This window comes from Streptomyces sp. NPDC059900, assembly GCF_050270335.1.
Lineage (GTDB): Bacteria > Actinomycetota > Actinomycetes > Streptomycetales > Streptomycetaceae > Streptomyces.
The window spans coordinates 1-50893 of the sequence record NZ_JBNNJZ010000015.1 but is presented as its reverse complement, the minus strand read 5'-3'; the positions used below and the strand labels follow the sequence as shown (position 1 = coordinate 50893).

The window sequence follows — 50893 nt, the reverse complement described above, 5'->3', positions numbered from 1 at the left end:
GAGCGCTTCGTTCACACCGAAGAGGTCACGGGTTCGAACGCAGTATCGCCCACCCCGAATCTGCGGCCCGGAGGCTTTCAGCCTCCGGGCCGCAGTCGTATTCGCGCCCTTTTCCGTGCGGCACAAGGGAATTGATGCCCCGTCGGCTGCCGTACGGAAAAGCGGAGTCAGTGCATTCTGCCGAGAACGTCCCGGACCCGGCGTGCGTCGCGCAGCCTTTGTTCGTACGTCGCGCCGACGCCGAGCAGCAGCAGTCCGGCGAGCGCGGGCGGCAGCCAGCGCGGCAGGGCATCCACCACTTGGACGAGATAGGGCGCGAGTTCGTGCAGCGCGTCCAGGGCGAGGACCGTGCCGCCGAGCAGCAACGGAGCCCGCAGCCGGTACCGCGCGCCCGCCAGCGTGATCAACAGGGCCGCCGTGCCCAGGAGCAGCGGACGCAGCCAGTGCGCGTCGCTCCAGGCGGCCACCAGGCTCGGCAGGAGGGTCGCCGCCAGGCCGGGACCGTAGGCCGCCCAGGAGGACGTCTCCGGGACGCGGCGGTGCCGCAGCACGCCGATCACGAGCGCAGGGACGGTCACCGGCAGGGTGTAGGCCTCCGGCGTCGACACGTCCCAGGCGGCCAGGCGTACCCAGGCCGCCAGGAGGAACAGCGCCCCGGCGGCGTACCCCACCGGGCGGCGTTCCGTTCGCAGTGCGGTGCCCGCGGCGATGACTCCGCCGAGCGAGAGCGCCAGGGCGAGGGTCGCCGCGTGCCCCGCGGTGAGGGCGATCGCCGGGCCGCCCGCGAGCGCCCCGGTGATCTCGACCGGCGGCGTCAGCCGATGCCGGCCGAGCCGGGCCGCGGCCAGGGCGGCGAGCGCCGGCACGACGAGCGTCAGAAGCCCCGTGTGCTCCGTGCGCAGGTCCAGGGCGGCGCCCGAGGCGCAGGCGAGCGCGGCGGCGTACGCGAGGGCCGCGCAGGCGGCGGTCGGCGCCGGTCCCGCAGCCGTCTCCGGGCGGCGGGCGGCGAACACCGTGGCCGCCAGGAACAGTGCCGTCAGGGCGGCCAGCGTGCCGAGCGTCGCGGAGGTGGTCGCCAGGGAGAGGAGCGCGACGCTCACCGAGGAGGCGACCGCCAGCGCCAGGGAGGTCAGGGCGAGCGCCCCGGACCCCGCACGCGTCGCGAAGGCGAGCAGCACCGCGACCACCGCGATGTGCGCCGATATCCCGGCCGCGTAGGGGAGCCGGAGCGCGGGCGGCAGGGCGAACACCGCGGCCCAGGCAAGGCCGAGGGCACCTGCCCGGGCCACGGACGCGGTCACCACGGGCCCGGCGGCGGCGGGACTCCCCGGCGGGGTTGCTTCGGGATGCGTGGCCCTCTGCGTCCCGTGCCTCTCGGTCGGTGCCGTCGCGGTGGGGGGCAGGAATCGTGCCCCCGCGAACAGCACGCCGGCGACCACGGCGAGTACGAGTGAGGCCATGGCCGGGTGGTGCACCGGCAGTTCATCCGGGAAGACCGCCGTTGCCGCGTTCTGCGGTGCGCCCGACCATGCCTCTCCGGCCCGGGTGACGGGCCTGGCAAGGGCAGAGACCAGCGCGGGCAGCGTCCAGAGCGCCGCGAGCGCGTGCACCAGGAGCGCCGCTCCGGCGATCCCGTGCAGGAGGGGGCGCGGCAAGGCGGTGCGTACGACCGCCAGCATCGCGACGGCGCAGGCCAGATAACCCGGCACCGCCCACGCTTCGGGCAGCGCCTCGCGCAGCACGCCGCCCGCGGCGGCAGTTACGAGCAGGCCGCCCGCGAACGCCGCGCCCGTCGCCTGCACAGGCGGCGCGATCAGCCACGCCGACACCAGCGAGATCGCCGCCGCGAGGAGCAGCAGCGCACCCGCCCGCATCGCGCCGGGCAGATCCGTGGCCGCCCAGGACAGGTAACCGGCGGCCGCCGCGCCCCACAGGCCCGCGGCGCAGGCGCAGACGGTCGCGATGACGCGCACGCCGGGGTCGCCGGCCCGCAGCGCGACGGCCACGTCGAACGCCGCCGTCACGAGGAGCGCGGCCACCGTCGCGTGCTCACCCGCGTCCGCCGCACGCGCCCAGAGGAACAAGGGGAGTTGAGCGGTCGCCACGGCGAGCGGCAGCGGCAGCCGGAGGTCGCGGAAGGCCAGGCCGTACGCCGCCCACAGCGCGGCAAGCACGGCGGACGCGGCGGCGGTATAGCCGAGGGCGCCGGCCTGCGGCAGGGCGACGGCATGAAGGGCGTACGCGTCGAGGACGGTCAGGGCGAGGCCGAGCGCGGCCACCGTCTCCGCCGTCGAACGCAGCTTCCGGCGCAGCAGCAGCGCCGGTACACCGAGGGCCGTCAGTGTCACGGCCGCGAGGACGGCGCTGCGTCCGCCGATGCCCAGGTGGCCCCAGCTCACCAGCGTGAACGCGATCGCCGCGATGGTGAGCAGGATGCCGCCCAGCGTGAGCAGGACGTTCTGCACGTTCGGCGGTGTCGCCTCCGGAGCGCGGACCGGCCGTGGGGGAGCGGATGCGGGGACGGGCCCGGGCGCGGTCGCCGCCTGGAGGACGCCGATCAGCCAGGCGCGGCGATGCAGCAACTGCGACCTGCGTGCGTCGAGTCGGCGCAGCTCCAGGTCGAGGACGCGGAGCTCCTCGGCCGGGGGCGGAATGTTCGTCATGTCCGTGGAGTGTGGTCCACGACACTGCGGCGGACATGGGCGCGGATACTCAGGTCGTACTCAGATCGGGCGTCCTGACGGCAGACTCGGTCCATGGACTGGAGCCACTACCGCTTCCGCAGCGTCTGGAACGTGCCCGCCCCGCCCGCCGACGTGTTCGCCGTCCTCGAACGCGCCGAGGACTATCCGGCGTGGTGGCCCCAGGTGCGCGAGGTGACGCCCGTCGACGAACGCACCGGCACCGCGCGCTTCCGTTCCCTCCTGCCGTACGACCTGTTCGTCACCGGCGAGGAACGGCGCCGCGACGAGGAGGCCGGGATCCTGGAGATCGCCATGACCGGGGATCTGGACGGCTGGGCGCGCTGGACCGTCACGGCGGTGCCGGGCGGGACACGTGCGCTCTACGACCAGGAAGTGGTGGTGCGAAAACCGCTGATGCGACGCTTCGCCGTCCCCGGCCGACCCGTTTTCCTGCTCAACCACGCGCTGATGATGCGCGCGGGGGAGCGAGGCCTGAAGGCGCACCTCAGGCGGGGCTGACGGCTTTCGCACAAGCGGTTTGATGGAAACCGGCGGGGACCTGTATTGTTCAGTCCGTTCCCGGGCGATTAGCTCAGTGGGAGAGCGCTTCGTTCACACCGAAGAGGTCACTGGTTCGAACCCAGTATCGCCCACCCGGAGAATGCCGGTCCGTCACCGACGGACCGGTTTTTTCATGCCCGCAGGCAGAGCGTGTCGTCGTCGAGCGGCAACCGTCAGGCGGCCGCGGGCAGTTCGGGACGCAGCGGCCAGGCGGGATCCACTGTCTCCGGCGTACCGCTGCGCGCGAACCAGGCCTGCAGACCGCGGGCCTGCGCCGCGTGCCACACCGCCTGCAACGCGTGCAGCTCGGCCGGCGAGAGCCGCTCGAGCCGCGAGGCGAAACGCTGTCCCACGGCCCGTACGACATCGAGGGCGGCCTGCGCGTCGGCCGCCGCGTCGTGCGCACCGTCCAGCTCCACCGCGTAGTGCGCGCACAGATCGGTCAGTGTGCGACGCCCCTTGCGATACCGGTCGAGCTGCTTGTCCAGGACCCGCGGATCCAGGACACACAGGGGCGAACCCCCCATGTAATGACCGAGCGACGACGCGCGGTGCCGGCGCAACTCCCGGTCCAGGATCGTCAGATCGAAGGGCGCGTTCATGACGACGATGGGGCGGCCCGCCGCGCCCTGTTCCGCCAGTTCCCTCGCTATCTCCTCCATCACCGGCGCGGGCCAGCGGCCGTTGTGCTGCAGATGTTCCTCCGTAAGGCCGTGCACCGCGGTGGCGCTCTCGGGCACCGGAACGCCCGGGTTCACCAGCCAGCGGGTGATGCGCGGGCGGGTTCCCGCGCCTTGCTGGACGACGACGGCGGCCGACACAATGCGGTCGGTCTCGACGTCGACGCCCGTGGTCTCCGTGTCGAATGCGGCCAAGGGCCCCTCGTACCAGCACGTCATAGTGACGCAACTCCTCGATCATGTCCGGCAGATGGCTTTCCTCCCCCTGCCCACACCGGTGATACCCGGCCCGTTTGCGCCGTACGCGGCCCGGAGACAACAGAGGTACAGGGTTTGGAAGTTGACCGGCCCGAAGCGTGGATTCACCGGTTCGGAAGGCACGTTGGACATGGCGCTCGCGCAGCCCGAACAGGGTGGGCTGCTGCCCGGGCGGATCGCACCGCCGCGCGGCACACTCGCCACCACCGCCTGTATGGAGACCCTTCAGGTGGGTTATCTGCACGCTGTCGCCGCCGCGGCGGGGTGCTCGCTCTCACAGCCCTTTCCCGACAACGGAATCGACTGGCACGTTAGCCACAGCGCCCCCGGGCACACGGTCGACGACGAAGTCACCATCAAGGTGCAGCTCAAGTGCACCTACCAGATACCGCCGGACCCGCCGGGCCCGTCCTTCTCCTTCACGCTCGACAACCCGCACCTGGAGAAGCTCGCAAGGACCCCGGTCGCGGTGCACAAGATCCTGGTCGTGATGCTCGTGCCCCGGTCGCAGGACGACTGGCTGCGCGCGGGGCACGACCGGCTCGACCTGCGGCACTGCTGCTACTGGACCAACCTCGCCGGTCACCGGGTGACCGGCCGGCGCAGGACCACCGTCCGCGTCCCGACCTCGCGGATCTTCGACGACAGGGCCCTCTGCGAGATCATGACGCGCGTCGGGACGGGAGGGAGACCCTGATGCACCGCCCGATCGACGAGCCACTACGCCCCGTTCGCCCGCACCCGGTCGAAGCCGCGGGCCCCCGGGCCGATCACCCCGGCCCGCAGGATCCCCCCGACCCCTCGCAGGTCGACCCCGCGGTGCTCGGCGTCCTGCTCGACCGGCACGGCTGGCACCGGCGCGGGGGAGCGGCCGGCCGCTATGCCCGCTGGACTCCGCCGGGCTCCGGCAGGGGCGGTGCGAGCCTTCTCGTCCCGGAGAGCAGGGCCTTCCCCGACTGCGACGACCTGCTCGGCGAGGCGCTCACCGCCCTGTCGCGCAGCGCGACGCCCTCCGCGCGTGACGTCCTCGTCGGTCTTGCCGTGCCCAGCGACGAGATCCGCTGGTGGCGTGACGTTCCGGCGGGTCCGGCGGGCGCCGCGACCTGGACGGCCGAGGAGAAACTGCGCTCGGCGGCACGGCAGATGCTGCTCGCGGGCGCCCTCGCGGCGCGCGGCCGGGCCGGGTACTACGGGGCGCGGCACCGCGGGCCCGCCGCCGCGGCTCTGGAGCACGTCCTGGTGGGGCCCGCTCCGGGTGGGCGGCAGCTCACCGCGTTCGTGCCCGTCCTGGCCGGGCGTCCCATCGCGGTGCGGCTGCACCAGGCGCTGTACGCGGTCCGCGAGGCCGTCGACTACCAGCGCGCCACCGGTGGCATGGACGCCTTCGACGGCGCGGTCGAGGCGGGCGCCAGCCATGAGCTGACGGAAGCCTTGGTGGCGCTGGTGCGGGGCACGGAGGGCGCGCGGATCGCCGTGCAGTGGGCGCCCGCCGCCGGGGTGCCCGAGGGGTGCGCCGTCGATGCGGGGCCCGTCGAGTTCTCGCCCGGTGACCTGCCGGTGCTGCGCGAGGCGGGCGCCCGCTATCTGCGCGACGAGCCGGCGATGCCGGTGCGGATCACGGGGGCCGTGGTGCGGATGCGGCGGTCGGGGCCGCGGGGTGAGGGCACCGTGCGGGTCCGGGTGCTCGCGGGCGTGGACGTCCCCCACGTACGCATGACCCTCGACGAGGAGGGGTATCGCATCGCGGGCCATGCGCACCTGGTCGGGCTGCCGATCCGGGTGCACGGGCGCCTGGAGAGCCGGGGCGGGTTCCGGCGGCTGACCGGGGCTTCGGGAGTGGTGCCGGTGCAGGTGGACGAGTCGGAGAAGGACCGCCTGATGAAATCGCTCCAGGAGCATCTCGACTTCTTCGAGGAGGCGTGCGGCGGGGACTGAGGCGGGGCGCGGCCGGGGCCGGCGGGATACAGGGGGATATCCGTTTCGCGATGGGCGCCCCCGGCTCGGTACGATTCGTTTCGCGTGCAGCAGCAGATCTGCCGCGACCCCCTTCAGGTAGGAGAGACCGGTGTCAGACGTCCGTGTGATCATCCAACGCGATTCCGAGCGGGAAGAGCGCGTGGTGACGACGGGCACTACGGCCGCCGAACTCTTCTCCGGGGAGCGCACCATCGTCGCCGCCCGCGTGGCCGGCGAGCTGAAGGACCTCGCGTACGCCGTGCAGGACGGCGAGGAGGTCGAGCCCGTCGAGATCTCCTCCGAGGACGGCCTGAACATCCTGCGCCACTCCACCGCGCACGTGATGGCGCAGGCCGTGCAGGAGCTCTTCCCCGAGGCCAAGCTGGGCATCGGCCCGCCGGTCAAGGACGGCTTCTACTACGACTTCGACGTCGAGAAGCCCTTCACGCCCGAGGACCTCAAGGCCGTCGAGAAGAAGATGCAGGAGATCCAGAAGCGCGGCCAGCGCTTCTCGCGCCGCGTCGTCACCGACGAGGCCGCCCGCGAGGAGCTCGCCGACGAGCCGTACAAGCTGGAGCTCATCGGCATCAAGGGCTCCGCGTCCAGCGACGACGGCGCGGACGTCGAGGTGGGCGGCGGCGAGCTGACCATCTACGACAACCTCGACCCGAAGACCGGCGACCTGTGCTGGAAGGACCTCTGCCGCGGTCCCCACCTGCCCACCACCCGCAACATCCCGGCGTTCAAGCTGATGCGCAACGCCGCGGCGTACTGGCGCGGCAGCGAGAAGAACCCGATGCTCCAGCGCATCTACGGCACCGCCTGGCCCACCAAGGACGAGCTCAAGGCGCACCTGGAGTTCCTCGCCGAGGCCGAGAAGCGCGACCACCGCAAGCTCGGCAGCGAGCTGGACCTCTTCTCCGTCCCGGAGCAGATCGGCTCGGGCCTGGCGGTCTTCCACCCCAAGGGCGGCATCATCCGCCGGGTCATGGAGGACTACTCGCGCCGCCGCCACGAGGAGGAGGGGTACGAGTTCGTCTACACCCCGCACGCCACGAAGGGGAAGCTCTTCGAGACCTCGGGCCACCTGGACTGGTACGCCGACGGCATGTACCCGCCCATGCAGCTCGACGAGGGCGTGGACTACTACCTCAAGCCCATGAACTGCCCGATGCACAACCTGATCTTCGATGCGCGCGGGCGTTCCTACCGTGAACTGCCGCTGCGCCTCTTCGAGTTCGGCACCGTGTACCGCTACGAGAAGTCGGGCGTCGTGCACGGTCTGACCCGGGCCCGCGGCTTCACCCAGGACGACGCGCACATCTACTGCACCAAGGAGCAGATGGCGGACGAGCTCGACAAGACGCTCACCTTCGTCCTGAACCTCCTGCGCGACTACGGCCTGACCGACTTCTACCTGGAGCTGTCCACCAAGGACCCGGAGAAGTTCGTCGGCGCGGACGAGGTGTGGGAGGAGGCCACCGCGACGCTTCAGCAGGTCGCCGAGAAGCAGGGCCTCCCGCTCGTCCCCGACCCGGGCGGCGCCGCCTTCTACGGCCCGAAGATCTCCGTGCAGTGCAAGGACGCCATCGGCCGCACCTGGCAGATGTCGACCGTGCAGCTGGACTTCAACCTGCCGGAGCGCTTCAACCTGGAGTACACCGGCCCCGACGGCACCAAGCAGCGTCCGGTGATGATCCACCGTGCGCTCTTCGGGTCGATCGAGCGGTTCTTCGCGGTGCTTCTGGAGCACTACGCGGGTGCGATGCCGCCGTGGCTCGCCCCGGTGCAGGCCGTGGGCATCCCGGTCGGGGACGCGCACATCCCCTACCTCCAGGAGTTCGCGGCCGACGCCAAGAAGAAGGGCCTGCGGGTCGAGGTGGACGCCTCCTCCGACCGGATGCAGAAGAAGATCAGGACGCAGCAGAAGCTGAAGGTCCCGTTCATGATCATCGTCGGTGACGACGACATGAACGCCGGCACGATCTCCTTCCGCTACCGCGACGGCTCGCAGGAGAACGGCATTCCGCGCGACCAGGCCCTGGCCAAGCTGCTCGGCGTGGTGGAGAGCCGCGAGCAGGTGTGACCCCACCCCGCTGACGCGGGCAAGGAAAGGCCCCCGGGACGTTCAGCGTCCCGGGGGCCTCTCGTCGTCCTCCCGCGCGAACACCTGCAACAGCCACGCCGAGAACGACCCCGTCACCGCGCCGAGCAGCGCGAGCCCGCAGGCCATCAGACCCACCGCGATCAGCCGTCCCACCGGCGTCACGGGAATCTCGTCGCCGTAGCCCACGGTCGCGAGCGTGGCCGACGCCCACCACACGGCGTCCCCGAAGGTACGGATCGTGGCACCCGGAGCCGTGTGCTCGTGGTGATAGACGGCGAGCGCCGCGGTGAAGCCGAGGAGCAGCGCCGAAAGCCCCGCGTACGCGGCCACGCGCGCGTGCAGCGCCAGACGCGGTTTCCCGTGCCTGCGCTGGACGGTCTCGTAGACGTGTACGACGCGCAGCGGGCGCAGCAGCGGCAGGACGAGAACCAGGGTGTCCAGCCAGTGGGTGCGCGGGAAACGCAGCCCCTGCCCGCTCAGCCGCCAGCGCACCGCGTAGTCCACGGCGAACAAGGCCCAGGCCGCGCAGAGCACCGCGAGGCATACGTTGCGCCACCCCTCGGGCAGCCCCGGGGCCAGGACCTGCACCGCGTACGAGGTCAGGTAGAGGAGCGACGCCACGGCGAGCAGTGCCTCCGTGCGGGTCTCCCAGTGTGTCTGACGCCTTTCATCGGTCATCGCCCCAGCTTCGCGGTGCGGTGCCCGGCGGGCGCCCCGCCGACACGCTCCGCTCGCGGCAAGTCATATGCTGCACTGCATGACGAGTGAGCCGGAGCAGCAGATCGGAGTGGGGACGCAGGACGCGTTCCAGCGCCTGTGGACGCCCCACCGGATGGCGTACATCCAGGGCGAGAACAAGCCGAGCGGTCCGGGCGCCGACGACGGCTGTCCCTTCTGCACCATCCCGGCGAAATCCGACGAGGACGGCCTGGTCATCGCGCGCGGCGAGCAGGTGTACGCGGTGCTCAACCTCTACCCGTACAACGGCGGCCACTTGATGGTCGTGCCCTACCGCCACGTCGCCGACTACACCGAGCTGACCGCCCCGGAGACGGCCGAGCTCGGCGAGCTCACCAAGCAGGCCATGACGGCGCTGCGTGCCGCGTCCGGCGCGCACGGCTTCAACATCGGCATGAACCAGGGCACGGTGGCGGGCGCCGGCATCGCCGCGCATCTGCACCAGCACGTCGTGCCGCGCTGGGGCGGGGACACGAACTTCATGCCGGTCGTGGGGCACACGAAGATCCTGCCGCAGCTGCTCGCGGACACCCGCAAGATGCTGGCCGACGCCTGGCCCGCCTCCGCGTAGGTCGGCTCACGCGTCGTACACGTCCGCCTTCCTCGGCATCGGGTCCTGGACCGCGCCGCTGAGGAAGCCGGAGCGTGCACCGAACTTCTCCGTGTCGACGCCGTTCTCCGCGAGCACCTTGATGGCCGCCGAGTGCACCACGCGCAGCACCGGTGTGGCCGCGCGCAGCGCGTCGTCGGCCATGAAGCGGTGCCGCCACGGCTTGTCCGCCCAGGCGTGCCGCAGGCCGAAGGGCTCGGGCAGGACCAGTTTGCCGCCGAGGTGGTCCAGGACCGGGGGATACCAGGTGAAGGGGGCGCGCAGCGCGAGGCGTACCACCTCGTCCGCGTCGATCAGGGGCAGCTTGCGCTCCGTGGTCTCCCAGAACTTGATGGGCTTGGAGACCTTCTTGACCTTGGGGTCGGGCTTGCTGGTGAACAGGGAGTGCACCGGGCCGAGCGCGTGGCCGGTGACCTCGATGCGCAGGGTCTCGTGCAGGACGGTCACCGTGATCAGCATCGTGATGACCAACTGGCCGTCCCAGAGCGTGAACTGGCAGCCCAGATAGTGCCGGTTGCCGCCGCCGAACTGCTGTTCGTTGCAGATCCGCTGTACTTCGTGGCCCCGGACCTGGAAGGCCTCGACCTCCGTGCCCGAGGGGCGGGAGACCGCCTTCGCGTTCTCCCCGATGGGGGTGACGATCCAGTGCTTTATCGACGGCGTGGGGAAGCCGCCGGTGTGCAGGGGGCCGCGTTCGAGCAGGCGCAGCTGGTCGTGCACCGCCTTTATGACGTCCCAGCTGCGGAAGGGGTGGATCTCGGTGCCTTCCTTGCCGGCGACCAGCTCCTCGGCGAGCTGCCAGCTGCCCCAGCGCGTGCCCATGCCCAGGATTCCCTTGGGGCCCGCGTAGAAGACCGAGTTGCTCTGCTGCTCGGCGGAGAGGCGGGCCAGGCCCTGGCGGAGCTGCTCGGCCGTCGTCTCGCCCGGGCTGCCCGGCACCGCCTCGGGGATCTTCGCGCCGATGCCGCCGCCGGAGAGCAGGCTCGACCAGCGCTCGCGCAGGTCTCTCGCGGTGCGCTCGGCGATCAGCTTGGCCCAGAACCAGCCCGCCACCGGGACGACTATCGCCGCGCGGATGTACCAGCCGAGGAGGCCGTCGACCGGCAGCTTGATGAGAAAGATCACGGCGAGGACGCCCACGGCCACCATGACGGCCGTGGCGATCGCGCTCGCCCGCTTGTTGTCCCGCTTGACCACGGCCTGCTTGATGGAGAACAGCAGCAGCCAGACGATGAGCCCGGGCAGGAACAGCAGCCCGCACAGCACCATGACCACGGTGAGCCAGCGGTCGCGGTCCTTGCGGATGTTATTCGCCGCGAGGCAGTGCTCGACGATCGCCTGCGGTTCCATGCCGAAGGACTGGATGAGCGGCTTGCGGGCGCCGCCGAGCATCCGCACCTGCACGGCCCTGGCGAACGCCTCGCCCAGATTCGGCGCCATGAGCGACCAGAGGCCCTTGTGGACCTCGGACTTGTGCCATTCGTTGTTGGCATCGAGGATCTTCGAGGCCTTGTCGTCGCGGTACGCGGCCGACGCGAGGGCATGGGTTGCCGCCGTCTGTCCCGCGGCCCCGGACAGCGGGACCTGGGCCCCGGGCCTGAAGTCGAATACGTCGTCCGCCACTGCCGCCCCCATCGCCGCACTGCTCTGCTGCTGCGGCTCTTCCCGACTTCCCTGCCCGGCACACCTGTTGATCAGGTCATCAGCGTATCGGTGCGCACCGGCATCCGGCAGGGCGCATCGCTACCCCCTGCCGGAAACCTTCGACTAGGAGACGTCCTGCGCCTGTTCACGGATCCTTTCGGAGAGCTGGGGCGGCATGGGTTCGTGGCGCGCGTACGTGCGGCTGAAGCGTGCGGTGCCCTGCGAGAGGGACCGCAGGTCCACGGCGTACCGCCCGATCTCGATCTCGGGCACCTCGGCCCGTACGAGCGTGCGTCCGCCCGGTGCCTGCTCGGTGCCGACCACCCGGCCGCGCCGCCCCGAGAAGTCGCTCATCACCGGCCCCACGTGGTCGTCGCCGACCAGGACGCGCACCTCGGCCACCGGCTCCAGGAGATGGATCCTGGCGTCGGCCGCGGCCTCGCGCAGGGCCAGTGCGCCCGCCGTCTGGAACGCCGCGTCCGAGGAGTCCACCGAGTGGGCCTTGCCGTCGAGCAGCGTGATCCGCACGTCGATCAGGGGATAGCCCGCGGCCACGCCCTTCGCGGCCTGCGCGCGCACGCCCTTCTCGACGGACGGTATGAACTGCCGCGGCACGGCGCCGCCCACCACCTTGTCGACGAACTCGATGCCGCTGCCGCCCGGCAGCGGTTCGACCTCGATCTCGCAGATCGCGTACTGGCCGTGGCCGCCGGACTGCTTCACGTGGCGGCCGCGTCCCCCCGACTTGCCCGCGAACGTCTCCCGCAATGAGACCTTGTGGCTCACCACGTCGACCTGCACGCCGTACCGGCTGCGCAGCCGCTCCAGGGCGACGTCCGCGTGCGCCTCGCCCAGGCACCACAGGACCACCTGGTGGGTGTCCTGGTTCTGCTCCAGGCGCATCGTCGGGTCCTCGGCGACCAGACGGGAGAGCCCCTGGGAGAGCTTGTCCTCGTCCGCCTTGCTGTGCGCCTCGATGGCGAGCGGCAGGAGCGGGTCGGGCATGTCCCAGGGCTCCATGAGGAGCGGGTTGTCCTTGGCCGAGAGGGTGTCGCCCGTCTCGGCGCGGTTGAGCTTGGCGACGCAGGCCAGATCGCCCGCGATACAGCGCGTCAGGGTGCGCTGCTGCTTGCCGAAGGGAGAGGACAGCGCGCCGATGCGCTCGTCCGCTTCGTGGAGGGGGCGGCCCTCGTGGCCGTGGTCGGCCAGGCCGTGCCCCGAGACGTGCACGGTCTCCTCGGGACGCAGGGTGCCGGAGAAGACGCGTACGAGCGAGATGCGCCCCACGTAGGGGTCGGACGCCGTCTTCACGACCTCGGCGACGAGCGGCCCGTCGGGATCGCAGGCCGGCGCGGGCCGCGTCTTGCCGTCCGGCGTGGTGACGGCGGGCGCCGGGTGCTCCAGGGGGGTGGGGAAGCCGCCCGTGATCAGCTCCAGGAGCTCCACCGTGCCGATGCCCTGGCGGGCGCCGTCGGCCGCGGGTGCCGCCGCGAGCACGGGGTGGAAGATGCCGCGTGCCACGGCCCGTTCCAGATCGTCGACCAGTGTCTTGAAGTCGATGTCCTCGCCGCTGAGGTAGCGGTCCATGAGGGACTCGTCCTCGCTCTCGGCGATGATCCCCTCGATCAGTTTGTTCCGTGCGTCCTCGATCAGCGGGAGCTGGTCCTCGCCGGGCTCGGACTCCTTGCGCTCGCCGGACGCGTAGTCGAAGATCCGCTGCGAGAGCAGCCCGACCAGGCCGGTCACCGGAGCGTGCCCGTCCGGCCCCTCGGCGCCGTGCAGCGGCAGGTACAGCGGAAGCACCGCGTCCGGGTCGTCGGCGCCGAAGGCCTCCGCGCAGGTCCGCGTCATCTCCCGGAAGTCGGCGCGGGCCGCCTCCAGGTGGGTCACCACGATGGCCCGCGGCATGCCGACCGCCGCGCACTCCTCCCAGACCATGCGGGTCGCGCCGGTGATGCCTTCGATGCCCTCGGCCGCCGAAACGATGAAAAGGGCCGCGTCCGCGGCGCGCAGACCGGCCCGTAACTCGCCGACGAAATCGGCGTACCCGGGGGTGTCCAGAAGGTTGATCTTGTAGCCGCCCCATTCGACGGGCACCAGGGACAGCTGCACCGAGCGCTGCTGCCGGTGCTCGATGTCGTCGTAGTCGGAGACCGCCGTGCCGTCCTCCACACGGCCCGCCCGGTTCACCGCCCCCGCGGTCAGCGCGAGGGCCTCCACGAGAGTCGTCTTGCCCGATCCGCTGTGGCCGACCAGCACCACATTCCGTACGGACGCGGGGTGGTCGGCCGCTGTAGCCCTGCCGGCGGCTCCGGGGTGTGCGTTCGCCTTGTCGCCCATGCCTTGGCCTCCCGGTTACGTGCGCGGTGAGGAGGCACAGCCCCCTCGGGGATGCTGGCTGCTCGCGGACGTGCGGGGCCGTGTGCGGGTCGGCTCCGGCGACGCCCGCGGTGCTTTCGAGCTTTCCACCCGGGTCACTGTGCGTCCATACGTCGTACGCGATCGTGAGGGGGCGAGCCGGTCCGTCAAGGGCGTGACTACGATGGGCCAGCCGGTGGCCAACAGGGGCCGCGCGGCGCACCGACCCCCCGGGAAGGCCATGCTGAACAAGTACGCGCGTGCATTCTTCACGCGTGTTCTCACACCGTTCGCCGCGTTTCTCATCCGACGCGGCGTGAGCCCCGACGCGGTCACCCTCATCGGAACCGCCGGGGTGATGGCGGGCGCGCTGGTCTTCTTCCCCCGCGGCGAGTTCTTCTGGGGCACGATCGTCATCACGCTCTTCGTGTTCTCCGACCTGGTCGACGGGAACATGGCGCGGCAGCTGGGACGCTCCAGCCGCTGGGGAGCCTTCCTGGACTCGACGCTCGACCGGGTCGCCGACAGCGCGATCTTCGGCGGCCTCGCCCTCTGGTACGCGGGCTCGGGCGACGACAACATCCTGTGCGCCGTCTCCATCTTCTGCCTGGCCAGCGGCCAGGTGGTCTCGTACACGAAGGCGCGCGGCGAGGCGATCGGCCTGCCCGTCGCCGTCAACGGCCTGGTGGAGCGCGCCGAGCGCCTGGTGATCACTCTGGTGGCCGCGGGCCTCGCGGGGCTGCACAAGTTCGGCGTCCCCGGCATCGACGTACTGCTGCCCGTCGCCCTGTGGATCGTCGCCGTCGGCAGCCTCGTCACCCTCGTCCAGCGCGTCGTGACCGTGCGCCGGGAGTCCGCCGAGGCGGACGCGGCCGCGGGAGCCGCACAGGGCAGTGAGGCCACGTCGTGAAGGACCGCCTGACCGACGCGCTCTACGGAGCCGCCTGGAGCTCGGTCAAGAAGCTCCCGGAACCGGTGGCGGTCCGGCTCGGCAGGACCATCGCCGACACGGTGTGGAAGCGGCGCGGCAAGGGCGTCCAGCGTCTTGAGGCCAACTACGCGCGCGTGGTGCCCGACGCGAGCCCGCAGCGCCTGGCGGAACTGTCCAGGGCGGGCATGCGCTCGTACCTGCGCTACTGGATGGAGTCGTTCCGGCTGCCGTCGTGGAGCCGGGAGCGCATCGAGGGCGGTTTCAGCGCCAAGGACCTGCACCACCTGACGGACGGCCTCGCCTCCGGCAAGGGCGTCATTCTGGCCCTGCCGCACCTGGGCAACTGGGACCTGGCGGGCGCGTGGGTGACCACGAAGCTGAACACGCCGTTCACGACGGTCGCCGAGCGGCTCAAGCCCGAGACGCTGTACGACCGCTTCGTCGCCTACCGCGAGGGCCTGGGCATGGAGGTGCTTCCCCACCAGGGCGGCTCGGCCTTCGGCACGCTGGCGCGGCGGCTTCGCGCGGGCGGCCTGGTCTGTCTCGTCGCGGACCGGGACCTCTCGGAGTCCGGCGTCGAGGTGAAGTTCTTCGGGGACACCGCGCGGATGCCCGCGGGGCCCGCGATCCTCGCGCAGCAGACGGGGGCGCTGCTGCTGCCCGTCACGCTCTGGTACGACGATTCGCCCGTCATGAAGGGGCGCGTTCACGCCCCCATCGACGTCCCCGAGACAGGTACCCGTACGGAGAAGACGTCTGTCATGACGCAGGCGCTGGCAGACGCCTTCGCCACGGGTATCGCCGACCATCCGGAGGACTGGCACATGCTGCAGCGCTTGTGGCTCGCTGATCTCGACCCCGCGAAGGGGCCCGCGGACGGTTCCGGGCACCCGGCCGAGGGGACCGCGCCGTGAGGATCGGCATCGTCTGCCCCTACTCGTGGGACGTGCCGGGCGGCGTCCAGTTCCACATCCGTGACCTCGCGGAGCACCTGATCCGCCTGGGACATGAGGTGTCCGTACTGGCCCCGGCGGACGACGAGACACCCCTTCCGCCGTACGTGGTGTCGGCGGGCCGCGCGGTTCCCGTGCCGTACAACGGCTCGGTGGCCCGGCTCAACTTCGGGTTCCTCTCGGCCGCGCGGGTGCGGCGCTGGCTGCACGACGGCACCTTCGACGTCATCCACATCCACGAGCCGACCTCGCCGTCGCTCGGGCTGCTCACGTGCTGGGCGGCGCAGGGCCCGATCGTCGCCACGTTCCACACGTCCAACCCGCGCTCGCGGGCGATGATCGCCGCCTATCCGATCCTGCAGCCCGCCCTGGAGAAGATCAGCGCGCGCATCGCGGTGAGCGAGTACGCGCGGCGCACGCTCGTCGAGCACCTGGGCGGCGACGCGGTCGTCATCCCGAACGGCGTGGACGTCGACTTCTTCGCGAAGGTCGAGCCGAAGGCCGAGTGGCAGGGAGGCACGATCGGCTTCATCGGCCGTATCGACGAGCCGCGCAAGGGCCTGCCGGTCCTGATGAAGGCGCTGCCGAAGATCCTCGCCGAGCGCCCCGGCACCCGCCTCCTTGTCGCGGGGCGCGGCGACGAGCACGAGGCCGTCTCCTCGCTGCCCGTCGAGATGCGCGAGCGCGTGGAGTTCCTCGGCATGGTCAGCGACGAGGACAAGGCACGGCTGCTGCGCAGCGTCGACGTGTACGTCGCTCCCAACACCGGGGGCGAGAGCTTCGGGATCATCCTGGTCGAGGCGATGTCGGCGGGCGCGCCCGTCCTCGCCAGCGATCTGGACGCCTTCGCGCAGGTCCTCGACCAGGGCGCCGCGGGTGACCTGTTCACCAACGAGGACGCGGACTCGCTGGCCGAGGCGGCCCTGCGGCTCCTGGGCGACCCGGCGCGCCGCGAGGAGCTGCGCGAGCGCGGCAGCAAGCACGTGCGCCGCTTCGACTGGTCGACGGTGGGCGCCGACATCCTCTCGGTGTACGAGACGGTGACGGACGGAGCGGCGGCGGTGGCCGCCGACGAACGCTCCGGGTTCCGGGCCCGGTTCGGACTCGCACGGGACTGATCGCCGCGGGGCCGGGGAGCCCGGCGGTCCTGAGGTCCTGCCGGCTCGACTAGCCTCGGGCCGGTGACCTCGACACTGATCTGGATCGCGGTAGCCCTCTTCGCGATCGGCCTCTACCTGAGCTGGACCGCGGGCCGCCTCGACCGGCTGCACGCCCGCATCGACGCGGCCCGCGCCGCCCTCGACGCCCAGCTCCTGCGCCGCGCCTCGGTCGCCCAGGAGCTGGCCACATCGGGGGTGCTCGACCCCGCGGCCTCCATCGTGCTCTACGAAGCGGCGCACGCGGCCCGGCAGGCGGAGGAGGAGCACCGCGAGGTCGCCGAGAGCGAGCTCAGCCAGGCGCTGCGCGCGATCTTCGGGGAGGCGCAGCAGGTCGAGGTGGTGCGCGAGGCTCCCGGCGGCGACGAGGCGGCGACCGAGCTGGCCGCCGCCGTACGCCGGGTGCCGATGGCCCGGCGCTTCCACAACGACGCCGTCCGCGCGGCGCGCGCCCTGCGCAGGCACCGCAAGGTCCGCTGGTTCCGCCTCGCGGGGCACGCGCCGTTCCCGATGGCCTTCGAGATGGACGACGAACCGCCGATCGCCCTGGCCGACCGCGCGACCGCGTAAGCGACCCCTCGCCGCCACCGTGTCCCCGCTGACCAGCGGCGTTGGGGAAAAATGAGCCACCGGTCACCCATTGGCCCTTGCTGTGGCCTTGTCGCCGGGAGTTTCCTCGTAGGCGCAGGAACCCGTCTTCAGCGAGCGAGGTCAACTCCGTGTCCACCACCTCTTCCAGCACCAGCCAGTCGCCCGAGACCGGCACCGCGCGCGTCAAGCGCGGCATGGCCGAGCAGCTCAAGGGCGGCGTCATCATGGACGTGGTCAACGCCGAGCAGGCGAAGATCGCCGAGGACGCGGGCGCCGTCGCCGTCATGGCCCTGGAGCGGGTCCCCGCCGACATCCGCAAGGACGGCGGCGTGGCCCGGATGTCCGACCCGAACATGATCGAAGAGATCATCGAGGCCGTCTCCATCCCGGTCATGGCCAAGTCCCGCATCGGCCACTTCGTCGAGGCCCAGGTGCTCCAGTCCCTCGGCGTCGACTACATCGACGAGTCCGAGGTCCTGACCCCGGCCGACGAGGTCAACCACAGCGACAAGTTCGCCTTCACGACCCCCTTCGTGTGCGGCGCCACCAACCTGGGCGAGGCCCTGCGCCGTATCGCCGAGGGCGCGGCCATGATCCGCTCCAAGGGCGAGGCCGGCACCGGCAACGTCGTCGAGGCCGTGCGCCACCTGCGCCAGATCAAGAACGAGATCGCCAGGCTGCGCGGCTTCGACAACAACGAGCTGTACGCCGCCGCCAAGGACCTGCGCGCCCCGTACGAGCTGGTCAAGGAGGTCTCCGAGCTGGGCAAGCTGCCGGTGGTCCTCTTCTCGGCCGGCGGTGTCGCCACCCCCGCGGACGCCGCCCTGATGCGCCAGCTCGGCGCCGAGGGTGTCTTCGTCGGCTCCGGCATCTTCAAGTCGGGCGACCCGGCCGCGCGCGCCGCCGCCATCGTGAAGGCCACCACCTTCTACGACGACCCCAAGATCATCGCGGACGCGTCCCGCAACCTCGGCGAGGCCATGGTCGGCATCAACTGCGACACCCTGCCCGAGGCCGAGCGCTACGCGAACCGCGGCTGGTAGGGCACTCCGCAGATGAATGACACCCCTGTGATCGGCGTCCTGGCACTCCAGGGCGACGTACGGGAGCACCTGATCGCCCTGGCCTCGGCGGACGCCGTGGCCAGGCCGGTCCGGCGGCCCGAAGAGCTGGCGGAGGTGGACGGCCTGGTCATCCCCGGCGGCGAGTCCACCACCATCTCCAAGCTGGCCGTCCTCTTCGGTCTGATGGAGCCCCTACGCGCGCGCGTGCGCGCCGGTATGCCGGTCTACGGCAGCTGCGCGGGCATGATCATGCTCGCCGACAAGATCCTCGATCCGCGCTCGGAGCAGGAGACCTTCGGCGGCATCGACATGATCGTGCGCCGCAACGCCTTCGGGCGGCAGAACGAGTCCTTCGAGGCGGCCGTCGACATCGCGGGCATCGACGGCGACCCCGTGGAGGGCGTCTTCATCCGCGCCCCGTGGGTCGAGTCGGTCGGCGCGCGCGTCGAGGTGCTCGCCGAGCACGAGGGGCACATCGTCGCCGTACGCCAGGGCAGCGCCCTTGCCACGTCCTTCCACCCGGAACTGACGGGCGACCACCGCGTGCACGAGCTGTTCGTCGGGATGGTGCGGGGGAACGCGGGGGCGGGATCCTTGTAGGATCGCGGGTACCTCCCGGGCCCTTTCGATCCGGGGGCGTTCGTACAGGTTGGGTAACGCGAAGGAGACAGGCAGATGTCCGGCCACTCTAAATGGGCTACGACGAAGCACAAGAAGGCCGTGATTGACGCCAAGCGCGGCAAGCTCTTCGCGAAGATGATCAAGAACATCGAGGTCGCGGCCCGTACGGGCGGCGCCGACGTGTCCGGGAACCCGACCCTCTTCGACGCCATCCAGAAGGCCAAGAAGAGCTCGGTCCCGAACAAGAACATCGACTCCGCGGTCAAGCGCGGTGCCGGCCTCGAAGCCGGTGGCGCCGACTACGAGACGATCATGTACGAGGGCTACGGCCCGAACGGCGTCGCGGTGCTCATCGAGTGCCTCACCGACAACCGCAACCGCGCGGCATCGGACGTGCGCGTGGCGATGACCCGGAACGGCGGCTCCATGGCCGACCCGGGCTCCGTCTCGTACCTGTTCAACCGCAAGGGCGTCGTCGTCGTCCCCAAGGGCGAGGGCGAACTGTCCGAGGACGATGTCCTGGGCGCCGTCCTGGACGCCGGTGCCGAAGAGGTCAACGACCTCGGTGAGTCCTTCGAGGTCCTCTCCGAGGCCACCGACATGGTCGCGGTCCGCACCGCGCTCCAGGAGGCCGGCATCGAGTACGACTCGGCCGACGCCAACTTCGTCCCGACCATGCAGGTCGAGCTGGACGAGGAGGGCGCCCGGAAGATCTTCAAGCTCATCGACGCGCTCGAGGACAGCGACGACGTCCAGAACGTCTTCGCCAACTTCGACGTGAGCGACGAGGTCATGGAGAAGGTCGACGCGTAGCGCTGTCGCGAGCTGAGCAGTTCCGGCGGGCCGGGTGGGACACACGTCCACCGGCCCGCCGCTGTTGTCGGTGGCAGCGGATAGCCTGGCGTCAAGTCAAAGATCGCTGCCGCGACGAGGGGAGGGGCGCGCATGCGCGTACTGGGGGTGGACCCCGGGCTCACCCGGTGCGGTGTCGGCGTCGTCGACGGCGTGGCCGGACGCCCGCTGACCATGCGCGGAGTCGGTGTCGTCCGTACGCCCGCCGATGCCGAGCTCGGCCACCGACTGGTCGCCATCGAGCAGGGCATCGAGCAGTGGCTCGACGAGCACGACCCCGAAGTCCTCGCCGTGGAGCGGGTGTTCAGCCAGCACAACGTACGTACGGTGATGGGCACCGCCCAGGCCAGCGCCGTGGCCATGCTCTGCGCCTCGCGCCGCGGCATCCCCGTCGCCCTGCACACCCCCAGCGAGGTCAAGGCCGCCGTCACCGGCAGCGGCCGCGCCGACAAGGCGCAGGTCGGCGCGATGGTCACCCGCCTCCTGCGGCTGGACGCACCGCCCAAGCCCGCCGACGCCGCGGACGCCCTCGCGCTCGCCATCTGCCACATCTGGCGCGCCCCCGCGCAGAACCGCCTCCAGCAGGCAGTCGCCCAAAACCGCCTCCAGCAGGCCGCGGCCCTGCACGCCTCGAAGACCCCCGCGGCACCGTCAGCCCGTCCTGCACGCACAGCACGTCCAGCACAGAAAGGCCGTACCGCATGATCGCCTTCGTCAGCGGCCCCGTAGCCGCCCTCGCCCCCGATACCGCGGTGGTCGAGGTCGGCGGCATCGGCATGGCCGTCCAGTGCGCGCCGAACACGCTTTCCGCCCTGCGTGTCGGCCAGCAGGCCAAGCTCGCCACCTCCCTGGTCGTCAGGGAGGACTCCCTCACGTTGTACGGCTTCGCGGACGACGACGAGCGCCAGACCTTCGAGCTCCTGCAGACCGCGAGCGGCGTCGGGCCGCGCCTGGCCCAGGCCATGCTCGCCGTGCACAGCCCGGACGCCCTGCGCCGAGCGGTTGCCACCGGAGACGAGAAGGCCCTGACCGCGGTGCCGGGCATCGGCAAGAAGGGCGCCCAGAAGCTGCTTCTGGAGTACAAGGACCGCCTGGGCGCGCCCACCGGCACGGGCGGCCCCGCGATCGGCACCCCCGTCACCTCCGGCTGGAGCGACCAACTGCACGCGGCGCTCATCGGCCTCGGGTATGCGACGCGCGAGGCCGACGAAGCCGTCGCCGCCGTCACCCCGCAGGCCGAGGCGTCCGAGAAGCCGCAGGTGGGCCAGCTCCTCAAGGCCGCGCTCCAGACCCTGAACCGCGCCCGCTAGCGCCCCGGAAATATCCGCCACCCTCCCTGACCACCGGAACCACATCGCGAGGCGAGCTCATGAACTGGGACGAGACGACCGACGACGCGGCTGCCGCAACCGGCACGGCAGCCGAGCGCCTCGTCGGTGCGTCCGCCGACGGCGAGGACCAGGCGGTCGAGGCCGCCCTCCGCCCCAAGGACCTGGACGAGTTCATCGGCCAGGAGAAGGTCCGCGAACAGCTCGACCTGGTCCTGCGCGCGGCCAGGGCGCGCGGCGCCACCGCCGACCACGTCCTGCTCTCCGGCGCCCCCGGGCTCGGCAAGACCACCCTCTCCATGATCATCGCGGCCGAGATGGGCGCCCCGATCCGCATCACCAGCGGCCCCGCCATCCAGCACGCGGGCGACCTGGCCGCGATCCTCTCCTCCCTCCAGGAGGGAGAGGTCCTCTTCCTCGACGAGATCCACCGGATGTCCCGGCCCGCCGAAGAGATGCTCTACATGGCGATGGAGGACTTCCGCGTCGACGTCATCGTCGGCAAGGGCCCCGGCGCCACCGCCATTCCGCTGGAGCTGCCGCCCTTCACCCTGGTCGGCGCCACCACCCGCGCGGGCCTGCTGCCGCCGCCGCTGCGCGACCGCTTCGGCTTCACGGCGCACATGGAGTTCTACGAACCGGCCGAGCTCGAGCGCGTGATCCACCGCTCCGCACAACTGCTCGACGTGGCCATCGACCCGGACGGCGCCGCCGAAATCGCGGGACGCTCGCGCGGCACGCCCCGTATCGCCAACCGTCTGCTGCGCCGCGTACGGGACTATGCGCAGGTCAAGGCCGACGGAGAGATCAACAGGGACATCGCAGCCGCGGCCCTCAAGGTCTATGAGGTGGACGGCCGCGGACTCGACCGCCTCGACCGCGCGGTCCTGGAGGCCCTGCTCAAGCTCTTCGGCGGCGGACCCGTGGGTCTGTCGACGCTCGCGGTCGCGGTGGGGGAGGAGCGCGAGACGGTCGAGGAGGTCGCCGAGCCCTTCCTGGTGCGGGAGGGGCTGCTTGCGCGCACCCCGCGCGGCCGGGTCGGGACGCCCGCCGCATGGGCGCATCTCGGCCTTGTTCCGCCGCAGAAGGCGGGCGGAATCGGACAAGGGGACCTGTTCGGGGCGTGACGGCGCGCGTAGTGGAACGGTCAGGAACTGCGGTGCCATGCTGAGCGTTGTTCGTTAGGTGCGGACTCGCTTAGACTCCGCCGATGCCGCCCTTGTGGGCGGCGTGCCCACCCCCGTCCATCAGGCCGCTTACCTGCGCGGTCGTGCGAAGGAAACTCCGTCCCGTGAATATCGTGACCCTCCTCCCCTTCATCGTGCTCATCGGGGCCATGTTCCTGATGACGCGCTCCGCCAAGAAGAAGCAGCAGGCGGCCGCGCAGATGCGCAATGAGATGCAGCCCGGCACCGGCATCCGCACGATCGGTGGTATGTACGCCACCGTCAAGGAGGTTCACGACGACGCCGTCCTCCTTGAGGTGGCTCCTGGTGTGCACGCGTTCTACGCGAAGAACTCCGTGGGCGCCGTCCTCGAGGACGACGAGTACAACCGCATCGTTCACGGCACCAGTGCCGACCTGAAGTCGGACACCCCCGTCGTCCCGGACGACGCCTCCTCCCTGACCGGGACCGACGAGCCCGCCGCCGGCGCTTCCGACGACTCGCCCATCGACCTCGGCAAGAAGGACGCGGACAGCGCCCCCGAGGCCGACGACGCCGAGCCGAAGAAGACCGACGGCGAGTCCGACACGAAGTAGCCGCCACCGGGGTCCGTGGGGCGCGCCGCTCGCGCCGCCGCGGCCCCGCAGTGCGTGGGCTATGTGACGGGTCTCGACACCATTTCATGGCCGCCCAACCGGGGAACTCCCTGCTCAGCGATGGGGCAGTGCACCGGACGCGGGGCGGTTGGACAGGGAGAACGAGAAGGTGGCAGCACCTAAGAAGGGCCGAAGGCAGAGCGCCCCGGGCAAGCCGGGCCGCTCTTTGGTCTTCATCCTGATCGCCCTCGTGGCGCTCACCGGAGGGATGTTCCTCTCCGGGCACTCGACGCCTCGCCTCGGCATCGACCTCGCCGGCGGCACGAGCATCACGCTCCAGGCGAAGGACGAGCCGGGCCAGAAGAAGAGCGCGATCAACCCGACCAACATGAACACCGCGGTCAGCATCATCAACAACCGCGTCAACGGTCTGGGTGTGTCCGAGGCCGAGGTGCAGACCCAGGGCGAAGACAACATCATCGTCAACATCCCCAAGGGCACGAACGAGAAGCAGGCGCGCGAGCAGGTCGGCACGACCGCTCAGCTCTACTTCCGTCCCGTCCTGACGGTGGCCAGCGGTGAGCCCACCCCCGAGCCGTCCGCCAGTTCGTCCGGCAAGGACAAGGACAAGGGCGAAAAGGACACGCCGAAGGCGACGGACAAGGGCGACGACAAGACGTCCCCGACCCCGACCGCCTCGCCCACCTCTCAGGGCCGCGCCGTCACCGACGGCCTGAAGGCTGACGCCACCCCGACCCCGAAGGAATCGGACAAGGGCAGCGACAAGGACAAGGGGGCGCCGACGCCCACCCCGTCCGCCGACCCGGCGACCGCCGCCCTGCAGAAGAAGTTCACCGCGCTCGACTGCACCGACAAGGCGCAGCGCGGCAAGGCCGGCGACGGCGTCAAGGCGAGCGAGCAGACCATCGCCTGCGGCAAGAACAGCGCGGGCCAGTGGGAGAAGTACGTCCTCGGCCCGGCCGAACTGAACGGCAAGGACGTCGACGACGCCAAGGCGACGATCAACCAGCAGAGCGGTTCCTGGGTCGTCAACATGGAGTTCACGAGCGGCGGCTCGAAGAAGTTCTCCAAGACCACCAGCAAGCTCTCGCAGCAGCAGCAGCCGATGAACCAGTTCGCCATCGTCCTGGACGGCGAGGTGGCCTCGGCCCCCAGCGTCAACACGACGCTGAGCTCGAACGCCGAGATCTCCGGCAGCTTCACCCAGGAGTCGGCCCAGGACCTCGCCAACATCCTGTCGTACGGCGCACTGCCGCTCACCTTCCACGAGCAGAGCGTCACCACCGTCAGCCCGGCACTCGGCGGCGAGCAGCTGCACGCCGGTTTGATCGCCGGCGCCATCGGCCTCGCGCTCGTCATCGTCTACCTGGTGGTCTACTACCGCGGGCTCTCGCTGATCGCCATCGCGAGCCTCCTGGTCTCGGCCGCCCTGACGTACACCCTGATGACGCTGCTCGGCCCGGCCATCTCCTTCACCCTGAACCTCCCCGCGGTGTGTGGTGCGATCGTTGCCATCGGCATCACGGCGGACTCGTTCATCGTGTTCTTCGAACGCGTCAGGGACGAGGTCAGGGAGGGACGCACCCTGCGGCCCGCCGTCGAGCGCGCCTGGCCGCGTGCCCGGCGCACCATCCTGGTCTCCGACTTCGTGTCGTTCCTGGCCGCCGCGGTGCTCTTCATCGTCACCGTCGGCAAGGTCCAGGGCTTCGCGTTCACGCTCGGCCTGACCACGCTGCTCGACGTCGTGGTGGTCTTCTTCTTCACCAAGCCGCTGATGACCCTCATGGCCCGCAAGAAGTTCTTCGCGAACGGCCACAAGTGGTCCGGCCTCGACCCGAAGCGGCTCGGCGCCAAGCCCCCGCTGCGCCGCACCCGCCGTGCCACTGGTTCTGCCGCTGGCCCTGTCGACCCGAAGGAGGCCTGAGGTGTCGAAGCTCGGCAATCTCGGCGCCAGGCTCTACCGCGGTGAGGTCGGCTACGACTTCGTCGGCAAGCGCAAGATCTGGTACGGCATCTCGATCCTGATCACCATCACGGCCATCGTCGGCCTGGCGGTGCGCGGCCTGAACATGGGCATCGAGTTCGAGGGCGGTGCCGTCTTCACCACCCCGAAGACCAGCGTCTCGGTGGCGCAGGCGGAGAAGTACGCGGAAGACGCCTCCGGCCATGACGCGGTCGTCCAGGAGCTCGGCTCGGGCGGTCTGCGCATCCAGGTCGCCGGCGTGGACACCGCCAAGTCCGACCAGATCAAGGCTGATCTGGCCAAGGACATGGACATCAAGTCCGACGACATCAACGCCGACCTCGTGGGCCCCAGCTGGGGTGAGCAGATCAGCCAGAAGGCCTGGACGGGCCTGATCATCTTCATGGTCCTCGTGGTGATCTATCTGGCGATCGCCTTCGAGTGGCGCATGGCGGTCGCCGCGCTGATCGCCCTGATCCACGACATCACGATCACCGTCGGTGTGTACGCACTGGTGGGCTTCGAGGTCACCCAGGGCACGATCATCGGTCTGCTCACGATCCTCGGTTATTCGCTCTACGACACCGTGGTGGTCTTCGACAGCTTGAAGGAGCAGTCGAAGGACCTCACCAAGCAGACGCGGTGGACGTACAGCGAGGTCGCCAACCGCAGCATCAACAGCACCCTGGTGCGCTCGATCAACACCACGGTCGTCGCGCTCCTGCCGGTCGCCGGTCTGCTCTTCATCGGCGGCGGCTTCCTCGGGGCGGGCATGCTCAACGACATCTCGCTGTCGCTGTTCGTCGGCCTCGCGGCCGGTGCGTACTCCTCGATCTTCATCGCCACGCCGCTGGTCGCCGACCTCAAGGAGACCGAGCCGGCGATGAAGGCGCTCAAGAAGCGCGTCCTCGCCAAGCGTGCCGCTGCCGCGGCCAAGGGCGAGTCCGTGGAGAGCGCCCCGCAGGCCGAGGACGAGGAGCCGCAGGACGACGAGCCCGCGGGGGCCACCCCCGCAGGCGTCGTGGGCCCGCGCACACAGCCCGCCTCGCGGGGCCGGGGCCGCGGCCGTCCTTCGGGGAAGCGCCGATGAGCGAGCTCGCCGGCACGACTGAGCTGCTGCTCAGCCGCATCCGGGACGTTCCGGACTACCCCGAGCCCGGGGTGATGTTCAAGGACATCACCCCGCTGCTCGCGGACCCGGAGGCCTTCGCCGCACTCACCGGGGCCTTCGCGGACCTCGCCGTGCGGTACGGCGCCACGAAGATCGTCGGCCTGGAGGCCCGCGGCTTCATCCTGGGCGCCCCGGTGGCCCTGCGCGCCGGTCTTGGCTTCATCCCCGTACGCAAGGCGGGCAAGCTCCCCGGAGCGACGCTCGGCCAGACGTACGACCTGGAGTACGGCAGCGCCGAGATCGAGGTGCACGCCGAGGACCTCGCCGCCGATGACCGCGTCCTGGTCATCGACGACGTCCTGGCGACCGGCGGCACCGCCGAGGCGTCCCTGCGGCTGATCCGCCGTGCGGGCGCGCAGGTCGCCGGTGTGGCCGTCCTGATGGAGCTCGGCTTCCTCGGCGGGCGCGCCAAGCTGGAGACGGCCCTGGAGGGTGCACCGCTGGAGGCCCTTCTCACCGTCTGAGCAGCCACCACGCACCCCAGAGGCGGGCCCGGAGGAATCCGGTGCCCGCCTCTGGTGTTCTCCTCCCAGGGGCCTATCGTTCGCCGTGTGGAACCTCAGGCGCCCCTCCCGTAGTGACCAGTCTCACGAGCTGGGGGAGAGCCGAAGGTCCAGGATCGATACCATGGGCTCTTCGGGACCTGACCGGGGGACCCGGATCGCGCACGCACAGGGAGCGCCTCTTGCCAGACGAGTCCAAGGCACTCACCGCCGCCAAGGCCGCAGAGCAGGCCAAGGGCGCGGCGGCCTCCACTGCTGCGCCCGCGAAGAGCACAGCGCCCGCAGCGGGCGCGACGCCGGCGAAGCAGACGAGCACGCCCCCCAGCACCACATCCGCGTCGAGCACGTCCGGCGGGGGAGCGGGGCGCGAGCGCCCGGCCGCCGATCCTTCGCGGTCCAAGCCGCCCACCGAGGCCCGCGCCGGCAGCACGACCCCCACACCACGGCCCACCGCGGCCAAGAACGAGCGCTCCGGCTCCTCCAACCGCGTACGCGCCCGCCTGGCCCGCCTCGGCGTCCAGCGCTCCAACCCGTACAACCCGGTCCTGGAGCCGCTGCTGCGGATAGTGCGCAGCAACGACCCCAAGATCGAGACGGCGACGCTGCGCCAGATCGAGAAGGCCTACCAGGTCGCCGAGCGCTGGCACCGCGGCCAGAAGCGCAAGAGCGGCGACCCGTACATCACGCACCCGCTCGCCGTGACGACGATCCTCGCCGAGCTCGGCATGGACCCGGCCACCCTGATGGCGGGCCTCCTGCACGACACGGTCGAGGACACCGAGTACGGCCTGGACACCCTCAAGCGCGACTTCGGCGACCAGGTGGCCCTGCTCGTCGACGGCGTCACCAAGCTGGACAAGGTCAAGTTCGGCGAGGCCGCGCAGGCCGAGACCGTGCGCAAGATGGTCGTCGCCATGGCCAAGGACCCCCGCGTCCTGGTCATCAAGCTCGCCGACCGCCTGCACAACATGCGCACGATGCGCTATCTCAAGCGCGAGAAGCAGGAGAAGAAGGCCCGCGAGACGCTGGAGATCTACGCTCCGCTGGCGCACCGCCTGGGCATGAACACCATCAAGTGGGAGCTGGAGGACCTCGCCTTCGCGATCCTCTACCCCAAGATGTACGACGAGATCGTGCGCCTGGTCGCCGAGCGCGCCCCCAAGCGCGACGAGTACCTGGCCATAGTGACCGACGAGGTCCAGGCCGACCTGCGCGCGGCCCGCATCAAGGCCACCGTCACCGGCCGCCCGAAGCACTATTACTCCGTCTACCAGAAGATGATCGTCCGCGGCCGTGACTTCGCGGAGATCTACGACCTGGTGGGCATCCGTGTCCTCGTCGACACGGTCCGCGACTGCTACGCGGCGCTGGGCACCGTCCACGCCCGCTGGAACCCGGTTCCGGGGCGGTTCAAGGACTACATCGCGATGCCGAAGTTCAACATGTACCAGTCGCTGCACACGACGGTCATCGGCCCCAGCGGCAAGCCCGTCGAGCTCCAGATCCGTACGTTCGACATGCACCGCCGCGCCGAGTACGGCATCGCCGCGCACTGGAAGTACAAGCAGGAGCCGTCCGCCGGAGCCTCCAAGGTGCGCACCGACGTACCGAAGAAGGCCGGCGGCAAGGACGACCACCTCAACGACATGGCGTGGCTGCGCCAGCTCCTGGACTGGCAGAAGGAGACCGAGGACCCCAGCGAGTTCCTGGAGTCCCTGCGCTTCGACCTGTCGCGCAACGAAGTCTTCGTCTTCACGCCGAAGGGCGACGTCATAGCGCTCCCGGCGGGCGCCACCCCGGTCGACTTCTCGTACGCGGTGCACACCGAGGTGGGCCACCGCACGATAGGGGCGCGGGTCAACGGCCGTCTGGTGCCGCTCGAATCGACCCTCGACAACGGCGACCTGGTGGAGGTCTTCACCTCCAAGGCGGCGGGCGCGGGCCCGTCCCGCGACTGGCTCGGCTTCGTCAAGTCGCCGCGGGCGCGGAACAAGATCCGCGCGTGGTTCTCCAAGGAGCGCCGCGACGAGGCGATCGAGCAGGGCAAGGACGCCATCGCGCGGGCCATGCGCAAGCAGAACCTGCCGATCCAGCGGATCCTCACCGGCGACTCCCTGGTCACCCTCGCGCACGAGATGCGCTACCCCGACATCTCGTCGCTCTACGCGGCGATCGGCGAGGGCCATGTCACCGCGCAGTCCGTCGTGCAGAAGCTCGTGCAGGCGCTCGGCGGCGAGGAGGCCGCCAACGAGGACATCGCCGAGAGCACACCGCCCTCGCGCGGCCGCAGCAAGCGCCGCTCCAACGCCGACCCGGGCGTCGTCGTCAAGGGCGTCGACGACGTGTGGGTCAAGCTGGCCCGCTGCTGTACGCCGGTCCCCGGTGACCCGATCATCGGCTTCGTCACGCGCGGCAGCGGCGTATCGGTGCACCGCAGCGACTGCGTGAACATCGACTCGCTCTCCCGCGAGCCCGAGCGCATCCTCGAGGTCGAGTGGGCGCCCACCCAGTCCTCGGTCTTCCTGGTCGCCATCCAGGTCGAGGCCCTGGACCGCTCGCGCCTCCTGTCGGACGTCACGCGCATCCTCTCGGACCAGCACGTGAACATCCTGTCCGCGGCCGTCCAGACCTCCCGCGACCGGGTCGCCACCTCACGCTTCACCTTCGAGATGGGCGACCCCAAGCACCTGGGCCATGTGCTCAAGGCGGTCAGGGGTGTCGAGGGCGTGTACGACGTGTACAGGGTGACGTCGGCGCGCAGGCCGTAACCTAAGGGGGAGCGTGACGGGAGGGGCGTGATGAGTGAACCGCTGGCCGGCGGGACGTTGATCGGCGCTCGTTACCGGATCCTCGATCCCATCGGCCATGGTGGCATGGGGGAGGTCTACAAGGCCCGCGACGAGAGCCTCGACCGGCGGGTGGCCCTCAAGCTCATGTACGGCGGCAGCGGTCTGCCCGAGTTGGGGGAGCGTTTTCGTCGTGAGGCCCGGGCGCTCGCCCGTATCTCGCACCCCAACGCGGTGGCGGTGCACGACTTCGGGCTGCACGGGAACCGGCCGTACATCGTCATGGAGCTCCTCGAAGGGTTCGACCTGCAGGCCCTGACGCAACAGGGGCCGCTGCCTCCGCTGCTGGTCCGAGCGATTGCCGCAGGGATGTGCGAGGGTCTGCGGGCCGCGCACGAGGCAGGTGTGCTGCACCGGGACATCAAGCCGAGCAACGTCCATCTGACGCGCCAGGGTCGTGTGGTGCTGCAGGACTTCGGTATCGCCGCGATGCTGATCGGGGACACGTCGGACGCCACGCTGACACGCACCGGGCACATCATCGGCACCCCGCAGTTCATGCCGCCCGAGTCCGTACTCAGCGCTCCGGTGGGTCCGGCCGCCGACCTGTACTCGGTGGGCGCCTGCCTGTACGTGATGCTCGCAGGAGAGATGCCCTTCGCGAGCGACACTGCCTTCGCGGCGATGTACCGCATCGTCAACGAGGGCGTGCCGGACATCAGGAAGGCCGTTCCCGGCCTTCCGCCGGACCTGGCCGACCTCGTCATGGAACTCGTACGGTCCGCGGCCAGCGAACGGCCTACGGTCGACGAGACCATCGCACGCCTGAACTGCCCGCCGGACGCCGACGCGATGATCGCGAGCGTGGCCACGAGCGGGGTACGTGACCGTGCCCTGGCGGGCCTCCGCGACCAGGACGGCCTCGCGAGCCCCGGCGCCCTCCCGGGTACCGCGCGGCCCTCCCCGAGCTCCACCTACGTGGTGCCGGAGTTGGCCGCCGAGCAGGCTCAGAGAGCGGCTCCGAGCGCGACCCCGCCCGAGTACAGAGTTGCTCTGAGCCAGGTGACGCGCGAGCACATCCTGCGTGCGATGACCCCGGAGACCGCCCAGACGCGGTTGCGGGAGGCGGTCGGCCTGGTACTGCGCGGTGAACTTGCGGAAGCGGGCCAGCTCCTCTCAGCCGTTCACTCGGTGTGCGGCAGCACGCTGGGGGCGGGGCATCCGACGACCCTGGCGGCGCGCTACTGGCACGGTGTGTGCCTCTCCAGACTGGGTGCGGCAGGCGAGGCGCTGGCTGCGTTCGCCACGGTCTCCGAAGCCATGCCCCGAGCTGTCACGGCCCGGCGCGAACAGACCACGACCGACGGTGCCGCCCCAACGAGCGGCGACTCATGACGCACCGAGGATCAGCAAACGGGGGAGTGTTGCAGAGCATCCGAGCCACAGTCGAAACGGACGGCGACGTCGAGGAGGAGCTGCGCTCGCTGCTGCGCTGGCTCAGAGCCGACGAGGAGACGGGGCCGTACACCTACGGTGAGCTGGCTTCCTCGGTCGCCCCGGACCCGGAGCACATGGGTGCCCCCCCGTTGGACCTGATCTCGCTGACGGTCAGCGTCGCCCTGGGGGCCGGTCAGCTCGCCGTGGGCATCGCCCAGTGGCGGGGCGCGCGACCGGGAGCACCGAAAGTGACCCTGCACCGGGGGGACGTCCGGGTCGAAGTCCATGACGCCGACCCGGACACCGTGCTGCGCCTGACCGAAATGCTCGCCGAGGGCCGGGACGACGGCAGTGCCGGAGCTTCCTGACCCGACCGCGTCAGCAGCGGTCCTCATCGGCACCTCGGCCTACCGCCATCTTCCGCAGCTGCCGGCCGTCGAGAACAACACGGAGGACCTCGCGGACGCTCTCCAGGACCCCACGGTGTGGGGGCTTCCGCAGGCGCGCTGCCGCGTCGTGCCGAACCCCGTCACCCAGGCGGAACTGCTCGAACCGGTCTATGAGCTGGGGCGGCAGTCCAAGGACACCTTCCTCGTGTACTACTGCGGGCACGGGCTGCGCGACAGCGACTCCGCCGACCTGTACCTGGCGCTGCACGGATCACGCGAGGGCGCCGGCTATACGGCCACGGAGTACCGGCATCTGCGGTCCGCGCTGCGTGCTTCGCCGGCCCGGCGCAAGATCGTGATCCTCGACTGCTGCTTCAGCGGCCGGGCCACGCGCACCTTGGGCGCCACCGGCGACCTCGCGGCTCAGGCCGTGGTCGACGGAGCGTATGTGCTCACCGCCTCGCCCCGCGATCACGCCGCCCTCGCACCGGACGGCGAGCGTCACACCGCATTCACGGGGGAGCTCCTGAAGCTGCTGGTGGAGGGCGTGGCCGACGCACCGGACACGCTCGATCTGGAAACCCTGTACCGTGAACTCGACGCACGCCTGCGGTCCAAGAACCGCCCGAGTCCGCAGCGCAGCCAGGTCAACGACATCGGACGCCTGCCGTTGGTGCGCAACCGCGCCAGGGTCCCCCGCACCACGGCCGCCGGGCCCGTCATCGACATCGAAGTACAGGCCGCGCTCCTGGCCAGCGGGCTGCAACTGGCCAGGTTGCTCCGGTCCGTGGGGCGCAACCGGGATGCGCTGCCGATCCTGCGCATGATCCTGCAGGCTCGTGTGCCGGAGGCGGAGGGCGAGAGCGTCGCCGTTCATCTGGAGCTGGCCGAGCTGCTGACGGAGACGGGGCAGGACAGGGAAGCGATCGAGACCCTGGAGGCCGCGTTCCGGCAGACCCACAAGCGGTTCGGGCCCGAGGCGCTGACCGTGTGCCGCCGACTTGCCGAGCTGCTGCAGCAGGCGGGCAACCACCGCCAGGCCTGCGATGTGCTGCGGCACGCTCTGGACAGCATGGACGAGGATGTGACGCCCCCGGAGGGTTCCCGGTGAGGGGCGCCGTCCGGCCGGTCCGGCGGGACAAGAACGGCGAAGGGCCCCCGGCACTCGGAAGTAGTGCAGGGGGCCTTCGGAGCGAGCGGTCACATGCGCGCCGTCACGGATGAGCGCGCCGGCGCATCAACTCAGCCGCCGAACTCGTGCAGACCCTTCAGCGCCTGGTCGAGCAGCGCCTGGCGGCCGTCGAGCTCCCGCTGGAGCTTGTCCGCCTTGGCGTTGTTGCCCGCGGTACGCGCCTTCTCGATCTGGTCGACCAGCTTGTCCACGGCGGCCTGGAGCTGACCGGTCAGGCCCGCGGCACGCGCGCGTGCCTCAGGGTTCGTACGACGCCACTCGGCCTCTTCGGAGTCCTGGAGCGCCCGCTCCACGGCGTGCATCCGGCCCTCGACCTTCGGCCGGGCGTCACGCGGGACGTGGCCGATGGCCTCCCAGCGTTCGTTGAGCGTACGGAACGCCGCGCGCGCCGACTTGAGGTCCTTCACCGGGACGAGCTTCTCGGCCTCCTCGGCCAGCTCCTCCTTCAGCTTCAGGTTCTCCGTCTGCTCGGCGTCGCGCTCCGCGAAGACCGCGCTGCGCGCCGCGAAGAACACGTCCTGGGCGCCGCGGAAGCGGTTCCACAGGTCGTCCTCGTGCTCGCGCTGGGCGCGGCCCGCGGCCTTCCACTCGGTCATCAGGTCGCGGTAGCGCGCGGCCGTCGGACCCCAGTCCGTCGAGTTCGACAGGGCCTCGGCCTCGCCGACCAGCTTCTCCTTGGTCTTGCGGGCCTCTTCGCGCTGGGCGTCCAGCGAGGCGAAGTGGGCCTTGCGCCGCTTGGAGAACGCCGAGCGGGCATGCGAGAAGCGGTGCCACAGCTCGTCGTCCGACTTGCGGTCCAGGCGCGGCAGACCCTTCCAGGTGTCAACCAGGGCGCGCAGCCGCTCGCCCGCCGCCCGCCACTGCTCGCTCTGGGCGAGCTCCTCGGCCTCGACGACCAGCGCCTCCTTGGCGTGCCTCGCCTCGTCCGACTGCTTGGCCTTTTGGACCTTGCGCTCTTCGCGGCGCGCGTCGACGGTCTCGACGAGCTTGTCCAGACGCGTGCTCAGGGCGTCCAGATCGCCGACCGCGTGTGCCTCGTCCACCTGCTGGCGCAGGTGGTCGATGGCGGTCATGGCGTCCTTGGCCGACAGGTCGGTCGTCTTCACCCGGCGCTCGAGAAGTCCGATCTCGACGACCAGACCGTCGTACTTGCGCTCGAAGTAGGCAAGGGCCTCGTCAGGAGATCCCGCTTTCCACGAACCGACTTCGCGCTCACTGCCGTCGGCCTTGCGCACGTACACGGTCCCCGTCTCGTCGACGCGGCCCCACGGGTCGCTGCTCACAGCGCCTCCTCCACATGATGCCTGTGCAGGGCCCCCGGGCCCCCGGCATCGTCCACAGTTTCGTCTCCGCCAACATAGGCGACGCGCGGGGCGGCTGTCCGCATCCCGCGCGTCCGAAGTTTGCCTGTAGGCGGTCAGGATTTCGAGACGGTCGCCTTGTTGATGACGACCGTCGCATTCGGGGCGCCGTCGCCCTGCCCGGTGCTCTCACCGGCGTCGGCGATCTTCTTGAGCACCTTCATGCCGGAATCGGAAATGGTCCCGAACGGTGTGTAGTCGGGCGGGAGCTGACTGTCCTGGTAGACCAGGAAGAACTGGCTGCCGCCGGAGTCGCGGCCCGTCTTCTTCTCGGCGCTGTACCGGTTGGCCATCGCCACCGTGCCCGCCGGATACACGTTCCCCTTGAGCTTCTTGTCCTTGAGGTTCTCGTCCGGGATCGAGTAGCCGGGGGTGCCCTCGCCGGTGCCCTGCTGGTCGCCGCACTGCAGGACGTAGATGCCGCCCGCGGTGAGCCGGTGGCACTTGGTGTGGTCGAGGTAGCCCTTGTTCACCAGGAAGTTGAAGGAGTTGACCGTGTGCGGGGCCTTCGCCGCCGAGAGGTCGAGGCCGATGTCGCCGCAGGTGGTGCTCAGCTTCATCGCGTAGTCCGCCGACTTGTCGATCGTCATCGCCGGCTCCTTCTTGAAGCTGAGCGGCTTCACCTTGCCGCTCGCGGGCTTCTCACAGGGATCGGCCTTCTTGGTGGGGCTCGCGTTGACCTCGTCCTTCGGCTTGCCGTCGTCGTCGAAGGCGCCCGCCGCGTACGACACGGCTCCGCCTGTTACGACCACCGCGAGCGCCGAGGCGATCACTGCGTTGCGCATCCGCGCCCTGCGCCGTGCGGCCTCCCGGCGCTGCTGCTGCCGCAAGAACTTCTCCCGGGCGAGCTGACGCCGCCGCTGATCGCTGCTGACCACCGGGTTCTCTCTCCTCTGCGTGGATGACCGCTTCTGTTGTGCCCCGTACCGTATATGGGTTAGCTGTGGAATCGGGAGCGCCGGTAGGCTCTGATCTGCCGCGATCCTGCGCGGTCACCTCCGCCGGACGACGAACGAAGGACGATCGTGCTCATTGCCGGGTTTCCCGCCGGGGCCTGGGGGACCAACTGCTACGTGGTCGCCCCCGCCGCAGGCGAGGAGTGCGTGATCATCGACCCGGGCCACCAGGCCACCCAGGGAGTCGAGGACGCGCTCAAGAAGCATCGGCTCAAGCCCGTGGCGGTCGTCCTCACCCACGGCCACATCGACCATGTCGCCTCGGTCGTGCCGGTCTGCGGGGCGCACGACATGCCCGCGTGGATCCACCCCGACGACCGGTACATGATGAGCGACCCGGAGAAGGGCATAGGGCGTTCCTTCGGCGCGCAGCTGCTCGGTGAACTGACCGTGGGGGAGCCCTCCGACGTCAAGGAGCTGACCGACGGCGCCCGGCTGAAGCTCGCGGGCCTCGACTTCTCCGTCGCGCACGCGCCGGGGCATACGAAGGGGTCGGTGACGTTCCGGCTCCCCGAGTCGGCCGAGGTCCCCTCGGTGTTCTTCTCGGGCGACCTGCTCTTCGCCGGCTCCATCGGCCGCACCGACCTGCCCGGCGGATCGCAGGCCGAGATGTTCGAGTCGCTGGCGCGCGTGTGCCTGCCGCTCGACGACTCGACCGTGGTCCTGCCCGGTCACAACGAGCACACGACCATCGGCCGTGAGCGCGCCACCAACCCGTACCTGCGCCAGGTGGCCGCCGGCCAGGGAGCCGACGCTCCCCGACGAGGAATGTGACGAGAGAAAACCCGTGAGCACCTTCAAGGCCCCCAAGGGCACATACGACCTGCTGCCGCCTGACTCGGCGAAGTACCTGGCGGTGCGCGAGGCCATCGCCGCGCCGCTGCGCAACTCCGGCTACGGCTACGTCGAGACGCCCGGCTTCGAGAACGTCGAGCTGTTCTCGCGCGGCGTCGGCGAATCCACCGACATCGTCTCCAAGGAGATGTACGCCTTCGAGACCAAGGGCGGCGACCAGCTCGCCCTGCGCCCCGAGGGCACCGCCTCCGTGCTGCGCGCGGCCCTGGAGGCCAACCTGCACAAGGCGGGCAACCTCCCGGTCAAGCTCTGGTACTCCGGCTCGTACTACCGCTACGAGCGCCCGCAGAAGGGCCGCTACCGCCACTTCTCGCAGGTCGGCGCCGAGGCGATCGGCGCCGAGGACCCGGCGCTCGACGCCGAGCTGATCATCCTCGCGGACCAGGCGTACCGCGCCCTGGGCCTTCGGCAGTTCCGCATCCTGCTGAACTCCCTCGGCGACAAGGAGTGCCGCCCCGTCTACCGCGCCGCGCTGCAGGACTTCCTGCGCGGGCTCGACCTGGACGAGGAGACACGTCGACGTATCGACATCAACCCGCTGCGGGTCCTGGACGACAAGCGCGACGACGTCCAGAAGCAGCTGGTCGGCGCCCCGATGCTGCGCGACTACCTGTGCGACGGGTGCAAGGCGTACCACGAGCAGGTGCGTGAGCTCCTGACGGCGGAGGGCGTCGCCTACGAGGACGACCCGAAGCTGGTCCGCGGCCTGGACTACTACACCCGCACGACCTTCGAGTTCGTCCACGACGGCCTCGGCTCGCAGTCCGCGGTGGGCGGCGGCGGTCGCTACGACGGCCTGTCCGAGATGATCGGCGGCCCCTCGCTGCCCTCGGTCGGCTGGGCGCTCGGCGTGGACCGCACGGTCCTGGCCCTTGAGGCGGAGGGCGTGGAGCTCGAACTGCCCTCGGCGACCAGCGTGTTCGCGGTGCCGCTCGGCGACGAGGCCCGGCGGGTGCTGTTCTCCAAGGTGACGGAGCTGCGCAGGGCGGGCGTCGCGGCGGACTTCTCGTACGGCGGGAAGGGGCTCAAGGGAGCCATGAAGAACGCCAACCGCTCGGGCGCCCGGTACACCGTCGTCGCCGGCGAGCGCGACCTCGCCGAGGGCGTGGTTCAGCTCAAGGACATGGAGTCCGGCGAGCAGGACGCCGTCGCGGTCGACGAGATCGTGGACGTCCTGAAGGCCAAGCTGGCCTAGCCGTCACGCGGACGACAGCGGAGACGAGGGCCCCGGCGTGACGAACGCCCGGGGCCCTTCGTACGTACCTCCTTATGTCCATCGAACGGTGGACAGACGCGTGCGTGCGGCACAATGTCCGTGCCCGAAGGCCCCCACAAGCGACGGAACGGCGTGATGAGCAAGACGACCCCGGCAAGCGCAAGCCGCCCCTCCGATCACGATCGCGAGCGGGGCGGAACGGACGCGGACGCCCCGCGCGGTGTCGGCGGGAGCCGTGCGTTCGCGCTGCTTCTGGTGATCACGGGTGCGGCGGGGCTGCTCGCGGCGTGGGTCATCACGCTGGACAAGTTCAAGCTGCTCGAGGACCCGGACTTCACGCCGGGGTGCAGCCTCAATCCGGTGGTGTCCTGCGGCAACATCATGAAGAGCGAGCAGGCGTCGGTCTTCGGCTTCCCGAACCCGATGCTGGGCATCGCCGCCTACGCCGTCGTGACGTGCATCGGGATGAGTCTGCTGGGCCGGGCGCGCTTTCCGCGCTGGTACTGGCTGACGCTGAACGCGGGCACGCTGTTCGGGGTGGGTTTCTGCACGTGGCTCCAGTACCAGTCGCTGTACGAGATCAACTCGCTGTGCCTGTGGTGCTGCCTGGCCTGGGTCGCCACGATCGTCATGTTCTGGTACGTGACCTCGTTCAACGTCCGCAACGGCTTCCTGCCCGCGCCCACCTGGCTGCGCACGTTCTTCGGCGAGTTCACCTGGGTGCTTCCGGTGCTGCACGTCGGCATCATCGGCATGCTCATCCTCACGCGCTGGTGGGACTTCTGGACCAGCTGACGGTGCCGGACGGCTCCGGTCGACGACTCGTATCGAACTCCCGGGGAGGCAGCGGTGGGCAACGGATCGGCGGACGGAAGGCCGGGCGAGGGACGGTTCACGCGCCGCGTCACGATGCGCGGGCTCATCGCGTTCGGAGCCGCCGCGGTGACGGCGCCCGCCGCCCTGCTCTGGTCGACCCGGCAGGCGGCCGGTGACCGTACGACGACCGACGATCTCGGTGAAGGCGCGTTCGACGAGATGTACGAGGGCCGGCGCATCCGCGGGTCCAGAGCGTCCGCGGCCCATCAACACGAGGGCTCCGCCTGGGAGATCACCGTCGACGGCCGTCCGCTCCACCTCATGCGGCGCGCCGACGGCGGCTATCTGAGCATGATCGACCACTACCAGTCGTATCCGACGCCCCTCATCGCCACCCGCAGAGCAGTGGACGAACTCGGCCGCGGTCAGCAGCTGCGCCGCGACAACGCCTGATCACTGCCCCGCACATCGCACCGGAGGAGCGCCCCGAAGTGGTCCACACGCGCAAGAACCAGGCCCGGCTCACCCGCACCGAGAAGCGCCGCTTCGTCAACGCCCTGCTCGAACTCAAGCGCAAGGGCGAGTACGACGAGTTCGTCCGCACGCACATCGAGTACTACGTCTCCGACGGGGAGGCCGGGCTGCGGGTGGCCCATATGACGCCCTCCTTCCTGCCCTGGCACCGCAGGTTCCTCCTCGAATTCGAGCGGGCCCTGCAACGGGTGGACTCCTCGGTGACCGTCCCGTACTGGGACTGGACGGCGGACCGCAAGCCGAGCGCCTCGCTCTGGGGCAGCGGCCTCATGGGCGGCAACGGACGGCGCTCCGACCGGCAGGTCATGACCGGTCCGTTCGCCCGCAAGAACGGGCACTGGACCATCAAGGAAGGCGCGACGGGCGGTGACTTCCTCATGCGCGACTTCGGCCGCCCCGCCAACCCGATCGAGCTGCCCACCAAGGCGGAACTCGACCGGGCCATGCGCGACCCCGTCTACGACACACCGCCCTGGGACTCCACCTCCGCCAAGGGCTACCGCAACAAGCTGGAGGGATGGACGTCCGGCACCGGCAACGACAAGTGGCGCAACCACAACCGCGTCCACCGCTGGGTCGGCGGGCACATGCTCGGCGGCGCGTCGGTCAACGACCCCGTCTTCTGGCTGAACCACTCCTTCGTCGACCTGCTGTGGGACCGCTGGCAGGCCCGGCATCCGCGTTCCGCGCCCTACCTGCCCGACGAGCCGCCGGACGCGGACAACGGGCCGCTGCACGGTCGCATCGCCTCCCTGCACGAGCCGATGCCGCCGTGGGGCGCGAAACCGGACGAGCTGCTCGGCCATCGCGGCATCTACCGGTACGCGTAACGGGCGCCGGGCAACAGCCGGGCAACAGGTGACGGTCTGCCGCCGCGCACGGCAAAGCCCCCGGCGGTCAGTGACCGCCGGGGGCTTTCGCATGGGGGGATCAGCCGCCGTAGCCACCGGGGTTGCCGTGGTGGCCGCCGTGGTGGCCGCCGTGGTGGTTGCCGTCGCTGTTGACGCAGGTGTTGCCGAACGCCGGGTTCAGCAGACCGATGACGTCCACAGTGTTGCCGCACAGGTTGACCGGCACGTGGACCGGGACCTGGACGAGGTTGCCGGAAAGGACGCCGGGCGAGCCGACGGCCGCACCCTCGGCGCCCGCGTCCGCCATGGCCATTCCGGTGCCACTGAGCACCACGGCGCCCGTGCCGAGGGCAACAGCGGCTGCCTTCGCGATGCGAGACATCACGTTCTCCTTTGAATTGACGACTACCGCCGCACGTACGCGGCCGTACTGTCCCTTCAACGGCGCCACGGTCGCCAGGTAACGGCACTGATCGGTACATCATTGGTGAAATCGTCTGGAAGACCGTGTCCCGTGCTGTCCAGAGCCGTTGCGCAGCACATGATCTCAACACGACGTATGGCCGCTGCCTTCGCTCTCGCCGTCGGTGCCTCCGCCCTGGCCGCACCCGCCGCGAGCGCCGCCATCTCCCCCACCGACATGGTCGACTCCCTCGCGATGAGCGGGATTCCCGAGGAGCAGCAGGACGAACTGCCGACCGTGACCAGCCAGCTCAACGGGCTCAACGAGCTCCAGGAACTGAACCAGCTGCACCAGCTGACCGACATGGCCGCGCCGGTCATGGGGCTGCTGCCCGCGATCCAGCCGTAGCCGCCATTGCCGCACCCGCGCCGCGGACACGTACGCGCGCGGAGACAGGGCCGGACCCCCGGGGGTCCGGCCCTGCTTTTATTCCCGTGACCGCGCCGGGCAGGTCTCACTAGACTCGCCCCGCGCGCCGCGCCCCGCCGTCACACCGGTGGGCGCACGCCGGACCAGTCTTTGATCAGTCAGCCGAAACGAGGGGAGCCGGGCCATGCGTCACCGCACAGCAGTCCGTGCTCCCCGGTCGCGGTTCGACGTGATCCTGGTGTCTTCGCGTGTGCGGTGGCGGCTGCGCGGCCGTCACTGATCCTCCGCGGCGAACGCCGGACCGGCGCTCACTCATGCGCCGTCCCCTTCTCGAACCACGCCCGGAAATCGCGCTGCCCCGCCCCGCATCACACTCGAAAGGCCCCGGGCCGTGCGCACCAACACCAATCACCTGTCCGCCCGTACGTCCACCGACGTCCGGAATCTCGGCATCCTCGCCCATGTCGACGCCGGGAAGACCACCGTCACCGAACGGATCCTGTTCCTGACCGGCGCCACCCACAAGAGAGGTGAGGTCCATGACGGCACGACCGTCACCGACTTCGACGCGCAGGAACGCGACCGCGGGATCACCATCTTCGCCGCGGCCGTCAGCTGCGCCTGGGACGGCCACCGGATCAACCTGATCGACACTCCCGGTCACGTCGACTTCGCGGACGAGGTCGAGCGCTCGCTGCGGGTGCTCGACGGCGCGGTGGCGGTGTTCGACGCCGTGGCCGGGGTCGAACCGCAGAGCGAGTCGGTGTGGCGGCAGGCCGACCGGTACGGCGTGCCGCGGATCGCGTTCGTCAACAAGCTGGACCGGGCGGGCGCCGATCTCGACGCGGCGGTCGCGTCGATACGGGAGCGCCTGCACACGGTCCCGCTGGTGGTGCAGCTGCCGATCGGGCGGGAGAACGAGTTCACCGGCGTCGTGGATCTGCTGCGCATGCGTGCCCTGGTCTGGCACGCGGACCGGGACGGGGACGCGTACGCAAGTGGCACCTGCTCAAGTGGCACGTACGAAGTGGTCGCGATCCCCGAAGCCCTGCGCGAGCAGGCGCTGCGGCGGCGGCACATGCTGGAGGAGACGGTGGCGGAGCTGCACGCGGCGGCCATGGAGGAGTACTGCGCCACGTCGGCGCTCTCCACCCCGGTGCTGGCCTCGGCGCTGCGCGATCTCACGCTCGGCGGCGAGGGCACGGTGGTCCTGTGCGGGTCCGCCTACCGCAACCGGGGCATCGAGCCGCTCCTTGAGGCCGTCGTGTCGTACCTGCCGTCGCCGGTGGACGTCCCCGCGGTGCGCGGAACTGCGGTGCGCGGAACTGCGGTGCGCGGAACCACGGTGCACGGCACCGCGGGCGACGCCGTGCAGGAGCGTCCGGCCGACCCCGCGGCGCCGTTCGCCGGGCTTGCCTTCAAGGTGAACGCGACGGCGACGGGACGCCTCACGTATGTGCGCGTCTACTCGGGAACGATCACGAAGGGAGACACGGTGATGGACGCGGGCACGGGCCGCACCGAACGGATCGGCCGCATCCTGCGCGTGCAGGCCGACCGCCACGCGGAACTGGACCGGGCGACCGCCGGGGACATCGTCGCCGTGGTCGGCCTGAAGACGGCCCGGGCGGGCACGACGCTGTGCTCTCCCGTGGCGCCGCTGGTACTCGAACCGCCCGCGGTGGCGGCAGCGGTGGTCTCGGTGGCGGTGGAGGCGCACCGGACCGTGGACACGGGCCGGCTGTCGTCGGCGCTCGCACGCCTGGTCGAGGAGGACCCTTCGCTGGCGGTACGGGTTGACCGCGAGACGGGTCAGACGGTCCTGTCCGGCATGGGCGAACTGCATCTGGAGGTCGCCGTGGAGAAGGTCCGCCGCGCCCACGGCATCGAGATCGGCGTCGGCCGCCCGCAGGTTTCGTACCGCGAAACGGTCGTCCGGGGGGTGTCGGGTCTGGTGTACCGGCACGTGAAACAGGACGGCGGCGCGGGCCAGTTCGCGCATGTGGTCGTCGACGTCGAGCCTTTGGAGGAACACACGTTCGCTTTCACCTCCACGGTCACCGGGGGCCGCGTCCCGCAGGAGTACGTCCGCGCGGTGGAAGCCGGTTGCCGTGACGCGCTCGCCGAGGGTCCGCTCGGCGGCCATCCGGTGACGGGGCTGCGGATCACGCTGACCGATGGGTCGACGCACCCCAAGGACTCCTCGGAGATGGCGTTCCGTACGGCGGGCAGATTCGCGCTGCGCACGGCTCTGCGGGAATCCGTCATGCAACTCCTCGAACCAGTGGTGGAGTTGACGGCCACGGTCCCGGACGACGCGGTCGGCGGCGTGCTCGGCGATCTGGCGGCACGCCGCGGGCGGGTCACCGACTCGACCACGCGTTCCGGCACGGCAGTGATCACGGCGACGGTCCCGCTCGCGGAACTCTTCGGCTACGCGTCCCGCCTGCGCAGCCGTACGCAGGGCCGGGGCACGTTCACCACGCGGCCGATGGGTTACGCGGCGGTTCCGGCCGGGGTCGCGGTCCGGTAGGCGGGCCGAGGGGTGGACCCCGCGCTCCGGGGCGGGGTCCACCTCCGTTCTCCTGTGCCTGAGCGGGCCTACCCCCGTCCTTCGACCAGGCCCGACTCCCAGGCCCAGGCGGCGATTTCCACGCGGTTGCGGGCGGACAGTTTGATCTGCACGTTGGCGAGATGCGTCTTCACCGTGCCCACGGAGATGACCAGTTCGCCCGCGATCTCGGCGTTGGTCAGCCCTCTGGCCACGAGGCGCACCAGGTCCTTCTCCCGTTCGGAGAGCGCGGTGTGCGGCTCCTTGGGCGCGGGTGCGGCGCTGTTGAGGCGCCGCAGCAGCCGGACGGTGATGGCCGGGCTCACCAGCGCCTCGCCGGAGGCGGCCGCCCTAATCGCCTCGACGAGCAGGGCGGGTCCTGAGTCCTTGATCAGGAAGCCGGACGCGCCTTCGCCCAGGGCGCGCTGGACGTACTCGTCGTCGTCGAACGTCGTGACCACGACGACCTTCGGGGGATTCACGGTGCCGGGCCGAGTCAGCCTGCGCAGCGCCTCAAGGCCGTCCATGCGCGGCATACGGATGTCCATGAGGACCACGTCGGGCCGGTGGCGCTCGGCGAGTTCCACGGCGTGCACCCCGTCCACGGCCTCCCCGACGACGTCGATGTCGTCCTCCGCGCCGAGGATCATCGTGAACCCGGCACGGACCATGGCCTGGTCGTCGGCGATCAGGACGCGGATCGTCATGACGCCGCCTTCGCCGGAGAAGCCGGGGACGGGGAGGGGGGCTGGGATGGGGACGGGGGCACGGGGAGCGTCGCCTCGACGCCCCAGCCGCCGGACGTCACCGGGCCCGCCTGGATGCTTCCGCCGATCAGGCCGACCCGTTCGGCCAGGCCCTTGAGCCCGAAGCCGCTGGAGGATCCGTGGCGCTGCCGTCCGTCGTCGCTGACCCGTACGGTGAGCCGGTCTCGCGAGCGGTGCACGCTCACCCGTACCTCGGTGCATCCGTGGGCGTGCTTGCGTACGTTGGTGAGGGCCTCCATCACCACCCGGTGCGCGGTGGTGGTCACCTCCACCGGCAGATCGTCGAAGGTTCCTTCCAGGTCAAGGCCGGCCCGGGCGCCGCCGACTGCCGAGAACTCCTCGACCAGCGTGCGCACTTCGGCGATGCCCGACAGCGGCGTCAGTGCCACTTCTCCTTCGGCGTCGCGCAGCATCCCCACCATGTGCCGCATGGAGGTCAGCGCCTCCGAACCGGCCTGTTCGATGCGTTGCAGCGCGGGCGGCACCAGTTCGGGCTTCCGGCCCGCGATCGCCCGGGCTCCCTGCGCCTGTACGACGATGCCCGTCACGTGGTGGGCGACGAAGTCGTGCAGGTCCCTGGCGAACTCCGTCCGCTGCTCCAGGCGGAGGGCCGCGGCCTGCCGCCGCCGGTCCGCCAGGAGCAGACGCATCCCGAGGCCGATGCCCAGCGCGGTGACGGCTGCCAGGGCCCAGAGCAGCGCCATGATGATGGTGGACTGCCGCGTCGCGGTCGACACCGGCCGCACGACGATCGCCATGCCGAGCAGGGGGACGGCGAGCGCCGCCCACGACGGCTTGCCCCGCCGGGCCACCACCAGCAGGAGCCACGTCAGCGCCGCGAGCTCGGCGAATCCCATCGCAAGGCCGCTCGCCCGCATCTCCAGGTGCATCCAGAACGACACACACAGCGATACGCCCGCGAGTACGCAGGCGGCCACCGGCAGTGCCCTGCCGTCGAGCCGGGGCGAAACGGCGACGGCGCCGACGGCCAGCAGAGCGCCGATCAGCTTGCCGGGTCCGTAAGCCCCGATGTAGTAGAGACCGCCCACCGAGTCGAGCACGACGAGACCGACCAGGCCCCCGAACAGCAGCAGCCACAGCGATGCGGGCAGTTGCCGCGAAAGGCCCTTCCCGTCCATGGCCCCGTCCGTGGCCCTGTCCGCGGCTGTGGCTGTGGCCGCTTTTTTGGCCGCCTCCAGCATCTCTCTCACCATCCCTATCGCGGACCAGCCGAAAGTCGGAGCCGGCCGCGCATGATCTGTCTTTCGCCCGATCCGCCGCAAGGCGCGGCAGAGGAGAGTCGTATCCACCGGGCGGCGCTCGCCCCTCAGCGCACGACTCATCCTTCATCGCACGAGGAGCATGTCATGGCCACGGCCGACGTCACCCGGGCGGGGATTTCCGCACGCCGATAGGGGCGACCGGACCGTTTCCCGGCAACGACCGCCGCTCCCCCACGCACACGGCGGCGTCCCCTCCACACGTCCACACGCACAGGAGCCACAGATGCACGACGCAGAGACGCACCCCGGCAGCGGTCCCGGGTTCGGGGCCCCCGCCGGAGGGTTCGGGGCCGCTGCCGGAGGGTTCGGGCCGCCCCCCGAAGGGTTCGGGCCCCCCGTCGGCGGCGCGTCCCCCGTCGGCGGCGTGTCCTCCGTCGTGGGCGAGGCTGCCATCGAGGCGTACGGAGTCGGCAAGCAGTACCGGCGCGGCTGGGCGCTTCGGGACGTTTCCTTCCGGCTGCCGCGAGGGCGGGTGTGCGGCCTCGTCGGCCCCAACGGCGCGGGCAAGAGCACGCTGATGGGCCTCGCCACCAACATGATCCGGCCGTCGGCCGGCGAGCTGCGCGTGTTCGGCGCGGAACCGGGGTCGACGGAGGCAGTCCTGCGTACCGCGTTCCTGACCCAGGAGAAGCCGCTGTTCAAGCGCTTCACCGTGGCCGAGACCCTGCGTCTGGGCCGCGAGCTCAATCCCCACTGGGACCAGGCGGTCGCGGAGGGCATCGTCGACGCGGGCAATGTGCCGATGAAGGCGAAGATCGGCACGCTGTCCGGCGGTCAGCGCACCCGAGTCGCCTTCGCCCTGGCCTTCGGAAAGCGCCCCGACCTGCTCATCCTCGACGAGCCGATGTCCGATCTGGACCCGCTGGTCCGCCGCGAGCTGATGGCCGTGCTGAAGGCGGAGGCCGCCCAGCACGGCACGACGGTCCTGGTGTCCTCGCACATGCTCGCCGAGCTCGAGCACATCTGCGACTACCTCGTCGTCATCGCGAACGGCACCCTGCGTCTGGCGGGCGAGGTGAACGAGCTGCGCTCCGCACACGCCCTGTTCGCCACCCCGGCCAACGGCGCGCACCCCGCCGTCGCACCGCACACGGTCGTCGAGACCCACGGCCCCGGCGACGGCAGGCCCGGCGTCCTGGTGCGGCTGAGCGGACCGATCCAGTACGGCGGTCCGGCCGAGCCCCCCACCCTCGAGGAGCTGCTGCTCGCCTATCTGCGGTGGCCCGACGCGCCCCCGCTGATCGCCCCCGGCGCCCGGGTCGGCGACATCCACGACATCATCACCCGCGACCGTCAGAAGGCTGTGACCGCATGAGCACCCTCACTCACGACCCGGCAGCCCGCACGGCGCCCGCCGGAAACTCGCAGGACGCACGGGGCTCCCGGCAGACCGGCCCGCGGCCCCGGCTCAGCGGTACGGCCTGGCTCGTCTGGCGCCAGCACCGCGCCGCGTTCTGGACCATCATCGCCGGCACCGTTGTGGGCGTGATCGTCATGGTCGTCCTGCGCGGGCAGATGACGGATTACCTGAGCACCCTGGAACCGACCCAGAAGAAGCCCGGCAGCGCGCCGCCCGAATTCGAGAAGTACGGCGACGTGATGACCGACATCGGGGGCTACCTCAGCTACTTCCCCATCCTGGCAGGCGTCCTCCTCGGTGCCCCGTTCGTCGCGGGCGACCTGGAGTCCGGCACCGCCAAGCTGGTGACCTCGCAGTCCGTCAGCCGACTGCGCTGGCTCAGCATGAAGCTCGCCATGCCGGCCGCGCTGGTCGCCCTGTCCACCGGCGTGCTCGGGGCCGTCTTCCACTGGTGGTGGAGCCCGGTCAAGGGGCTTGTCACGCAGGCGGATTGGAGCAGCAGCTCGATCTTCGACGTCACGGGGATGATGCCGGTCGCCTACGCCCTGCTCACGTTCACCCTGGGCGTGGCGGTCGGCCTGCTCCTGCGCCGCACGCTGGTGTCGATGGTGGTCACGCTAGGCATCGTCGTGGCGATCGCGTTCGTCTGGGGCGAGCTGCGGTCGAGCCTGGGGCACATCATGACGGTCAGCACCCACCAGGGCGTCGGCCCCGGTGCCAGGCAGCCGGAGCTGCCCGACCTGGCCATCCAGCAGGGACAGGGCACCTACTTCCTCACCGGCTCGGGCGACCGCCTGGACTGGATGACCTGCGTCGACAAGATGGACAACGACAAGGCACACACGGCCTGCCTGGAGTCCAAGAACGTCGTCGGCTGGTCCATGGACTACCTCCCCTTCGACCAGATGGCCACGATGCAGTGGCTCGGAACAGCCATCATGCTCACCACCACCGCCACCATCGTCACCTTCATCGTCATCTGGGGCCGCAAGCGCCTGCTGTGACCAACGGCTCCCCCACGCCAGAAAGGGCCCACCCCGGAGGGGCGGGCCCTTTCGACGCTATCCGCTCAGACGTTGAAGCGGAACTCCACCACATCCCCGTCCTGCATCACATACTCCTTGCCCTCCATGCGCGCCTTGCCCTTGGCGCGGGCCTCCGTGACCGAACCCGTTTCCACCAGGTCTTCGAAGGAGATGACCTCCGCCTTGATGAAGCCCTTCTGGAAGTCCGTGTGGATCACGCCGGCCGCCTCGGGGGCCGTGGCGCCCTGGGGGATCGTCCAGGCGCGGGATTCCTTCGGGCCTGCCGTGAGGTACGTCTGGAGGCCCAGGGTGCGGAAGCCGACGTGGGCGAGGGTGGCCAGGCCGGGCTCCTCCTGGCCCACCGACTGGAGGAGCTCCAGGGCCTCGTCCTCGTCGAGCTCCACGAGCTCCGACTCCAGCTTGGCGTTGAGGAAGATCGCCTCCGCGGGGGCGACCAGCGCGCTCTGGGCCGCCTTGAAGTCGTCGTCCGTCAGCTCGTCCTCGTCCACGTTGAAGACGTAGAGGAAGGGCTTCGTGGTGAGGAGGTGCAGGTCGTGGAGGAGTTCCTCCTTGCCCGAGCCCTGGACGATGCCCGCCGAGAAGAGCGTGTCGCCCTTCTCCAGGATCGCCTGGGCCTCCTCGACCGCCTTCACCTTCGGGGCGATGTCCTTCTTGATGCGCGATTCCTTCTGGAGGCGCGGGAGGACCTTCTCGATCGTCTGGAGGTCCGCGAGGATCAGCTCCGTGTTGATCGTCTCGATGTCGTCCTTGGGCGAGACCTTGCCGTCCACGTGCACGACGTTCTCGTCCTTGAAGGCACGGATGACCTGGCAGATCGCATCCGACTCACGGATGTTCGCGAGGAACTTGTTGCCCAGGCCCTCGCCCTCGCTCGCGCCGCGCACGATGCCCGCGATGTCGACGAAGTCGACCGTGGCGGGCAGGACCTTCTGCGAGGAAAAGATCTCGGCCAACTTCGTCAGGCGGGGGTCCGGGACTCCCACCACGCCGACGTTCGGCTCGATCGTGGCGAACGGATAGTTGGCCGCAAGCACGTCGTTCTTGGTCAGGGCGTTGAACAGGGTCGACTTGCCGACATTGGGCAGACCGACGATTCCGATCGTGAGCGACACGTTGCGACTTCCCGTACGTGAGGGCTGTGGGTGGACGGCCCGGAGGGCCGGACTGACCTTGGGGCGATCCCCCAGTCTACGGCGTGCGGGCCACGCCCTCGTCGACGTATCGCTCTCCTATCGAACGCATGGCCAAGGTCGGCCAAAGGGCGTGTCCCATGCCGGATTATCGGTATGGCTCGACCTAGGTTGGTCCGGTGGAGCAACACAGGACGCGTCCCCCTCAGCCTCCGGCCCGGCCGCGACGCACCGCACCCCTGCCCCCGCAGGGCAGGCCCGGGCCCTCGCAGGGCAGGCCCGCCGAATCGGCGGCGGTTTACCGTGCCGCCTCGCGCCCCCGCCGCCCCGTACCGCCCTTCATCCGCAAGCTGCGCGCGCTGCCGCTCTACCGCTCACTGCGCGCCATGCCGAACCCCCGCCTCACCGGGCTCGGCAGCGGGCTCTTCTGCGCCGCCGTGATGTTCCTGCTCGCCTGTCTGCTGTGGCTGCTCTTCGGCGGTTCGATCGTCGCGTACGGGGTGCTCTTCCTGCCGGTGAGCGCACTGACCGCGCTGTGGGTGCGCCCCGCCGACCTGGTGACCGCGCCGGTGGCCGTGCCGATCGCGTTCGCCGTCGGGCTGCTGCCGATCTCGGACAGCAGCGGGGGCCTCGGCGGTCACCTGATGGGGCTCATCACGTCCCTCGCGCTGCACGCGGGCTGGCTGTACGGGGGGACGCTGGTCGCCGGTCTCATCGTGACCGTGCGCCGGATCAAGCTCCTGACGCAGCGGCGGCGGGCGCGGGCCGTCGGGGCCGGGGCGGCTCCCGCCGGGCCGCGGGGGGCCAGGGGGCGGATTCCCAGCGCCCAGCGGCGCACTCCCGCCGAGTAGGAAGCCCCGTCGCTACGGCTACGCCTTCTTGGCCGCCTCCGCCGCCGCCATCGCCGCGCCCACGATGCCCGCGTTGTTCTGGAGCTGCGCCGGGACCAGCTCGGCCCTGATGCCCTTGACCAGCGGCAGGAACTTGTGGGACTTGCGGCTCACTCCGCCGCCGATGATGAAGAGCTCTGGCGAGAACAGCATCTCCACGTGCGCCAGATACTTCTGGACGCGGTGCGCCCAGTGCTCCCAGCTGAGGTCCTCGTCCTCCTTGGCCTTGGACGAGGCGCGCTTCTCCGCGTCGTGCCCGTGCAGCTCCAGGTGGCCGAGCTCGGTGTTCGCGACGAGGCGGCCGCCGGTGAACAGGGCGCTGCCGATGCCGGTGCCGAGGGTGAGCAGGATGACCGTGCCCTTGCGGCCGCGGCCCGCGCCGAAGTGCATCTCGGCCACGCCCGCCGCGTCCGCGTCGTTCAGCACCGTGACCGGGGCGTCGCCGCCGAGCCGGTCCGCGATCAGGCCCTCGATGTTCGTGCCGATCCAGCTCTTGTCCACGTTGGCGGCCGTCCGTGCGGTGCCGCCCGTGATCACGCCGGGGAACGTGGCGCCGACGGGACCCGTCCAGCCGAAGTGCTCGACGACCTCGCGCACCTTGTCGGCCACGCCGTCGGGCGTGGCCGGCTGCGGGGTGAGCACCTTGTGCCGCTCTTTTGCCAGGTCACCACGGTCCAGGTCCACGGGAGCGCCCTTGATCCCGGAACCGCCGATGTCCACACCGAAGATCTGCATGAGACCCACCGTACGGCCAGCACCTGACCTCTGCAGTTACTTCTGGGACAGCTCAGCGGCCTCGGCACGCAGGTCGCGGCGGAGCTCCTTGGGCAGCGAGAAGGTGATCGACTCGTCGGCCGTCTTCACCGTCTCCACGTCCCCGTACCCCCGCTCGGCCAGCCATTCGATGACGCCGTCGACCAGTACGTCGGGAACGGACGCACCCGAGGTGAGGCCGACCGTGCTCACGCCTTCGAGCCACGCCTCGTCGATCTCCTCGGCGTTGTCGACGAGGTGCGACGCGGGCGCGCCCGCGTCGAGGGCGACCTCGACCATGCGGATCGAGTTCGAGGAGTTCTTGGAGCCGACGACGATGACGAGCTCGGCGTCCTCCGCCAGCTTCTTCACCGCGATCTGGCGGTTCTGCGTGGCGTAGCAGATGTCGTCGCTCGGCGGGGAGAGCAGGTTGGGGAACTTGCCCTTGAGGGCGTCGACCGTCTCCATGGTCTCGTCGACCGAGAGCGTGGTCTGGGAGAGCCAGACGACCTTGTCGGGGTCGCGGACCTCTACGTTCGCCACGTCGTCGGGGCCGTCGACGAGCGTGATGTGCTCGGGCGCCTCGCCGGACGTGCCGATGACCTCCTCGTGGCCCTCGTGGCCGATCAGGAGGATGTCGAAGTCGTCCTTGGCATAGCGGACGGCTTCCTTGTGGACCTTCGTGACCAGGGGGCACGTCGCGTCGATCGTCGCCAGTTTCCGCTCGGCGGCCTCCGCGTGGACCGTCGGGGCCACGCCGTGCGCGGAGAACATGACGATGGAGCCCTCGGGGACCTCGGCCGTCTGGTCGACGAAGATCGCGCCCTTCTTCTCCAGGGTCTGCACCACGTACTTGTTGTGAACGATCTCGTGGCGGACGTAGATCGGAGACCCGTACTGCTCAAGGGCCTTCTCGACGGCGATCACGGCACGGTCCACACCCGCGCAATAGCCGCGGGGGGCGGCGAGCAGGACTCGGCGGGCAGGAGTCGAAGCAGTCATACCCCCCATCGTAAGGCCGAGCCCAGCGCGTCAAAGATCGCCTTCTTGGGGAGACTGAAGGCCTGCGTTCACTTACGGAGGCATGATGTCCGGTTACTCCGGCGACTCAGACACGACGGCCGGTGGCGCCTATCCCGGCACCACCGCCGAAGGCGACGGCCTGCGGCGCAGTCTCGGCTTCCGTGACCTCGTCGTCTACGGGCTGCTGTTCATCGCCCCGATGGCACCGGTCGGCGTCTTCGGGACGCTCGACGCCAAGTCGCACGGCGCGGTGGCACTCGTCTACATCATCGCCACGATCGCGATGGCGTTCACCGCTTTCAGCTACGCCCAGATGGTGAAGGTGGCCCCCCGCGCGGGCTCCGTCTTCGCC

Annotated in this window: 46 protein-coding genes, 1 tRNA gene and 1 pseudogene; 35 read left to right on the top strand and 13 right to left on the bottom strand. The window is 70.4% G+C overall.

From position 1 onward, the window contains the following. Positions 1 to 167: 167 nt before the first annotated feature. Complete coding sequence (locus tag ACQKIP_RS04815; RefSeq protein ID WP_365866551.1) at positions 168 to 2663, bottom strand: SCO7613 C-terminal domain-containing membrane protein; 2496 nt, start codon at positions 2661 to 2663, stop codon at positions 168 to 170. A gap of 93 nt (positions 2664 to 2756) precedes the next feature. On the opposite strand from ACQKIP_RS04815, the gene ACQKIP_RS04810 reads away from it, so the two are divergent. Both ACQKIP_RS04810 and ACQKIP_RS04805 read left to right on the top strand, forming a co-directional pair. Then, the gene (locus ACQKIP_RS04810) at positions 2757 to 3203 is read left to right on the top strand and encodes an SRPBCC family protein (RefSeq protein WP_365866553.1); all 447 of its coding nucleotides are present in this window, start codon (positions 2757 to 2759) and stop codon (positions 3201 to 3203) included. A gap of 62 nt (positions 3204 to 3265) precedes the next feature. After that, a tRNA-Val gene (locus tag ACQKIP_RS04805) sits at positions 3266 to 3337 on the top strand. An 81-nt stretch (positions 3338 to 3418) separates the two neighbouring features. Here ACQKIP_RS04805 and ACQKIP_RS04800 read toward each other — a convergent pair. After that, positions 3419 to 4144, bottom strand: a complete 726-nt coding sequence (locus tag ACQKIP_RS04800) for a 3'-5' exonuclease (RefSeq protein ID WP_365866555.1) — start codon at positions 4142 to 4144, stop codon at positions 3419 to 3421. 169 nt (positions 4145 to 4313) lie between these two features. Here ACQKIP_RS04800 and ACQKIP_RS04795 point away from each other — a divergent pair, with 169 nt between their 5' ends. From ACQKIP_RS04795 to thrS, 3 genes are all read left to right on the top strand, one after another. Further along, complete coding sequence (locus tag ACQKIP_RS04795) at positions 4314 to 4880, top strand: DUF4365 domain-containing protein (RefSeq protein ID WP_365866629.1); 567 nt, start codon at positions 4314 to 4316, stop codon at positions 4878 to 4880. Continuing rightward, on the top strand, positions 4877 to 6118 hold the full coding sequence (locus tag ACQKIP_RS04790) for a hypothetical protein (protein ID WP_365866631.1): 1242 nt from the start codon (positions 4877 to 4879) through the stop codon (positions 6116 to 6118). The genes ACQKIP_RS04795 and ACQKIP_RS04790 overlap by 4 nt, the downstream gene beginning before the upstream one ends. A gap of 130 nt (positions 6119 to 6248) precedes the next feature. Continuing rightward, complete coding sequence (thrS, locus tag ACQKIP_RS04785) at positions 6249 to 8225, top strand: threonine--tRNA ligase (protein WP_365866557.1); 1977 nt, start codon at positions 6249 to 6251, stop codon at positions 8223 to 8225. A 42-nt stretch (positions 8226 to 8267) separates the two neighbouring features. Here thrS and ACQKIP_RS04780 read toward each other — a convergent pair whose 3' ends face one another. Further along, positions 8268 to 8924 (bottom strand): potassium channel family protein, encoded by a 657-nt coding sequence (locus tag ACQKIP_RS04780; RefSeq protein ID WP_365866559.1) that lies wholly within the window; start codon positions 8922 to 8924, stop codon positions 8268 to 8270. Positions 8925 to 8991: 67 nt separating this feature from the next. On the opposite strand from ACQKIP_RS04780, the gene ACQKIP_RS04775 reads away from it, so the two are divergent. Continuing rightward, positions 8992 to 9555 carry an HIT family protein gene (locus ACQKIP_RS04775; protein WP_365866560.1) on the top strand — a complete coding sequence of 188 codons (564 nt, stop codon included), beginning with the start codon at positions 8992 to 8994 and terminating at the stop codon, positions 9553 to 9555. 6 nt (positions 9556 to 9561) lie between these two features. On the opposite strand, the gene ACQKIP_RS04770 is transcribed toward ACQKIP_RS04775, so the two are convergent. Continuing rightward, positions 9562 to 11229, bottom strand: a complete 1668-nt coding sequence (locus ACQKIP_RS04770) for a hypothetical protein (RefSeq protein ID WP_365866562.1) — start codon at positions 11227 to 11229, stop codon at positions 9562 to 9564. Positions 11230 to 11361: 132 nt separating this feature from the next. Further along, positions 11362 to 13578: an elongation factor G-like protein EF-G2 gene (locus ACQKIP_RS04765; protein WP_365866564.1), complete on the bottom strand. Its 2217-nt coding sequence runs from the start codon at positions 13576 to 13578 to the stop codon at positions 11362 to 11364. Between the two features lie 202 nt (positions 13579 to 13780). Between ACQKIP_RS04765 and pgsA the strand changes: the two genes are divergently transcribed. The 18 genes from pgsA (at position 13781) to ACQKIP_RS04675 (ending at position 32236) form a co-directional block, all read left to right on the top strand. Continuing rightward, complete coding sequence (gene pgsA, locus ACQKIP_RS04760) at positions 13781 to 14506, top strand: phosphatidylinositol phosphate synthase (RefSeq protein WP_365866633.1); 726 nt, start codon at positions 13781 to 13783, stop codon at positions 14504 to 14506. After that, positions 14503 to 15441 (top strand): phosphatidylinositol mannoside acyltransferase, encoded by a 939-nt coding sequence (locus tag ACQKIP_RS04755; protein ID WP_365866566.1) that lies wholly within the window; start codon positions 14503 to 14505, stop codon positions 15439 to 15441. Before pgsA ends, ACQKIP_RS04755 begins: the two co-directional genes overlap by 4 nt. Then, the gene (locus ACQKIP_RS04750; protein ID WP_365866567.1) at positions 15438 to 16598 is read left to right on the top strand and encodes a glycosyltransferase family 4 protein; all 1161 of its coding nucleotides are present in this window, start codon (positions 15438 to 15440) and stop codon (positions 16596 to 16598) included. The genes ACQKIP_RS04755 and ACQKIP_RS04750 overlap by 4 nt, the downstream gene beginning before the upstream one ends. A gap of 63 nt (positions 16599 to 16661) precedes the next feature. Beyond that, positions 16662 to 17207 (top strand): hypothetical protein, encoded by a 546-nt coding sequence (locus ACQKIP_RS04745; protein ID WP_361192613.1) that lies wholly within the window; start codon positions 16662 to 16664, stop codon positions 17205 to 17207. A gap of 149 nt (positions 17208 to 17356) precedes the next feature. Next, a complete protein-coding gene (pdxS, locus tag ACQKIP_RS04740; protein ID WP_365866569.1) occupies positions 17357 to 18271 on the top strand; it encodes a pyridoxal 5'-phosphate synthase lyase subunit PdxS in 915 nt (304 codons plus the stop codon). A 12-nt stretch (positions 18272 to 18283) separates the two neighbouring features. Then, positions 18284 to 18892 carry a pyridoxal 5'-phosphate synthase glutaminase subunit PdxT gene (gene pdxT, locus ACQKIP_RS04735; RefSeq protein WP_365866571.1) on the top strand — a complete coding sequence of 203 codons (609 nt, stop codon included), beginning with the start codon at positions 18284 to 18286 and terminating at the stop codon, positions 18890 to 18892. A 75-nt stretch (positions 18893 to 18967) separates the two neighbouring features. Beyond that, complete coding sequence (locus ACQKIP_RS04730) at positions 18968 to 19726, top strand: YebC/PmpR family DNA-binding transcriptional regulator (protein WP_361192606.1); 759 nt, start codon at positions 18968 to 18970, stop codon at positions 19724 to 19726. 132 nt (positions 19727 to 19858) lie between these two features. Further along, positions 19859 to 20470 carry a crossover junction endodeoxyribonuclease RuvC gene (gene ruvC, locus ACQKIP_RS04725; protein WP_365866572.1) on the top strand — a complete coding sequence of 204 codons (612 nt, stop codon included), beginning with the start codon at positions 19859 to 19861 and terminating at the stop codon, positions 20468 to 20470. Next, positions 20467 to 21075 (top strand): Holliday junction branch migration protein RuvA, encoded by a 609-nt coding sequence (ruvA, locus tag ACQKIP_RS04720; RefSeq protein ID WP_365866574.1) that lies wholly within the window; start codon positions 20467 to 20469, stop codon positions 21073 to 21075. The genes ruvC and ruvA overlap by 4 nt, the downstream gene beginning before the upstream one ends. A gap of 59 nt (positions 21076 to 21134) precedes the next feature. Then, positions 21135 to 22220, top strand: a complete 1086-nt coding sequence (gene ruvB / locus ACQKIP_RS04715; protein WP_365866576.1) for a Holliday junction branch migration DNA helicase RuvB — start codon at positions 21135 to 21137, stop codon at positions 22218 to 22220. A 164-nt stretch (positions 22221 to 22384) separates the two neighbouring features. After that, positions 22385 to 22855: a preprotein translocase subunit YajC gene (yajC, locus tag ACQKIP_RS04710; RefSeq protein WP_365866578.1), complete on the top strand. Its 471-nt coding sequence runs from the start codon at positions 22385 to 22387 to the stop codon at positions 22853 to 22855. 169 nt (positions 22856 to 23024) lie between these two features. Continuing rightward, a complete protein-coding gene (secD, locus tag ACQKIP_RS04705; protein WP_365866580.1) occupies positions 23025 to 24800 on the top strand; it encodes a protein translocase subunit SecD in 1776 nt (591 codons plus the stop codon). Position 24801: 1 nt separating this feature from the next. After that, a complete protein-coding gene (secF, locus tag ACQKIP_RS04700; RefSeq protein WP_365866582.1) occupies positions 24802 to 25929 on the top strand; it encodes a protein translocase subunit SecF in 1128 nt (375 codons plus the stop codon). Further along, entirely contained in the window at positions 25926 to 26474 is a 549-nt protein-coding gene (locus ACQKIP_RS04695; RefSeq protein WP_365866583.1) for an adenine phosphoribosyltransferase, read from the top strand. Before secF ends, ACQKIP_RS04695 begins: the two co-directional genes overlap by 4 nt. Positions 26475 to 26695: 221 nt before the next feature. After that, on the top strand, positions 26696 to 29281 hold the full coding sequence (locus ACQKIP_RS04690; RefSeq protein ID WP_365866585.1) for a RelA/SpoT family protein: 2586 nt from the start codon (positions 26696 to 26698) through the stop codon (positions 29279 to 29281). 30 nt (positions 29282 to 29311) lie between these two features. Next, entirely contained in the window at positions 29312 to 30694 is a 1383-nt protein-coding gene (locus ACQKIP_RS04685) for a serine/threonine-protein kinase (RefSeq protein WP_365866587.1), read from the top strand. Between the two features lie 29 nt (positions 30695 to 30723). Continuing rightward, complete coding sequence (locus ACQKIP_RS04680) at positions 30724 to 31104, top strand: effector-associated constant component EACC1 (protein ID WP_365866588.1); 381 nt, start codon at positions 30724 to 30726, stop codon at positions 31102 to 31104. Then, complete coding sequence (locus ACQKIP_RS04675; protein ID WP_365866589.1) at positions 31088 to 32236, top strand: caspase, EACC1-associated type; 1149 nt, start codon at positions 31088 to 31090, stop codon at positions 32234 to 32236. Before ACQKIP_RS04680 ends, ACQKIP_RS04675 begins: the two co-directional genes overlap by 17 nt. A 131-nt stretch (positions 32237 to 32367) precedes the next feature. On the opposite strand, the gene ACQKIP_RS04670 is transcribed toward ACQKIP_RS04675, so the two are convergent. Next, the gene (locus ACQKIP_RS04670; RefSeq protein ID WP_365866591.1) at positions 32368 to 33600 is read right to left on the bottom strand and encodes a DUF349 domain-containing protein; all 1233 of its coding nucleotides are present in this window, start codon (positions 33598 to 33600) and stop codon (positions 32368 to 32370) included. Positions 33601 to 33734: 134 nt separating this feature from the next. Beyond that, positions 33735 to 34556 carry a peptidylprolyl isomerase gene (locus ACQKIP_RS04665; RefSeq protein ID WP_365866593.1) on the bottom strand — a complete coding sequence of 274 codons (822 nt, stop codon included), beginning with the start codon at positions 34554 to 34556 and terminating at the stop codon, positions 33735 to 33737. Between the two features lie 147 nt (positions 34557 to 34703). On the opposite strand from ACQKIP_RS04665, the gene ACQKIP_RS04660 reads away from it, so the two are divergent. The 5 genes from ACQKIP_RS04660 to ACQKIP_RS04640 all read left to right on the top strand — a co-directional run bounded on the left by ACQKIP_RS04660 (position 34704) and on the right by ACQKIP_RS04640 (position 38885). Then, a complete protein-coding gene (locus ACQKIP_RS04660; protein ID WP_365866595.1) occupies positions 34704 to 35408 on the top strand; it encodes an MBL fold metallo-hydrolase in 705 nt (234 codons plus the stop codon). Positions 35409 to 35421: 13 nt separating this feature from the next. After that, complete coding sequence (gene hisS, locus ACQKIP_RS04655; RefSeq protein WP_365866597.1) at positions 35422 to 36684, top strand: histidine--tRNA ligase; 1263 nt, start codon at positions 35422 to 35424, stop codon at positions 36682 to 36684. Between the two features lie 156 nt (positions 36685 to 36840). Then, complete coding sequence (locus ACQKIP_RS04650) at positions 36841 to 37500, top strand: vitamin K epoxide reductase family protein (RefSeq protein WP_427742155.1); 660 nt, start codon at positions 36841 to 36843, stop codon at positions 37498 to 37500. 54 nt (positions 37501 to 37554) lie between these two features. Continuing rightward, positions 37555 to 37974 carry a tyrosinase cofactor gene (locus ACQKIP_RS04645; protein ID WP_365861764.1) on the top strand — a complete coding sequence of 140 codons (420 nt, stop codon included), beginning with the start codon at positions 37555 to 37557 and terminating at the stop codon, positions 37972 to 37974. A 38-nt stretch (positions 37975 to 38012) separates the two neighbouring features. Continuing rightward, complete coding sequence (locus ACQKIP_RS04640; protein ID WP_365861763.1) at positions 38013 to 38885, top strand: tyrosinase family protein; 873 nt, start codon at positions 38013 to 38015, stop codon at positions 38883 to 38885. Positions 38886 to 38985: 100 nt separating this feature from the next. On the opposite strand, the gene ACQKIP_RS04635 is transcribed toward ACQKIP_RS04640, so the two are convergent. Beyond that, a complete protein-coding gene (locus ACQKIP_RS04635) occupies positions 38986 to 39288 on the bottom strand; it encodes a chaplin (protein WP_365861761.1) in 303 nt (100 codons plus the stop codon). A 159-nt stretch (positions 39289 to 39447) separates the two neighbouring features. Here ACQKIP_RS04635 and ACQKIP_RS04630 point away from each other — a divergent pair, with 159 nt between their 5' ends. Then, positions 39448 to 39717, top strand: a complete 270-nt coding sequence (locus ACQKIP_RS04630) for a hypothetical protein (protein WP_365861759.1) — start codon at positions 39448 to 39450, stop codon at positions 39715 to 39717. Positions 39718 to 40129: 412 nt separating this feature from the next. Then, positions 40130 to 42271: an elongation factor G gene (fusA, locus tag ACQKIP_RS04625; protein ID WP_365861757.1), complete on the top strand. Its 2142-nt coding sequence runs from the start codon at positions 40130 to 40132 to the stop codon at positions 42269 to 42271. Positions 42272 to 42339: 68 nt separating this feature from the next. Here fusA and ACQKIP_RS04620 read toward each other — a convergent pair whose 3' ends face one another. Next, entirely contained in the window at positions 42340 to 42996 is a 657-nt protein-coding gene (locus ACQKIP_RS04620; protein WP_365861756.1) for a response regulator transcription factor, read from the bottom strand. Next, positions 42993 to 44195, bottom strand: a complete 1203-nt coding sequence (locus ACQKIP_RS04615; RefSeq protein WP_365861754.1) for a sensor histidine kinase — start codon at positions 44193 to 44195, stop codon at positions 42993 to 42995. The genes ACQKIP_RS04620 and ACQKIP_RS04615 overlap by 4 nt, the downstream gene beginning before the upstream one ends. A gap of 367 nt (positions 44196 to 44562) precedes the next feature. On the opposite strand from ACQKIP_RS04615, the gene ACQKIP_RS04610 reads away from it, so the two are divergent. Together ACQKIP_RS04610 and ACQKIP_RS04605 are read left to right on the top strand one after the other, a co-directional pair. Beyond that, a complete protein-coding gene (locus tag ACQKIP_RS04610) occupies positions 44563 to 45654 on the top strand; it encodes an ABC transporter ATP-binding protein (protein WP_365861752.1) in 1092 nt (363 codons plus the stop codon). Further along, the gene (locus ACQKIP_RS04605) at positions 45651 to 46703 is read left to right on the top strand and encodes an ABC transporter permease subunit (RefSeq protein WP_365861750.1); all 1053 of its coding nucleotides are present in this window, start codon (positions 45651 to 45653) and stop codon (positions 46701 to 46703) included. The genes ACQKIP_RS04610 and ACQKIP_RS04605 overlap by 4 nt, the downstream gene beginning before the upstream one ends. Positions 46704 to 46768: 65 nt before the next feature. Here ACQKIP_RS04605 and ychF read toward each other — a convergent pair whose 3' ends face one another. Beyond that, complete coding sequence (ychF, locus tag ACQKIP_RS04600; RefSeq protein ID WP_365861748.1) at positions 46769 to 47857, bottom strand: redox-regulated ATPase YchF; 1089 nt, start codon at positions 47855 to 47857, stop codon at positions 46769 to 46771. 197 nt (positions 47858 to 48054) lie between these two features. Here ychF and ACQKIP_RS04595 point away from each other — a divergent pair, with 197 nt between their 5' ends. Further along, a complete protein-coding gene (locus ACQKIP_RS04595; protein ID WP_365861747.1) occupies positions 48055 to 48726 on the top strand; it encodes a DUF6542 domain-containing protein in 672 nt (223 codons plus the stop codon). 18 nt (positions 48727 to 48744) lie between these two features. Here the strand turns inward: ACQKIP_RS04595 and ppgK are convergent, their stop codons facing one another. After that, on the bottom strand, positions 48745 to 49500 hold the full coding sequence (ppgK, locus tag ACQKIP_RS04590) for a polyphosphate--glucose phosphotransferase (protein ID WP_365861746.1): 756 nt from the start codon (positions 49498 to 49500) through the stop codon (positions 48745 to 48747). Positions 49501 to 49536: 36 nt separating this feature from the next. Beyond that, positions 49537 to 50529 carry a 4-hydroxy-3-methylbut-2-enyl diphosphate reductase gene (locus ACQKIP_RS04585; protein WP_365861745.1) on the bottom strand — a complete coding sequence of 331 codons (993 nt, stop codon included), beginning with the start codon at positions 50527 to 50529 and terminating at the stop codon, positions 49537 to 49539. A 76-nt stretch (positions 50530 to 50605) separates the two neighbouring features. Between ACQKIP_RS04585 and ACQKIP_RS04580 the strand changes: the two are divergent. Then, positions 50606 to 50893 (top strand): annotated as a pseudogene (locus ACQKIP_RS04580) (amino acid permease); the annotation flags it as partial.

Excerpts from the sequence above, each read along its gene's own strand:
- ACQKIP_RS04815 (WP_365866551.1), bottom strand. The coding sequence starts at position 2,663 with ATGACGAACATTCCGCCCCCGGCCGAGGAGCTCCGCGTCCTCGACCTG.
- ACQKIP_RS04810 (WP_365866553.1), top strand. The coding sequence starts at position 2,757 with ATGGACTGGAGCCACTACCGCTTCCGCAGCGTCTGGAACGTGCCCGCC.
- ACQKIP_RS04800 (WP_365866555.1), bottom strand. The coding sequence starts at position 4,144 with ATGACGTGCTGGTACGAGGGGCCCTTGGCCGCATTCGACACGGAGACC.
- ACQKIP_RS04795 (WP_365866629.1), top strand. The coding sequence starts at position 4,314 with ATGGCGCTCGCGCAGCCCGAACAGGGTGGGCTGCTGCCCGGGCGGATC.
- ACQKIP_RS04780 (WP_365866559.1), bottom strand. The coding sequence starts at position 8,924 with ATGACCGATGAAAGGCGTCAGACACACTGGGAGACCCGCACGGAGGCA.
- ACQKIP_RS04775 (WP_365866560.1), top strand. The coding sequence starts at position 8,992 with ATGCTGCACTGCATGACGAGTGAGCCGGAGCAGCAGATCGGAGTGGGG.
- ACQKIP_RS04770 (WP_365866562.1), bottom strand. The coding sequence starts at position 11,229 with ATGGGGGCGGCAGTGGCGGACGACGTATTCGACTTCAGGCCCGGGGCC.
- ACQKIP_RS04765 (WP_365866564.1), bottom strand. The coding sequence starts at position 13,578 with ATGGGCGACAAGGCGAACGCACACCCCGGAGCCGCCGGCAGGGCTACA.
- pgsA (WP_365866633.1), top strand. The coding sequence starts at position 13,781 with ATGGGCCAGCCGGTGGCCAACAGGGGCCGCGCGGCGCACCGACCCCCC.
- pdxT (WP_365866571.1), top strand. The coding sequence starts at position 18,284 with ATGAATGACACCCCTGTGATCGGCGTCCTGGCACTCCAGGGCGACGTA.
- ACQKIP_RS04730 (WP_361192606.1), top strand. The coding sequence starts at position 18,968 with ATGTCCGGCCACTCTAAATGGGCTACGACGAAGCACAAGAAGGCCGTG.
- ruvC (WP_365866572.1), top strand. The coding sequence starts at position 19,859 with ATGCGCGTACTGGGGGTGGACCCCGGGCTCACCCGGTGCGGTGTCGGC.
- ruvA (WP_365866574.1), top strand. The coding sequence starts at position 20,467 with ATGATCGCCTTCGTCAGCGGCCCCGTAGCCGCCCTCGCCCCCGATACC.
- ruvB (WP_365866576.1), top strand. The coding sequence starts at position 21,135 with ATGAACTGGGACGAGACGACCGACGACGCGGCTGCCGCAACCGGCACG.
- ACQKIP_RS04695 (WP_365866583.1), top strand. The coding sequence starts at position 25,926 with ATGAGCGAGCTCGCCGGCACGACTGAGCTGCTGCTCAGCCGCATCCGG.
- ACQKIP_RS04685 (WP_365866587.1), top strand. The coding sequence starts at position 29,312 with ATGAGTGAACCGCTGGCCGGCGGGACGTTGATCGGCGCTCGTTACCGG.
- ACQKIP_RS04650 (WP_427742155.1), top strand. The coding sequence starts at position 36,841 with ATGAGCAAGACGACCCCGGCAAGCGCAAGCCGCCCCTCCGATCACGAT.
- ACQKIP_RS04635 (WP_365861761.1), bottom strand. The coding sequence starts at position 39,288 with ATGTCTCGCATCGCGAAGGCAGCCGCTGTTGCCCTCGGCACGGGCGCC.
- ACQKIP_RS04630 (WP_365861759.1), top strand. The coding sequence starts at position 39,448 with ATGATCTCAACACGACGTATGGCCGCTGCCTTCGCTCTCGCCGTCGGT.
- ACQKIP_RS04620 (WP_365861756.1), bottom strand. The coding sequence starts at position 42,996 with ATGACGATCCGCGTCCTGATCGCCGACGACCAGGCCATGGTCCGTGCC.
- ACQKIP_RS04615 (WP_365861754.1), bottom strand. The coding sequence starts at position 44,195 with ATGGACGGGAAGGGCCTTTCGCGGCAACTGCCCGCATCGCTGTGGCTG.
- ACQKIP_RS04610 (WP_365861752.1), top strand. The coding sequence starts at position 44,563 with ATGCACGACGCAGAGACGCACCCCGGCAGCGGTCCCGGGTTCGGGGCC.
- ACQKIP_RS04605 (WP_365861750.1), top strand. The coding sequence starts at position 45,651 with ATGAGCACCCTCACTCACGACCCGGCAGCCCGCACGGCGCCCGCCGGA.
- ppgK (WP_365861746.1), bottom strand. The coding sequence starts at position 49,500 with ATGCAGATCTTCGGTGTGGACATCGGCGGTTCCGGGATCAAGGGCGCT.
- ACQKIP_RS04585 (WP_365861745.1), bottom strand. The coding sequence starts at position 50,529 with ATGGGGGGTATGACTGCTTCGACTCCTGCCCGCCGAGTCCTGCTCGCC.